This is a genomic window from Citrobacter sp. Igbk 16, assembly GCF_028069755.1.
In the GTDB taxonomy this organism is placed as follows: Bacteria; Pseudomonadota; Gammaproteobacteria; order Enterobacterales; family Enterobacteriaceae; genus Citrobacter.
This window is the reverse complement of the sequence record NZ_JANEWJ010000012.1, coordinates 57,672-115,342: the sequence shown is the minus strand read 5'-3', so window position 1 is coordinate 115,342 and position 57,671 is coordinate 57,672. Positions and strand designations below refer to the sequence as shown.

Annotated in this window: 54 protein-coding genes, 1 other RNA gene, 1 pseudogene and 1 other annotated feature (2 of these 57 cut by a window edge); of the genes and pseudogenes, 29 read left to right on the top strand and 27 right to left on the bottom strand. The window is 52.3% G+C overall.

Annotation, left to right across the window (positions count from 1 at the left end; all coding sequences use genetic code 11):
* Both queC and NNO03_RS10540 read right to left on the bottom strand, forming a co-directional pair.
* On the bottom strand, positions 1-588 hold the 5' portion of the coding sequence (queC, locus tag NNO03_RS10545; protein ID WP_271449483.1) for a 7-cyano-7-deazaguanine synthase QueC. The gene continues 108 nt to the left of window position 1, outside the view; the window shows 588 of its 696 coding nt (coding positions 1-588); the start codon lies at positions 586-588; its stop codon lies off the left edge, out of view.
* Positions 589-653: 65 nt separating this feature from the next.
* Positions 654-2,354 carry an SgrR family transcriptional regulator gene (locus tag NNO03_RS10540; RefSeq protein WP_271449482.1) on the bottom strand — a complete coding sequence of 567 codons (1,701 nt, stop codon included), beginning with the start codon at positions 2,352-2,354 and terminating at the stop codon, positions 654-656.
* Between the two features lie 143 nt (positions 2,355-2,497).
* Between NNO03_RS10540 and cof the strand changes: the two genes are divergently transcribed.
* Positions 2,498-3,316, top strand: a complete 819-nt coding sequence (gene cof, locus NNO03_RS10535; RefSeq protein WP_271449481.1) for an HMP-PP phosphatase — start codon at positions 2,498-2,500, stop codon at positions 3,314-3,316.
* Between the two features lie 51 nt (positions 3,317-3,367).
* Here cof and NNO03_RS10530 read toward each other — a convergent pair whose 3' ends face one another.
* Positions 3,368-4,423, bottom strand: coding sequence for a PLP-dependent cysteine synthase family protein (locus NNO03_RS10530; RefSeq protein ID WP_271449480.1), 1,056 nt, complete (start codon positions 4,421-4,423; stop codon positions 3,368-3,370).
* A gap of 112 nt (positions 4,424-4,535) precedes the next feature.
* Between NNO03_RS10530 and decR the strand changes: the two genes are divergently transcribed.
* The 5 genes from decR to amtB all read left to right on the top strand — a co-directional run bounded on the left by decR (position 4,536) and on the right by amtB (position 10,495).
* Positions 4,536-4,994, top strand: coding sequence for a DNA-binding transcriptional regulator DecR (gene decR / locus NNO03_RS10525; RefSeq protein ID WP_005125175.1), 459 nt, complete (start codon positions 4,536-4,538; stop codon positions 4,992-4,994).
* Between the two features lie 44 nt (positions 4,995-5,038).
* The gene (locus tag NNO03_RS10520) at positions 5,039-6,811 is read left to right on the top strand and encodes a SmdA family multidrug ABC transporter permease/ATP-binding protein (protein WP_271449479.1); all 1,773 of its coding nucleotides are present in this window, start codon (positions 5,039-5,041) and stop codon (positions 6,809-6,811) included.
* A complete protein-coding gene (locus NNO03_RS10515; protein ID WP_271449478.1) occupies positions 6,804-8,582 on the top strand; it encodes a SmdB family multidrug efflux ABC transporter permease/ATP-binding protein in 1,779 nt (592 codons plus the stop codon). Before NNO03_RS10520 ends, NNO03_RS10515 begins: the two co-directional genes overlap by 8 nt.
* 256 nt (positions 8,583-8,838) lie before the next feature.
* Positions 8,839-9,177 (top strand): P-II family nitrogen regulator, encoded by a 339-nt coding sequence (gene glnK / locus NNO03_RS10510; protein ID WP_003021657.1) that lies wholly within the window; start codon positions 8,839-8,841, stop codon positions 9,175-9,177.
* A gap of 31 nt (positions 9,178-9,208) precedes the next feature.
* Positions 9,209-10,495, top strand: a complete 1,287-nt coding sequence (amtB, locus tag NNO03_RS10505; protein WP_271441609.1) for an ammonium transporter AmtB — start codon at positions 9,209-9,211, stop codon at positions 10,493-10,495.
* Between the two features lie 73 nt (positions 10,496-10,568).
* Here amtB and tesB read toward each other — a convergent pair whose 3' ends face one another.
* The gene (tesB, locus tag NNO03_RS10500) at positions 10,569-11,429 is read right to left on the bottom strand and encodes an acyl-CoA thioesterase II (RefSeq protein ID WP_271441608.1); all 861 of its coding nucleotides are present in this window, start codon (positions 11,427-11,429) and stop codon (positions 10,569-10,571) included.
* 212 nt (positions 11,430-11,641) lie between these two features.
* On the opposite strand from tesB, the gene NNO03_RS10495 reads away from it, so the two are divergent.
* Positions 11,642-12,211 carry a YbaY family lipoprotein gene (locus NNO03_RS10495; protein WP_137384617.1) on the top strand — a complete coding sequence of 190 codons (570 nt, stop codon included), beginning with the start codon at positions 11,642-11,644 and terminating at the stop codon, positions 12,209-12,211.
* A 31-nt stretch (positions 12,212-12,242) separates the two neighbouring features.
* Here NNO03_RS10495 and NNO03_RS10490 read toward each other — a convergent pair whose 3' ends face one another.
* Entirely contained in the window at positions 12,243-12,554 is a 312-nt protein-coding gene (locus NNO03_RS10490) for an MGMT family protein (protein WP_137384616.1), read from the bottom strand.
* 162 nt (positions 12,555-12,716) lie between these two features.
* On the opposite strand from NNO03_RS10490, the gene ffs reads away from it, so the two are divergent.
* The 3 genes from ffs (at position 12,717) to NNO03_RS10475 (ending at position 13,476) form a co-directional block, all read left to right on the top strand.
* Positions 12,717-12,813, top strand: an RNA gene (gene ffs, locus NNO03_RS10485) — signal recognition particle sRNA small type.
* 196 nt (positions 12,814-13,009) lie between these two features.
* Entirely contained in the window at positions 13,010-13,261 is a 252-nt protein-coding gene (locus NNO03_RS10480) for a hypothetical protein (protein ID WP_048212417.1), read from the top strand.
* A complete protein-coding gene (locus tag NNO03_RS10475; RefSeq protein WP_271441606.1) occupies positions 13,258-13,476 on the top strand; it encodes a hypothetical protein in 219 nt (72 codons plus the stop codon). Before NNO03_RS10480 ends, NNO03_RS10475 begins: the two co-directional genes overlap by 4 nt.
* Positions 13,477-13,523: 47 nt before the next feature.
* On the opposite strand, the gene NNO03_RS10470 is transcribed toward NNO03_RS10475, so the two are convergent.
* Positions 13,524-14,951 (bottom strand): PLP-dependent aminotransferase family protein, encoded by a 1,428-nt coding sequence (locus tag NNO03_RS10470; protein ID WP_271449477.1) that lies wholly within the window; start codon positions 14,949-14,951, stop codon positions 13,524-13,526.
* A gap of 86 nt (positions 14,952-15,037) precedes the next feature.
* Between NNO03_RS10470 and NNO03_RS10465 the strand changes: the two genes are divergently transcribed.
* Positions 15,038-15,649, top strand: coding sequence for a YitT family protein (locus tag NNO03_RS10465; protein ID WP_271449476.1), 612 nt, complete (start codon positions 15,038-15,040; stop codon positions 15,647-15,649).
* Positions 15,650-15,731: 82 nt separating this feature from the next.
* A complete protein-coding gene (locus NNO03_RS10460; RefSeq protein ID WP_061067436.1) occupies positions 15,732-16,085 on the top strand; it encodes a DUF1428 domain-containing protein in 354 nt (117 codons plus the stop codon).
* 54 nt (positions 16,086-16,139) lie between these two features.
* Here NNO03_RS10460 and NNO03_RS10455 read toward each other — a convergent pair whose 3' ends face one another.
* The gene (locus tag NNO03_RS10455; RefSeq protein WP_271449475.1) at positions 16,140-17,693 is read right to left on the bottom strand and encodes an EAL domain-containing protein; all 1,554 of its coding nucleotides are present in this window, start codon (positions 17,691-17,693) and stop codon (positions 16,140-16,142) included.
* A 188-nt stretch (positions 17,694-17,881) separates the two neighbouring features.
* On the opposite strand from NNO03_RS10455, the gene NNO03_RS10450 reads away from it, so the two are divergent.
* The gene (locus NNO03_RS10450; protein WP_005125189.1) at positions 17,882-18,142 is read left to right on the top strand and encodes a type B 50S ribosomal protein L31; all 261 of its coding nucleotides are present in this window, start codon (positions 17,882-17,884) and stop codon (positions 18,140-18,142) included.
* A 1-nt stretch (position 18,143) separates the two neighbouring features.
* Complete coding sequence (gene ykgO, locus NNO03_RS10445; RefSeq protein ID WP_005125190.1) at positions 18,144-18,284, top strand: type B 50S ribosomal protein L36; 141 nt, start codon at positions 18,144-18,146, stop codon at positions 18,282-18,284.
* Positions 18,285-18,361: 77 nt separating this feature from the next.
* Here ykgO and NNO03_RS10440 read toward each other — a convergent pair whose 3' ends face one another.
* The 6 genes from NNO03_RS10440 to acrA all read right to left on the bottom strand — a co-directional run bounded on the left by NNO03_RS10440 (position 18,362) and on the right by acrA (position 25,163).
* Positions 18,362-18,832, bottom strand: a complete 471-nt coding sequence (locus NNO03_RS10440; RefSeq protein WP_271441602.1) for a YlaC family protein — start codon at positions 18,830-18,832, stop codon at positions 18,362-18,364.
* A 116-nt stretch (positions 18,833-18,948) separates the two neighbouring features.
* A complete protein-coding gene (maa, locus tag NNO03_RS10435) occupies positions 18,949-19,500 on the bottom strand; it encodes a maltose O-acetyltransferase (protein WP_271441601.1) in 552 nt (183 codons plus the stop codon).
* Positions 19,501-19,688: 188 nt separating this feature from the next.
* On the bottom strand, positions 19,689-19,907 hold the full coding sequence (locus tag NNO03_RS10430; RefSeq protein ID WP_002892050.1) for an HHA domain-containing protein: 219 nt from the start codon (positions 19,905-19,907) through the stop codon (positions 19,689-19,691).
* Between the two features lie 27 nt (positions 19,908-19,934).
* Entirely contained in the window at positions 19,935-20,309 is a 375-nt protein-coding gene (gene tomB, locus NNO03_RS10425) for an Hha toxicity modulator TomB (protein WP_003021733.1), read from the bottom strand.
* A gap of 488 nt (positions 20,310-20,797) precedes the next feature.
* The gene (gene acrB / locus NNO03_RS10420) at positions 20,798-23,947 is read right to left on the bottom strand and encodes an efflux RND transporter permease AcrB (protein ID WP_137384610.1); all 3,150 of its coding nucleotides are present in this window, start codon (positions 23,945-23,947) and stop codon (positions 20,798-20,800) included.
* A gap of 22 nt (positions 23,948-23,969) precedes the next feature.
* Positions 23,970-25,163, bottom strand: coding sequence for a multidrug efflux RND transporter periplasmic adaptor subunit AcrA (gene acrA, locus NNO03_RS10415; protein WP_048212410.1), 1,194 nt, complete (start codon positions 25,161-25,163; stop codon positions 23,970-23,972).
* Between the two features lie 141 nt (positions 25,164-25,304).
* Between acrA and acrR the strand changes: the two genes are divergently transcribed.
* Together acrR and mscK are read left to right on the top strand one after the other, a co-directional pair.
* Positions 25,305-25,955, top strand: coding sequence for a multidrug efflux transporter transcriptional repressor AcrR (acrR, locus tag NNO03_RS10410; RefSeq protein WP_271441600.1), 651 nt, complete (start codon positions 25,305-25,307; stop codon positions 25,953-25,955).
* A gap of 127 nt (positions 25,956-26,082) precedes the next feature.
* Complete coding sequence (gene mscK, locus NNO03_RS10405; RefSeq protein ID WP_271449474.1) at positions 26,083-29,448, top strand: mechanosensitive channel MscK; 3,366 nt, start codon at positions 26,083-26,085, stop codon at positions 29,446-29,448.
* A gap of 38 nt (positions 29,449-29,486) precedes the next feature.
* On the opposite strand, the gene NNO03_RS10400 is transcribed toward mscK, so the two are convergent.
* The 3 genes from NNO03_RS10400 to priC all read right to left on the bottom strand — a co-directional run bounded on the left by NNO03_RS10400 (position 29,487) and on the right by priC (position 30,418).
* Positions 29,487-29,639 carry a hypothetical protein gene (locus tag NNO03_RS10400; RefSeq protein ID WP_271449473.1) on the bottom strand — a complete coding sequence of 51 codons (153 nt, stop codon included), beginning with the start codon at positions 29,637-29,639 and terminating at the stop codon, positions 29,487-29,489.
* Between the two features lie 69 nt (positions 29,640-29,708).
* The gene (gene rsmS / locus NNO03_RS10395) at positions 29,709-29,876 is read right to left on the bottom strand and encodes a pleiotropic regulatory protein RsmS (protein ID WP_096758034.1); all 168 of its coding nucleotides are present in this window, start codon (positions 29,874-29,876) and stop codon (positions 29,709-29,711) included.
* A 14-nt stretch (positions 29,877-29,890) separates the two neighbouring features.
* Positions 29,891-30,418 carry a primosomal replication protein N'' gene (gene priC, locus NNO03_RS10390; RefSeq protein ID WP_271449472.1) on the bottom strand — a complete coding sequence of 176 codons (528 nt, stop codon included), beginning with the start codon at positions 30,416-30,418 and terminating at the stop codon, positions 29,891-29,893.
* Between the two features lie 69 nt (positions 30,419-30,487).
* Between priC and NNO03_RS10385 the strand changes: the two genes are divergently transcribed.
* From NNO03_RS10385 to hemH, 8 genes are all read left to right on the top strand, one after another.
* Entirely contained in the window at positions 30,488-30,865 is a 378-nt protein-coding gene (locus tag NNO03_RS10385) for a DUF454 family protein (protein ID WP_271449471.1), read from the top strand.
* A gap of 277 nt (positions 30,866-31,142) precedes the next feature.
* Positions 31,143-31,694, top strand: a complete 552-nt coding sequence (apt, locus tag NNO03_RS10380; protein WP_006685676.1) for an adenine phosphoribosyltransferase — start codon at positions 31,143-31,145, stop codon at positions 31,692-31,694.
* Between the two features lie 210 nt (positions 31,695-31,904).
* Positions 31,905-33,830 (top strand): DNA polymerase III subunit gamma/tau, encoded by a 1,926-nt coding sequence (gene dnaX / locus NNO03_RS10375; protein ID WP_271449470.1) that lies wholly within the window; start codon positions 31,905-31,907, stop codon positions 33,828-33,830.
* Positions 33,163-33,227 (top strand) — a sequence feature (DnaX frameshifting element). Its footprint overlaps the gene before it by 65 nt.
* Positions 33,831-33,887: 57 nt before the next feature.
* Complete coding sequence (locus tag NNO03_RS10370; RefSeq protein WP_003021764.1) at positions 33,888-34,217, top strand: YbaB/EbfC family nucleoid-associated protein; 330 nt, start codon at positions 33,888-33,890, stop codon at positions 34,215-34,217.
* Entirely contained in the window at positions 34,217-34,822 is a 606-nt protein-coding gene (gene recR / locus NNO03_RS10365; protein WP_079938353.1) for a recombination mediator RecR, read from the top strand. The genes NNO03_RS10370 and recR overlap by 1 nt, the downstream gene beginning before the upstream one ends.
* A 110-nt stretch (positions 34,823-34,932) precedes the next feature.
* Complete coding sequence (gene htpG, locus NNO03_RS10360) at positions 34,933-36,807, top strand: molecular chaperone HtpG (RefSeq protein ID WP_271449469.1); 1,875 nt, start codon at positions 34,933-34,935, stop codon at positions 36,805-36,807.
* A 237-nt stretch (positions 36,808-37,044) separates the two neighbouring features.
* Positions 37,045-37,689, top strand: coding sequence for an adenylate kinase (gene adk, locus NNO03_RS10355; protein ID WP_003021773.1), 645 nt, complete (start codon positions 37,045-37,047; stop codon positions 37,687-37,689).
* 138 nt (positions 37,690-37,827) lie between these two features.
* Positions 37,828-38,790: a ferrochelatase gene (gene hemH / locus NNO03_RS10350; RefSeq protein WP_271449468.1), complete on the top strand. Its 963-nt coding sequence runs from the start codon at positions 37,828-37,830 to the stop codon at positions 38,788-38,790.
* On the opposite strand, the gene aes is transcribed toward hemH, so the two are convergent.
* A complete protein-coding gene (gene aes / locus NNO03_RS10345) occupies positions 38,787-39,746 on the bottom strand; it encodes an acetyl esterase (RefSeq protein ID WP_271449467.1) in 960 nt (319 codons plus the stop codon). The two genes, hemH and aes, sit on opposite strands and share 4 nt — an antisense overlap.
* Before the next feature lie 153 nt (positions 39,747-39,899).
* Between aes and gsk the strand changes: the two genes are divergently transcribed.
* Positions 39,900-41,204, top strand: coding sequence for an inosine/guanosine kinase (gene gsk, locus NNO03_RS10340; RefSeq protein WP_137384601.1), 1,305 nt, complete (start codon positions 39,900-39,902; stop codon positions 41,202-41,204).
* A 91-nt stretch (positions 41,205-41,295) separates the two neighbouring features.
* Here gsk and ybaL read toward each other — a convergent pair whose 3' ends face one another.
* Together ybaL and fsr are read right to left on the bottom strand one after the other, a co-directional pair.
* Positions 41,296-42,975, bottom strand: coding sequence for a YbaL family putative K(+) efflux transporter (gene ybaL, locus NNO03_RS10335; RefSeq protein WP_271449466.1), 1,680 nt, complete (start codon positions 42,973-42,975; stop codon positions 41,296-41,298).
* 225 nt (positions 42,976-43,200) lie between these two features.
* Positions 43,201-44,421: a fosmidomycin MFS transporter gene (gene fsr / locus NNO03_RS10330; protein ID WP_121584311.1), complete on the bottom strand. Its 1,221-nt coding sequence runs from the start codon at positions 44,419-44,421 to the stop codon at positions 43,201-43,203.
* A gap of 174 nt (positions 44,422-44,595) precedes the next feature.
* On the opposite strand from fsr, the gene ushA reads away from it, so the two are divergent.
* Positions 44,596-46,248 carry a bifunctional UDP-sugar hydrolase/5'-nucleotidase UshA gene (ushA, locus tag NNO03_RS10325; RefSeq protein WP_271449465.1) on the top strand — a complete coding sequence of 551 codons (1,653 nt, stop codon included), beginning with the start codon at positions 44,596-44,598 and terminating at the stop codon, positions 46,246-46,248.
* Positions 46,249-46,360: 112 nt separating this feature from the next.
* On the opposite strand, the gene ybaK is transcribed toward ushA, so the two are convergent.
* The 3 genes from ybaK to copA form a co-directional block, all read right to left on the bottom strand.
* Positions 46,361-46,840, bottom strand: a complete 480-nt coding sequence (gene ybaK / locus NNO03_RS10320; protein WP_271449464.1) for a Cys-tRNA(Pro)/Cys-tRNA(Cys) deacylase YbaK — start codon at positions 46,838-46,840, stop codon at positions 46,361-46,363.
* 202 nt (positions 46,841-47,042) lie between these two features.
* Positions 47,043-47,837: a TraB/GumN family protein gene (locus tag NNO03_RS10315; RefSeq protein ID WP_271449463.1), complete on the bottom strand. Its 795-nt coding sequence runs from the start codon at positions 47,835-47,837 to the stop codon at positions 47,043-47,045.
* 154 nt (positions 47,838-47,991) lie between these two features.
* Positions 47,992-50,496 carry a copper-exporting P-type ATPase CopA gene (gene copA / locus NNO03_RS10310; RefSeq protein WP_271449462.1) on the bottom strand — a complete coding sequence of 835 codons (2,505 nt, stop codon included), beginning with the start codon at positions 50,494-50,496 and terminating at the stop codon, positions 47,992-47,994.
* A 108-nt stretch (positions 50,497-50,604) separates the two neighbouring features.
* Between copA and cueR the strand changes: the two genes are divergently transcribed.
* The gene (gene cueR, locus NNO03_RS10305) at positions 50,605-51,015 is read left to right on the top strand and encodes a Cu(I)-responsive transcriptional regulator (RefSeq protein ID WP_126318972.1); all 411 of its coding nucleotides are present in this window, start codon (positions 50,605-50,607) and stop codon (positions 51,013-51,015) included.
* On the opposite strand, the gene NNO03_RS10300 is transcribed toward cueR, so the two are convergent.
* The 4 genes and pseudogenes from NNO03_RS10300 to NNO03_RS10285 form a co-directional block, all read right to left on the bottom strand.
* Positions 51,012-51,728 (bottom strand): DUF3142 domain-containing protein, encoded by a 717-nt coding sequence (locus tag NNO03_RS10300; protein ID WP_271449461.1) that lies wholly within the window; start codon positions 51,726-51,728, stop codon positions 51,012-51,014. The two genes, cueR and NNO03_RS10300, sit on opposite strands and share 4 nt — an antisense overlap.
* Positions 51,698-53,841: pseudogene (locus NNO03_RS10295) on the bottom strand (hypothetical protein). Before NNO03_RS10295 ends, NNO03_RS10300 begins: the two are co-directional and overlap by 31 nt.
* Before the next feature lie 20 nt (positions 53,842-53,861).
* Positions 53,862-54,320: an NfeD family protein gene (locus tag NNO03_RS10290; protein ID WP_137384593.1), complete on the bottom strand. Its 459-nt coding sequence runs from the start codon at positions 54,318-54,320 to the stop codon at positions 53,862-53,864.
* Positions 54,317-55,234, bottom strand: a complete 918-nt coding sequence (locus NNO03_RS10285) for an SPFH domain-containing protein (RefSeq protein ID WP_271449460.1) — start codon at positions 55,232-55,234, stop codon at positions 54,317-54,319. The genes NNO03_RS10290 and NNO03_RS10285 overlap by 4 nt, the downstream gene beginning before the upstream one ends.
* A gap of 134 nt (positions 55,235-55,368) precedes the next feature.
* Between NNO03_RS10285 and fetA the strand changes: the two genes are divergently transcribed.
* Both fetA and fetB read left to right on the top strand, forming a co-directional pair.
* Positions 55,369-56,040, top strand: a complete 672-nt coding sequence (gene fetA, locus NNO03_RS10280; protein ID WP_271449459.1) for an iron ABC transporter ATP-binding protein FetA — start codon at positions 55,369-55,371, stop codon at positions 56,038-56,040.
* Complete coding sequence (fetB, locus tag NNO03_RS10275; RefSeq protein WP_271441940.1) at positions 56,033-56,812, top strand: iron export ABC transporter permease subunit FetB; 780 nt, start codon at positions 56,033-56,035, stop codon at positions 56,810-56,812. The genes fetA and fetB overlap by 8 nt, the downstream gene beginning before the upstream one ends.
* Before the next feature lie 94 nt (positions 56,813-56,906).
* Here fetB and NNO03_RS10270 read toward each other — a convergent pair whose 3' ends face one another.
* On the bottom strand, positions 56,907-57,671 hold the 3' portion of the coding sequence (locus NNO03_RS10270) for a co-chaperone YbbN (protein WP_271441941.1). It continues 90 nt past the right edge of the window; only the last 765 of its 855 coding nucleotides appear in the window; the start codon falls outside the window, past its right edge; the stop codon is at positions 56,907-56,909.

Here is a 57,671-nt window from a genome sequence, read left to right as displayed (position 1 = left end):
ACCGTTGCCCTTGATCCCGTTATAGCAGGTCAGCGTCTCTTCACGCACCAGGTCTAACTTGCCCCAATAGTCGGCTAACGCCCAGGTTTCGGCTTTATCAATCCACATCAACGGGGTTTCGAAACGGATGTCTTTTGCCATTCCCAGGCTCACGGCATGATTCAGGGCTTTGACAAACTCGTCACGACAGTCCGGATAACCAGAGAAATCGGTCTCGCAAACGCCGGTAATGACCGCCTCTGCCTGTACCTGGTAAGCGTAAATTGCCGCCAGTGTTAAGAACAGAATGTTACGTCCAGGCACAAAAGTATTCGGGATCCCGTCCGCGTCCGGTTCATAATCGGGTACCGGGATATTGTCGCGGGTCAGGCTGCTGACAGCCAGTTCGCTGAGCAGCGTCACGTCGAGAACTTTGTGTGCACGGGCGCCGAGTTTTAAGGCCAGATCACGTGCGACGTCAATTTCAGCGCGATGGCGCTGACCATAATCAAAGGTCACGCAGTGCACTTCATCATACTGATGTAGCGCTTGCACCAGACAGGTCGTGGAGTCCTGGCCTCCACTAAATACAACAACGGCACGTTTCATGGCTTTTCCTGACAAATAACGAAAGCGCTTATGGTAGCGTCTGGGCGTGTCGCCGACCAGCTTCTTCACGCTGAAGGGGGCGGTAACCAGGCCTCGGTGAACTCAAACCAGCCACGCGGATTCAAACGTACGCCATTTACGCCCGGCGGAGCGCTAATTCGATAGTGATAATTGAACAGCGGCGTAAGCGTGGCGTCATGCATTAACGTGGCGAAAACCTGCTGTAAAGCCGCATGACGATCGCCCTCATCGGCCTGAATTTGCAAAGCATCCAGCGTGGTTTGCAGATGAGTATATGCGGATGCATTCAGAACATGTGACCATAGCTGATCGCAACGTAACCACTGTTCGAGGGTATACTCGGGGGCTTCGCCAATCAGCCTGTCTCCCATCATCAGATCGGCCTGGGCTAAAGGATGATCGCCATCCCAGTTTTTAGCATTATGAAAAATAAGCGTTAATTCACAACCCAGTTTTGCCAGCGCCTGGCGCAGCTGTTCCGCCATCGTATGCAGTTCGACGGGTAAGTGGTAGGCCAGCGTCAGTTTTTCCGGCAACGCCACCTCGTCCAGCGCATCCCATTGTGGGATCGTCCATCCTGGCAGCAGGGCATTGCTGGGGGTAATGAGGTTTTCATCCACCTCCAGCGTCTGTAGCAGCGAAGAGCGGTGGATAATATTGACCAGTCGACGGGCCTGCTGTGTATTCAGTCGCGCGCTTTTTCTGAGCGTGAGATAGCAAAAACCGAGGCTGATCCCGCTACTCACCTGGCTTAGCATGGGCAGTTCCTCTGGTTTACCAATCGCAATTTGCACCGGGTGGCGGCAGCTGGTGCCCAGATCCTGGGAAAAGAGTTGCGGGGTTATCCAGTATTCAATAGCTTTCAGCAGCGGATGGCCAAGATGGTAGTTATCGTGGCTCTCGATGCGAACCAGTTCTGGTGTAAACAGCGTTAGTCGGAACGGGCCAGTCCCGACAAAGGGCTGTTCTGGGTGAGCGAGATGGCTACTGTAACTTGCCAGACGGTGTGCCAGCCAAAAGTCAGGACGATGCAAAATAAAAGTCAGACATTGAGGGTGCGTCACCTCTATGCGTTTAACGCTGATAAACAATCTGGCCAGTGCGGGCAGTTCAAGCAACATCAACAGCCGTTGGTGTAACTGAGCACTGTTGACAACATCACCGTTATGCCAGTGCAGTGTTGAGCGAATATAGAAATCCCAACGCAGCCCGTCGGCAGAGATATTCCAGTGGTGGGCTAAATCGCCGCAGGGGCGTTGCGTGTGACTGTCAAAACGTGTCAGGCCAGAGAACACCTGCCCGGCAAGATGCTGTTCTGCACGACCGGGCAGGAATCCAGGATGCAAAGGTTCGAGCTGGCGATAATAGGGGATACGCAGGGTTGGCGTATCATTTTGCCATTGTCCGCCCATAAACGGCTGCAGCAGGGTTCTTAATTCCCCAGGGGCCAGTTGAGCCAGTTCCAGTACGCTGAGCTGTTCACCCTTTTGCAGTGCCTGCTCCATCATCGTGTTGCGCAGAGAGTCCGGAGTGACCAAAAAACGTAATGTTCCGCGTTTCCCGCGTCCGGACTGAGCTTGCCATACCAGCCAACCGGCATCCTGCGCTTGCCTGAGCAGGGTACGTACATGGCGCTCGCTGCAAAAGCAGCGTTCAGCCAGTTCCCCGACGGTGACTGACTGCGGCTCTCCGTTTGAAGGTTGCCACAGACGTTGGTACTGATTCAGACGATTAAGCAAACGCATTGATACATCATCCTTCAAGATGCCCACTAGCGGTTTTACGTAGAAAAAACCGGAATAATTTTCTTTATCTATTCACTATTACTTCCGTATATCTCAGGAGATACTGAATCACAAGTTAACCGCGTCACAGTGTGGAGAAAGAAATGGCTCGTCTGGCTGCATTTGATATGGATGGCACCCTTTTGATGCCGAATCACCATTTAGGTGATGAAACCCTTTCGACGCTGGCACGCCTGCGTGAACGAGATATCACGCTGACGTTTGCGACCGGTCGTCATGTGCTGGAGATGCGTCATATTTTGGGCTCGATCTCGCTGGACGCCTTTTTAATCACCGGTAACGGGACGCGTATTCACTCGCTGGAAGGTGATGTATTGCATCGTCAGGATCTGGCTCCCTCGGTTGCCGATATCGTATTGCACCAGCGGTGGGAAACGCAGGCCAGCATGCATGTTTTTAATGACAACGGCTGGTTCACCGGGCAAGAGATTCCGTCACTGTTGCAAGCGCATGTGTACAGCGGATTTCGTTACCAGGTAGTGGATGTGAAGCGTATTCCTGCCCATCAGGTCACAAAAATCTGCTTCTGTGGCGATCATGACGATTTGGTCCGTCTGCGTATTCAGTTGAATGACGCGCTGGGCGAGCAGGCGAATCTCTGTTTTTCTGCGGTTGATTGCCTCGAAGTACTGCCGCTGGGCTGTAACAAAGGCTCCGCACTGGCAGTGCTGAGCGAGCACTTGGGTTATTCCATGGCTGACTGCATGGCGTTTGGCGATGCCATGAACGATCGTGAAATGTTGGGTCGCGTTGGGCGTGGTCTGATTATGGGGAACGCGATGCCGCAGCTTATTGCTGCGCTGCCTCATTTATCGGTGATTGGGCATTGCCGCAATCAGGCGGTATCACACTTTTTGACGCATTGGCTGGACAATCCGCATCTACCTTATTCCCCCGAATGAGAGATCCCTTCCAGCAAGCCAGACCTTAGTGTCTGGCTTTTTTTTGATCGATTAATGGGTGTTCAGCAGGCGGGCAAGTTCTGCTTTCGATGGCGTTAAATCACCGATGTGCGCCTCGACCCATTGCGGGTTGTAATAGGTTTCCAGATAGCGTTCTCCGCTGTCACACAGCAACGTAACCAGCGACCCTGTTTCTCCTGCGTCGCGCATACGGGCGGCAAGTTGTAACGCTCCCCACATGTTGGTTCCGGTTGAGGCACCCACTTTACGGCCCAGCTGCGTTTCCAGCCAGTGTGCGGTGGCAACGCTTGCGGCATCCGGAACGCGCAACATTTCATCAACCACATCAGGAATGAAAGAAGGCTCTACGCGTGGGCGGCCAATGCCTTCAATTTTGCTGCCGACCGGACTGCGTAACGACGCATCGCGATCCTGCCAGTAAGGCAGAAAGACCGAGTTTTCCGGGTCAACGACCATCAGGTGTGTGTCGTAACCCTGACAGCGAATATAACGGCCAATGGTTGCGGAGGTACCGCCGGTTCCTGCGCTCATCACGATATGGCGAGGCACGGGGTTTGGCTCACACTGCATCTGGCGGAAGATACTGTCGGCAATATTGTTGTTACCACGCCAGTCAGTAGCGCGTTCAGCGTAGGTGAACTGGTCCATATAATGTCCGTTCAGTTCATGTGCCAGCTGTTCAGACGCTGCATAGATTTCACAGGCGCTTTCCACGAAGTGGCAGCGACCGCCATAAAATTCAATCTGTTCAATTTTGCGTTTTGCCGTACAGGAAGGCATAACGGCAATAAATGGCAGTCCAAGCAGACGGGCGAAATAGGCCTCAGAGACTGCCGTTGAACCCGAAGACGATTCGATAATCGTGGTGCCTTCTTTAATCCAGCCATTACACAGTCCGTAGAGAAACAGTGAACGTGCCAGGCGATGTTTCAGGCTACCGGTTGGATGTGTGCTCTCATCTTTCAAATAGAGCTGAATACCCGGAAACGCCGGAAGCGACAGGCGAATGAGATGCGTATCGGCAGAACGCTGGTAATCCGCATTGATTTCATTGATGGCGTTTTTAACCCAGTAGCTATTCATCATTAATATCCATTTGTCATTTTGTGCCCAGAATAGCGAAAAGCACGGAAAAAATTGTTGCCATTTAGCCTTTAAAATAGAATGTAAGGAGAAAATTCTTCTCTGTGGAGTGGATATGTTAGACAAAATTGACCGTAAGCTGCTTGGCCTACTACAACAAGACTGCACCCTTTCTTTGCAGGCGTTAGCCGATGCCGTTAATCTGACAACCACCCCCTGCTGGAAACGCCTCAAGCGGCTTGAGGATGACGGCATTCTGCTGGGCAAGGTTGCCCTTCTGGATCCAGAAAAACTGGGGCTGGGCTTAACCGCGTTTGTGCTGATTAAAACCCAGCATCACAGCAGCGAGTGGTACTGCCGCTTTGTCACCGAAGTGACCGGGATGCCAGAGGTACTGGGTTTCTGGCGAATGGCTGGGGAGTATGACTACCTGATGCGGGTGCAGGTTGCTGATATGAAACGCTATGATGATTTCTATAAGCGTCTGGTGAATAGCGTACCGGGCCTGTCTGATGTTACCTCCAGTTTTGCGATGGAACAGATTAAATACACGACTGCTCTACCTATTGAATAACTCTCCCGGTGGTCATTGCCGGAAATCTTGTCAGGACATAACGCGTGCGATTATTTGCTCAATTAAGCTGGTACTTCCGCCGGGAGTGGCGTCGCTACCTCGGGGCTGTAGCCTTGCTTATCATCATCGCTATTCTTCAGCTTATCCCGCCAAAAGTGGTCGGTATCATCGTGGACGGCGTAACGACACAGCGCTTCACAACCGAGCGACTGCTGATGTGGGTCGGCACGATTGCCCTGATTGCGGTGGTGGTCTATTTGTTGCGCTATGTCTGGCGCGTACTGTTGTTTGGCGCATCCTACCAACTGGCAGTTGAACTACGCGAAGACTATTACCGCCAGTTGAGCCGCCAGCATCCCGAATTTTATCTGCGTCATCGCACAGGCGATCTGATGGCGCGTGCAACTAACGATGTTGATCGGGTGGTGTTTGCGGCTGGCGAAGGTGTATTGACGCTGGTGGACTCACTGGTCATGGGGTGCGCGGTGTTGATCGTGATGTCTACGCAAATCAGTTGGGAACTGACGCTGATCGCGTTATTCCCAATGCCGGTGATGGCGATAATGATCAAGCGTTACGGCGATCGACTGCATAACCGCTTTAAGGTTGCGCAAGCAGCGTTCTCCAGCCTGAACGATCGTACTCAGGAAAGTCTTACCAGTATCCGCATGATTAAGGCTTTTGGTCTGGAAGACCGACAGTCGGCGCTATTTGCCGAAGATGCTAAAGATACCGGCAAGAAAAACTTGCGGGTCGCCCGCATTGACGCCCGTTTTGACCCCACGATTTATATCGCCATAGGTATGGCTAACCTGCTGGCTATCGCCGGGGGAAGCTGGATGGTGGTGCACGGTTCTCTGACGCTCGGTCAGTTAACCAGCTTTATGATGTATCTCGGTCTGATGATTTGGCCGATGCTGGCACTGGCATGGATGTTTAATATTGTTGAGCGAGGCAGCGCCGCATATAGCCGTATTCGCGCGATGCTGGCTGAAGCCCCCGTGGTGGATGATGGGACAGAACCCGTACCAGAAGGACGTGGTGAGTTAGCGGTGGCCATTCGCGAATTTCGCTATCCACAGTCGGCTCATCCGGTGCTGGAGAATGTGAATTTCCAGCTTAAGCCAGGGCAGATGCTGGGCATTTGTGGCCCAACTGGGGCTGGGAAAAGCACCGTACTATCGCTGCTCCAGCGCCACTTCGATATCACTCAAGGGGATGTGCGTTTTCATGATATTCCGTTAACGCGCTTGCAGCTTGATAGCTGGCGTAGCCGCCTGGCCGTGGTCAGCCAGACACCTTTCTTGTTCTCGGATACGGTCGCCAACAACATAGCGCTTGGACGCCCGCAGGCCACACAGGATGAAATTGAACATGTTGCACGTCTGGCCAGCGTGCATGAGGATATTTTACGTCTTCCTCAGGGGTACGACACTGAAGTGGGTGAACGCGGCGTGATGCTGTCCGGTGGACAAAAACAGCGTATTTCTATCGCTCGTGCGCTGCTGCTGAATGCTGAAATCCTGATTCTTGATGATGCGTTATCGGCGGTGGATGGTCGTACTGAACATCAAATCCTGCATAACCTGCGCCAGTGGGGAGAAGGCAGAACCGTGATAATCAGCGCTCACCGTTTATCTGCGCTGACAGAAGCTAATGAAATTATCGTGATGCAGCACGGACATATTGCTCAGCGTGGCGAACACGATGCGCTGGTGCAACAACCTGGCTGGTATCGTGATATGTACCGTTATCAGCAACTGGAAGCGGCATTGTCTGATGCGCCGGCTATCGATGAGGAGGCGGCTAATGCGTAGTTTTGGACAATTATGGCCGACCCTGAAAAGGCTGCTGGCGTACGGCTCGCCGTGGCGAAAGCAGCTGTCTATCGCTGTTGTCATGCTGTGGGTAGCGGCAGCGGCGGAAGTTAGTGGTCCGCTGCTCATCAGTTATTTTATCGACAACATGGTGGCGAAAAACAATCTGCCGCTGGCGATGGTGTCTGGGCTGGTGGCGGCCTATGTCGGTCTGCAACTGTTGGCGGCGGGCCTGCATTACGCGCAGTCATTACTCTTTAACCAGGCGGCCGTTGGTGTGGTGCAGCAGTTACGTACCGATGTGATGGATGCCGCGCTGCGTCAGCCGCTCAGTGCTTTTGATACTCAGCCTGTCGGGCAGCTTATCTCCCGGGTGACCAATGACACCGAAGTGATTCGCGACCTGTACGTGACGGTAGTCGCGACGGTACTGCGCAGTGCCGCCTTAATCGGTGCCATGCTGGTAGCGATGTTCAGCCTTGAGTGGCGGATGGCGCTGGTTGCGATGGCCATATTCCCGGCTGTGCTGGTGGTGATGGTGATTTATCAGCGCTATAGCACTCCTATTGTGCGTCGCGTTCGCGCCTATCTGGCAGATATTAATGATGGCTTTAACGAAGTTATTAATGGTATGAGCGTGATCCAGCAGTTCCGCCAGCAGGCGCGTTTTGGTGAGCGAATGGGCGAAGCCAGCCGTTCGCACTATATGGCGCGCATGCAAACGCTGCGATTGGATGGCTTTTTGTTGCGCCCGTTGCTCAGCTTGTTTTCGGCCCTGATCCTCTGCGGTTTGCTGACACTGTTTAGCTTTACGTCCGGCACGTCCATTGAGGTTGGGGTGCTGTATGCGTTTATCAGCTATCTGGGGCGTTTGAACGAGCCGTTGATCGAGCTGACGACCCAGCAATCAATGTTGCAACAGGCGGTGGTAGCGGGTGAACGTGTATTTGAACTGATGGATGGCCCACGCCAGCGTTATGGTGAGGATATCCAACCCCTGAAAAGCGGGGACATTGAGGTTGATAACGTCTCTTTTGCCTATCGCGACGACAATCTGGTGCTGCAAAACATCAGTTTGTCCGTACCTTCTCGTCGTTTTGTTGCGTTGGTTGGGCATACCGGTAGCGGCAAGAGTACGCTCGCCAGTCTGCTGATGGGGTACTACCCGTTGACGCAGGGTGATATTCGTCTGGACGGACGACCGCTGTCTTCGTTGAGCCACAGTGTGTTACGCCAGGGCGTTGCGATGGTGCAGCAGGATCCGGTGGTGATGGCGGATACCTTCCTGGCCAACGTGACGCTGGGCCGCGATATTTCTGAAGAGCGGGTGTGGCAGGCGCTGGAGACGGTGCAACTGGCGGAGCTGGCGCGCGGGCTGAGTGACGGTATTCATACCCGACTGGGCGAGCAGGGCAATAATTTATCAGTCGGGCAGAAACAGCTGCTGGCGCTGGCGCGTGTGCTGGTCGAAACGCCGCAGGTGCTGATTTTGGACGAAGCGACGGCCAGCATTGACTCCGGTACTGAACAGGCTATTCAGCAGGCGTTGGCAGCAGTGCGTAAGCACACCACGCTGGTGGTGATTGCGCATCGGTTATCCACCATTGTCGATGCCGACACTATTCTGGTACTGCACCGGGGGCAGGCCGTTGAGCGCGGCACGCACCAGCAACTGCTTGCCGCACAGGGCCGCTACTGGCAAATGTATCAACTGCAGTTGGCGGGCGAAGAGTTGGCGGCTAGCGTAAACGAAGATTCGGCAATCGCCTGATGGCGCTGCGTTTATCAGACCTACAGCCAGTGTGGTTTCGTAGGCCTGATGACGCGTTTTCGCCGCCATCCTGCAATCAACAATCTGGTGCAAAAATGTAACGCACTATGCACCGTTATAGTGCGTTTTTTCTTTTTCTATCCTCGCCGTACCCCGTGCGGCTGAATCATCCCGCGTTTTTCATTCCTGGCACACCCCTTGCAATGTTCAGTATGTGTATCTGCAGCCACTACTGAATTCTGACTGGAGGGGATCTATGAAGCTGGTTACCGTGGTAATCAAACCGTTCAAACTGGAAGACGTCCGTGAAGCATTGTCGTCTATTGGTATTCAGGGGCTGACCGTCACCGAAGTGAAGGGGTTTGGCCGACAAAAAGGTCATGCTGAGTTGTACCGGGGAGCGGAATACAGCGTCAACTTCTTACCCAAAGTGAAGATTGATGTGGCAATTGCTGATGACCAACTGGATGGCGTAATTGATGTCATCAGTAAGGCCGCCTACACCGGAAAAATTGGCGACGGCAAAATTTTCGTCGCCGAGCTACAACGCGTGATTCGTATTCGTACCGGCGAAGCCGACGAAGCCGCACTGTAACGTCTGGCACACAGTGATAGGAAACCAAAAGATGAAGATAGCAACGATGAAAACGGGTATTGCATCACTGGCGCTGCTGCCGGGACTGGCGATGGCGGCACCGGCGGTCGCGGATAAAGCCGATAACGCTTTTATGATGATTTGCACTGCGCTGGTGCTGTTTATGACTATTCCTGGCATTGCGTTGTTCTACGGCGGTTTAATTCGCGGTAAGAACGTGCTGTCAATGCTGACCCAGGTTACGGTGACATTCGCTCTGGTCTGTATTTTGTGGGTCGTTTATGGCTACTCGCTGACGTTCGGCGAAGGAAATAATTTTTTTGGTAACTTCAACTGGGTCATGCTGAAGAATATTGCACTGACGGCGGTGACGGGGAGTATCTATCAGTATATTCACGTTGCTTTTCAGGGGTCTTTCGCCTGTATCACTGTTGGGCTTATCGTCGGTGCGTTGGCGGAGCGCATACGGTTCTCTGCGGTGCTGATTTTTGTGGTGGTGTGGCTGACGTTGTCCTACATCCCTATTGCACACATGGTCTGGGGCGGTGGTTTGCTGGCTACTCACGGTGCGCTGGATTTTGCAGGCGGCACGGTCGTGCATATCAACGCCGCGATTGCCGGTCTGGTTGGGGCTTATCTGATTGGTAAACGGGTCGGTTTTGGTAAAGAAGCGTTTAAGCCACATAACCTGCCAATGGTTTTTACCGGCACGGCTATTCTCTATATCGGCTGGTTTGGCTTTAATGCGGGCTCCGCGGGTATGGCGAATGAAATTGCCGCGCTGGCCTTCGTGAATACCGTTGTTGCAACCGCGGCCGCTATTCTCGGCTGGATCTTCGGTGAATGGGCGCTGCGCGGCAAACCATCATTGCTGGGAGCCTGTTCTGGTGCCATTGCGGGTCTGGTTGGTGTGACGCCTGCCTGTGGTTATATCGGTGTTGGTGGTGCGTTGATCATCGGCGTGGTTGCCGGTTTGGCGGGGCTGTGGGGAGTGACGATGCTGAAGCGCTTTCTGCGCGTTGATGACCCGTGTGATGTCTTCGGTGTTCACGGTGTCTGTGGGATTGTCGGATGTATCCTGACTGGCGTATTCGCCGCCAGCTCTTTAGGGGGGGTAGGATTTGCCGAAGGCGTTACCATGGGGCATCAGCTTCTTGTGCAGTTGGAAAGTGTGGCGATCACCATTGTCTGGTCCGGTGTCGTGGCATTTATCGGCTATAAATTGGCGGACATGACGGTAGGTCTGCGCGTACCTGAAGAGCAGGAGCGCGAAGGGTTGGATGTGAACAGCCACGGCGAAAACGCCTACAACGCCTGATGTTTCAATTTCTCGGATAGTGCTAAACGCTTTTCCGGCCTACAACAATTTACCCTGTAGGCCGGAAAAGAAATCAATTACGATTACGCATTACCCCTTCCTGCACGGTAGAGGCGACCAGCACGCCGTCCTGCGTATAAAACTCCCCGCGTACAAACCCCCGGGCACCGGAGGCCGATGTACTTTCTACGTTGTACAACAACCACTCATTGATATTAAAAGGACGATGGAACCACATAGAATGGTCGATCGTAGCGATCTGAATCCCTTTTTCCAGAAAACCAATGCCATACGGCTGTAAAGCAACAGGCAGGAAGTTCAGATCAGAGGCGTAACCGAGCAGATACTGATGTACACGAAGATCGTCCTGCAGCGTGCCGTTAGCGCGTATCCACACCTGGCGAGTCGGATTGGCAACATGACCTTTTAACGGATTATGAAATTCCACCGGACGGACTTCCAGCGGGCGGTCGTTGATAAATTTTTCTTTCAACAGCGGTGGCAGCAGGTGAGCTACTGAACGGGCGATCTCAGTTTCTGATTTAAGCTCTTCAGGACCAGGCGCATCCGGCATCTCTTTTTGATGCTCAAATCCGTCTTCTGGTGCCTGGAAAGAGGCGGTCATATAAAAAATGGGTTTCCCATTCTGGATCGCGGCAACGCGGCGGGCACTGAAGCTGTTACCATCGCGCAGTACCTCGACATCATAGATGATGGGCTTTTGGCTGTCGCCCGGCCGTAAAAAGTAGCTGTGGAAGGAATGCACCAGACGTTCTTCCGGCACGGTCTCTTTCGCGGCGTACAACGCCTGACCGACAACCTGTCCACCAAAAACCTGACGTAACCCTAAGTCTTCACTTTGGCCCCGAAAGAGTCCTTCTTCAATTTTTTCCAGATTTAACAATGTCAGCAAATTTTTCAGTGCCAGACTCATACGTGCTCTCCAGGTAATAGCGATCTCGCAGCGAGGTAGGCAGAGTATAACGCAATTTTGAAAGTGGTCCGATGGGTGCAATTGTCTGAATTACAGGCCTATTACAAGCAGAAATTGCTAATTTGTGCCACACTTAGTCATGTTATGTTTTTGTTAACCACTCTTCTGGCGAGGAAAGTTCTCGCTGGTGCATAGATGAGAAGGAGAATTTAATGAAACTCGTGCACATGGTAAGTGGTTTAGCGGTTGCGGTCGCTCTGGCGGCCTGTGCTGGTAAAAGTGCAGATATTCAAACACCTGCGCCAAGTCCTAATACGTCAATTGCTGACACACAGTCAAAAATTCAACAGCCGAATGTGTCTGGTACGGTATGGATCCGCCAGAAAGTTGCTTTACCGCCGGATGCCGTGCTGACCGTTACACTGTCAGATGCATCGCTTGCCGATGCACCGTCAAAAGTGCTGTCGCAAAAAGTTGTGCGTACCGAGGGCAAACAAGCACCATTCAGCTTCGTGCTCCCGTTTAATCCGGCAGATATTCAGCCAAACGCGCGTATTCTGCTGAGTGCGGCGATTACGGTGAATGATAAGCTGGTCTTTATTACTGATACCGTCCAGACGGTGATTAATCAGGGGGGGACTAAAGCCGACCTGACCCTGGTCCCGGTCCAGCAGACGGCCGTTCCTGTACAGGCGAGCGGTGGTGCCGCGACAACGGTACCGTCAACATCACCCACGCAGGTGAATCCGTCTTCCGCAGTTCCTGCTCCGACACAGTACTAAGGGCATACTAACCCTCTCCGTCCGGAGGGGGTTAGTACACCCAGCGATAGCGCTGTAAATCGATTTGTCCACTCCCTGAAACCACAATACCTTCCGCCAGCAATGCCTGGCGTTGTCGTTGCAGGTCAGGACCTGTCAGTGAAATCATTCCGTGACGATTCACCACTCGATACCAGGGCAGGGTGCTACCTTCAGGCAGTCGCTTGAGTACACCGCCCACCTGACGCGCAGCGCGCGGTGAGCCAGCAAGCCTGGCGACATCGCCATAGGTGGTGACGAATCCTTCGGGGATTGAGGCAACGATTTGCCAGACGCGTTGAGGGAAAGAGTCTTGTATATCCATCGTTTATTCCTGCGCTAATCCTCCAGCATAATCCCGAATGACGAGGTAGTGAAGCTTCATTGCACAAGAAAACAGCATCCGATGCGGGATGGGTTGCAATTACAGGGTGCAGCAGTGATAATGCGCCTGCGCGTTGGTTAACAACGCTCTCAATGGGGGCTCTGTTGGTTCTCCCGCAACGCTACTCTGTTCACCAGGTCAGGTCCGGAAGGAAGCAGCCAGGGCAGATGACGTGTGTGCCGGGATGTAGCTGGCAGGGCCCCCACCCAATTCTGCCGTCCGGCAATCTCAATTCTTCTCATCTTCTTTTCTTTGTCATCGTATTGTCATTTTATTGTCATCAAATGCTGTCAATGTGTTTCGGGGATGTTATTTGATGCTTTTGCCGTCGCCATCGCGCAGAGATATGACTCTTGCGCCCGGTGGACTTTGGCTGACCACAAGGACTTTTTACGATGTCGACCGCAGTATTGAATGTCAAAATTGATGAGGCGCTAAAAGAAAAGCTGCGTCATTACGCTGAAGTGAATAATGAGAACCTAAGTATCTCGACGGAAAAATTGCTGCTTATCGCGTTTTCCGCCATTGAAGAGGCGGGAGTCTCCGCTGACGATATTGATAGCCAGCATACGGAAGAATCCGTGGTTGAAGCACTGACTCCTAAAGAAATCAAAGCGCTGCGTAGATTACTGAAGAAGAAAAAATGAAACAACAACCGCTCTCAACCGCCTGTAATTATGGCGAAGCCTGTGAATTGCTTCGTTCCGGTTATGTGAAACATGTTCGTCTGAGCTGGAATGTCGGTAGCGATGAATTTTTCCGTATTGCTTCTGACTGGTGCGATGCCGGGGCGAAAATTAAGAAAGACGGGGAGAATTTTGTGATTTCCCTGAAAGGTTTTCCGGTTCCCCGCCAACTGTAGTTATTGAGGGTTTAAGTTAGCGCATGACGAGCTTTGTGGCTCGTCGCTCATATTATTTTGCGCATTTTCCCGTGACTTGCCTGTAAACGCAGGTTGTCCCAAATGGGTTGCAATGTCCGGAAGGCCGAGCGCATTGTGTCATCGGGCAGTGCGAAGGGCATGCGTAAGAAGCGATCGAATGCGCCATCCAGGCCGAAGCGCGTCCCGGTACCCAACTGAATACCTGCACTTTCAGCGCGCGCGGCAAACAACGTCGCCAGCGTATCGGGTAATTCAACCCAGAAAGAGAGTCCCCCCTGCGGTTGAGTAAACTGCCACTCCGGGAAATGTGTCTTCATCAGGTCATGGCACCGATCGCGCCGGGTGGTGAGCAATTGCCGTCTGTCTGGAAGAAAATCGGTCGCATTGTCCAGCAACCAGCCCGTGGCAAGCTGTTCAAGTACTGGTGATCCTAAATCAAATGTGTCGCGAGTCTGTACCAGCGCGGCAATGGTACGCGATGAGGCCCGAATCCATCCCAGACGCAGACCTCCCCAAAAACTTTTCCCCGCAGACCCCAGCATGATGATGGGCGCGTCATCATGGAATGCCGCCAGCGGTGGTGGTGGCGGGGCGTCATACCACAGATTGACCATGGTTTCGTCCACCACCAGTGTCGTGCGGGTTCTGGCGGAGATATCGGCGATAGCCTGGCGTGTCGCCGCATCCATACAACGTCCGGTAGGGTTGTGAAAATCAGGCATCAGGTAGGCCATTCTTGGCGCGGTTTGCGCGATAGTGGCAACAAGGCCCGATGTATCCCAACCGTGTTCGGGCAGTGACACGCCCACGGGGCGGCAGGACGCACCTTGAATGGCCGCAATGGCGAGCGGATAGGTAGGATGATCGACCAACACACGATCGCCGGGCCCCGTGAGCAAACGCAGGATCAGCGCCAGACCGCTGACTGCGCCATTCACCACCATTATTTCATCCGGCTGTGTGGGTAATCCGCGTTCGTAATAATGCCGGGCAATAGATTCGCGCAGCGTTGGCAACCCCTGGGGTAAATACCCTGAACTTAGCAAATGCTGTGGCATCGCCAGCAGGGCTTGCTGGTACGCCTGATAAATTTCTGGCCCGGCGCTAAGCGCCGCTGTGGACAAATCCAGCGCGGTGCTGGTGCCGGTTCGCGTCGGAACATGGCGGATATGTTCCGGCAGGATCACGCGTGAACCACTTCCATGACGGCTTTCCAGATACCCTTCTTCCCGCAGTTGCGCCATTGCGCTGGCAATCGTCGTGCGACTGACTTCAAGCACGGCGGCCAGTTCGCGTTCGCCGGGTAAGCGCGTATCCAGTGCCAGTCGGCCATCCAGGATCAGCAGGCGCAGTGCCTCTGCCAACTGTCGCCAGATAGGTGTACGTGAGGGGGTCTCCTGCCAGTGCCCGAGCAGGCGCTGCAGGGACTGGCTTCCATAACGGCGAGATGACATAGCAGTCCACTTTCTGAAAACTGGACATTAATCATAGTGCCAATTGCGGTGAAGATGAAAGCTATCTGAGAGGTGAGGAGAAAATTATGCTGCGTCGTTTACTTCAGCTGTATATCGGACTAGCGCTGTACGGCGTTTCGACGGCGATGTTTGTACGTGCAGATTTAGGGGCTGACCCGTGGAACGTATTTCATCTGGGCGTGGCAAATCTATTATCGATGAATATCGGCCTGGTGATCATCGCCGTGGGGGTACTGGTCCTGCTGGCATGGATACCACTGCGCCAGCGCCCCGGATTTGGCACTCTCAGCAATGTCATTATGATTGGTTTGGCTGCAGATGCCGCGCTGGCGGTGATCCCGGGATTTGAATCGCTACTGACGCGCAGTGGACTTCTGGTGGCGGCGGTTATCTTGAATGCGCTAGCGACCAGTCTGTACATCGGTGCCGGTTTTGGGGCGGGCCCACGTGACGGCTTGATGACCGGCATTCATGCGCGTACTGGTTGGTCTGTACGGACTATCCGGACCGCAATTGAGGTGTCGGTTTTGCTCAGTGGTTGGCTTCTTGGCGGAACCGTGGGTGTTGGAACGGTGCTGTATGCGTTAGCTATTGGACCGTTAATTCAGATTTGCCTGCCGTGGTTTCGCCATCAGCCGCAGTCACGTATTCGTGTTCGGAATGAGCCTACGGCGTAATCGCCTGCTGACGACTAAACTTAACCTCGACTGACGCGGCCGGAATCGGCTTGCCGCGCAGTACACTTCGGAGGTTTATCTGATGAAGTATGTTGATGGTTTTGTTGTTGCCGTTCCTGCCGAAAACAAGGAGGCATATATCGCGATGGCAGCAAAGGCTGCGCCGCTTTTCAAGGAGTTCGGTGCACTGCGCGTTGTGGAGTGTTGGGCTGATGATGTTCCCGACGGTAAGTTGACCGATTTTCGTATGGCGGTAAAAGCGCAGGATCATGAAGAAGTGGTATTCAGCTGGATTGAATACCCTTCCAAAGAAGTCCGCGATGCGGCGAATCAGAAGATGATGTCCGATCCCCGTATGAAGGAGTTTGGTGAGTCTATGCCATTTGATGGCAAGCGAATGATCTACGGTGGATTCTCGCCCATTATGGAAGAGTGACGTGACTGGCTGTGCGGCGTGCCGCCAGCCATCTCAATACACGCCAGTGCCCTGTTAGAGTCGTTTTTCCGCCCACAGAATAAATTCCGCCTTTGGCAGTGCTTTGCTGTACAGCCAGCCCTGACCATACTGTACGCCATGTTGACGGAGCCAGCTTTCCTGGTTCTCGGTCTCGATGCCTTCCGCCACCATTTCCAGCTTCAGCGTTTTGGCTATCTCGATAATATGTGGCGTGACGTTATTGTATTCCAGCGCGTCAACAAACGATTTGTCTATCTTCAGGATGTCTACATCCAGATCCTGCAAATAACTCAGGCTGGAGTAGCCTGTACCAAAATCATCAATATAAATAGAGTGGCCTGCCTGACGGTATTTGGCGATAAACGGTGCACTGTTTTTCGGGTCGGCAAATTCACGCTCAGTCAGTTCCAGGGCAATTTGTGCGGGTTGTAGTTGCCAGTGGTTCACCATGCGGCTTAGCAGTGCCGGAAGTGTTTCGGACTTTAAATCGGCTGACTCAAGGTTGAGTGATATATGCTGTTGAGGATGTTGATGCAGCCATTTACCTAGATCTTCGAAGACGTTTTCAATAATCAAACGTGTGAGTGGTTCTGTCAGGCCGGTCTCTTCGGCCAGGGGGATAAAAATATCGGGTGAGAGATAGCTACCGTCAGCTTGTCGCCAACGAGCCAGTGCTTCTGCACCCACGACCTTTCCCGTTTTGAGCGAAATAATGGGCTGGTAATGGACTTTGATATCCCGGTTCTGAATGGCGTCTTGCAATTGGTGATGGGGGGACTGCAAGCGGCGCAAAATACGCAGAATAAAGAGGGCGGTGAGCAGGCCAATAATGAGCCCTGCCGGGAGCCAGATAAGCGCCTGTCGGTGCCAGGATTTTTGCAAAGGTAATGTCGATGCCCAGCTTACGATCGTGATACCCAGTTCGGGGAAAGGGCGAGAATTATAAATACTGCCATCTTTTTGAAAATGGTTGATAGAACTGTCTTTTTGCAGATGATGCAACACATCTAAAGGGAGATCGGCACTACTGGCCACCACGACATTGCTCACTGTACCCACAATGGCGACTTCGATAGGCCATGAACCAAATGGGATAACATCAATGAACGATCCCGGATCAATCATCACTACATAATGTTCGCTGCCGAGCGCTGCCATAAAGCGCTTTATCCCGAGGTCATTTTGCGAAGTTAACCAGGCACGATAGCCATCAAGCGTAATTTTCATTGGTGGCGGAAACGCAGCAGCCAGGCTCCTTTTCTCAAGGGAGGAACATTGTGGAACATTGTCTTTGAGGTACATCACTTCCTGAATATAACGGTAGCTGTAGGACAACCGGCGCATTTCCAGCAAATGTTCCTCTGAGCAGGGCACACCCTGGAAGGCTTCTATTTTTCGTAGCGCTTTTTTGGCCTGCTCGCCAACGCGTTCCGTACGCAAAGCGACCCGAGTAGAGAATGAATCAAGTTCATCTATAAATTTCGTTTCGACCTGGCGATGTGCCAGCCACAGGCTTAAACACACCGGTACGAGGATGGACAGAACCAGTATTCCCGTCACCAGGCCAATCAGATGTCGTGTTGTCACAGTGATATCCTTATTAACACAGCGTAGAGAAAGTATATCCGAAAGCTAAAAAAGCAATTCGATTGGCATCATATATTTAGGGGCACTTATCACTCCGATAAATTACCCATAGCATAAATCAGGTTGAGATCTGTACGGGAGTGGTGTATTTTGTTGGTTATGTTATAACGTAACAAATTGAGGTTGCCATGAAACCGGATATCCACCCTTTTTATCGCCCTGTGGTGTTTCACGATACCAGTGCCAATGAATACTTTAAGGTCGGTTCGACTATCAAAACCGAACGAGAGATTGAGTTCGAGGGCCAAATGTACCCGTACGTAACGCTTGATATCTCGTCTAAGTCACACCCGTACTACACCGGTAAACAAAAAACCTTCGATAACGAAGGTAGCGCGGCTCGTTTCCAGAAACGTTTCGGCCACTTCATTGGCACTAAGCGAGGTTAAGATGCAGGTACTCAATTCACTTCGCAGCGCCAAACAACGGCACCCTGACTGCCAGATAGTCAAACGCAAAGGGCGTTTGTATGTCATCTGCAAAACGAATCCGCGGTTTAAAGCGGTACAGGGCCGTAAAAAAAGACGTTAGTCACTTTGCCAGCATTGCAGGGACTGAAGTGCGTACCCCTCGGGGGACGCACTTTTTTTGTTTGTGACAGGGCGTGATTACTGACTGGTCTGCGCGCGGGTTAATGTGAAGACATCATAAAATGACAGTTCACCTTTCCGCGTTATCATTTTTTGCAATTGGGCCTTATGCTCACTGTCGACTTGGGGAGAGTGCAGGATAGTGTCGATGAGTGAGGGCGGCACAAAGCGCGTGTTATACCATTCACCGTTATAGCAGACTCTGAAATCCAGTACGTCAATATCTTCAAAGCGGTAACGCGGCGCAACGTCAAAAAAGAAAAAGGCGTTGAGTAAGACGAACAGTACAACCAACAGCCATACCGAATCGACCAGCGTTTCTGATTGCAGCATTACCGCCAGCGTGGCAAAAAACGCAACATACATGCCGATAAATAGCCCTGGATGTTTACGAATAAAGCTGATGCTAAAGCGCGGTTTGTTGTCGCGCTTTTCGCGAATATTTAAGTCGTCGATGGTTTCGGTAAGCAGGCGTTGTATTTCTGTCATCTCTTGCCTTCGTGAAGTCTGCAATAGTCAGGAGGGATCAGCCTATTTTAAAAGGGGATACCCTCTGAGAAAAGTAACAGATTAACCACAATTTAGCATAACAGTTACATATCAGATCACAGTGTTTTGATGATCCGTGCCGGATTGCCCCCGACGACGGTGTTTGCCGGAACGCTTTTAGTCACCACTGCACCTGACGCCACAACCACGTTGTCGCCCAGAGTTACGCCCGGATTTATCACTGCGCGCCCCCCGATCCAGACATTATTCCCGATGGTTACAGGTTTCCCTAGTTCAACTCCGCTGTTGCGTTCGTTAGCGTCCAATGGATGGGTTGCCGTATAGATATGGACTCCCGGTGCCAGCATACAGTTATCACCGATGTGGATTGGGCAGACATCAAGCATGACGCAGTCGAAGTTGGCGTAAAACGCTTTGCCGAGATAAATGTTATACCCGTAGTCACAACGAAAAGAGGGCTCAATGTAAGCGTCTTCGCTTTGACCCAATAGATCGCGCAAGATAGCCTGACGTTCACTCTGCGCATCGGGTGCGGTGGCATTGTATCGGTGGATGAGTTGGCGTGCACGGAGACGATCGTTGCGCAACGTTTCATCTGCCGGGCGATACAATTCGCCGGCGATCATCTTTTGCTTATCTTCACTCATTACGAACTTTCCTGTTTGCTGATAGGCCGTCACAGTACAGTAAAACGCAATGCAGGGAAGGGGAACGTTCCCGTTTTCCCACCGTGATCGCAATCACGTGATTTGAATTAAATAATGGTTGCTGGTACGGGAAATGGTCAGTCAGACAAACAAATGTTTCGCGATACCTGACTTAACCTCATGAGCAATTAACGAATAAATTTCCAAACAGATGTTGGGATCTTGTCGTAGAGCTTATTCATTGTCAATTCAGCAAGACGATGATCGGCGGCTGAGTAAAATACAGCCAGTTCATTGTCAGACAATTCATATTTATTTTTCTCAATAACACGTTCAAGCGTGTCAATTGTTTGACAGCGTCGTAGGCGCATCAAATAATCTGTTTTAGTTAATGGTTTATCGGACATAACTCTTACCTATGATTGTAATAATTTTTAACAAGACAAACTGACAGGATTAGCCCTGGTGGCATTGACAAAACAGCGAAATAGTCGATTACCTGACTTCCGCCATTTCTGCAGATCCTGCGTATTAATACCATAACTGCTGAACAACATAAAAGTGTCATCCAGGTATTCATCAATCTGCGCGATCAGCTTATTGTCCTCATTGTACTTAATTTTATAATTAAGTGCGAAGGTTGCAATATGCTCTATCAGTTCATTGAGCTGCAAGCTGGTTGCAGAGGTAGGGTCATTTACCCAACCATGGTTGCTTTGTTCAAGGTTTGCAAGACAGTCATGATACAGAGTTTCGCAGAGAAATTTAAGCTGCGCGATATCATGTCTTTTCGGTGAGTATTCATCCATAACGCATCCCCTTCTTAGTGGTTTAGACTAACCGAACACCTTTCGGGATGGATACAACAAACGACCTGGAACTTGCCCGCGACTCCTGATGATTTAACTATAATCTACTCTAAAAAAGATTTCATCGTCATATCACGAAAAATTACAATTATGTAAAATTATGATGCAGTCCCATTTTTACATTTTAACAGATACATGCCGGTATTCGAAATGGAACAACTTCTTTATTCTCGGCCAATCATCAAGTTATCTTGTTTAGGTTTAGCAACGAAAGGCGACAACCGACTCCGTGAACGAAAACTAGGAATAGTCTTAATATTTATTTAAGTAAATAAGGGTTCGTGACGTTTTTTAAGAATAGCCTTTAAGCTCACAAGGATTATATCGCTTATTTAAACAAGAGAAAATAAACGAAATCGCAATAAGCGCTTTTTATGATTTTTTTCCAGAAAAAAGGCCGCTTGCGCGGCCTTATCTTTAGGAATGTATCAATGATGCTCAACTGAGTGGCTATGTTCAACATCTTCGTTCTTGCGGCTAAAGCGGCGGCGGACCACCACAAAGAACACCGGAACAAAGAAGATAGCCAATACGGTTGCAGTGACCATCCCACCCATTACGCCAGTACCGACGGCGTTCTGCGCGCCACTACCTGCACCGGAGCTGATAACCAACGGCATTACGCCGAGGATAAAGGCTAACGATGTCATCAGAATCGGACGTAAACGCATGCGAACCGCGTCCAGTGTCGCCTCTACCAGACCTTTACCTTCTTTATCCATCAAGTCTTTGGCGAATTCGACGATCAATATCGCGTTCTTCGCCGACAACCCAATGGTTGTGAGCAGGCCCACCTGGAAGTAAACGTCGTTGGTCAAACCACGGAACGTTGCCGCCAGCAGCGCACCGATAACCCCCAGCGGAACGACCAGCATAACGGAGAATGGAATTGACCAGCTCTCGTACAATGCTGCCAGACACAGGAAGACGACGATCAGTGAAATCGCATACAGGGCAGGTGCCTGGTTACCAGACAGTCGTTCCTGGTAGGACATGCCTGTCCAGTCATAGCCGATACCGGATGGCAGTTTGCTGGCCAGTTGTTCCATCATTGCCATCGCTTCACCGGTACTTTTACCCGGTGCGGCCTGGCCTAAGATTTCCATGGACGGCAGACCGTTATAGCGTTCCAGACGCGGTGAACCATATTCCCAACGCGAGGAAGAGAACGCAGAGAACGGCACCATTTGTCCATCGCTACCACGGACATACCAGTTTCCAATATCTTCCGGCAACATACGGTATTTGGCTTCAGACATGACGTAAACTTTCTTCACACGACCACGGTCGATGAAGTCGTTCACGTAGCTTCCGCCCCATGCAGCGCCCAGCGTTGTATTAATGTCACTAATGGAAACACCCAGAGCCTGCGCTTTTTCCTGATCGATATCGATCTTGAATTGCGGAGTATCTTCCAGACCGTTAGGACGTACGCCCACTAACAGATCAGGATGTTTCGCGACTTCACCAAACAACTGGTTACGCGCCTGAGTCAATTTTTCATGGCCCAGACCGGCCTGGTCAATCAACTGGAAGTCGAAACCCGTCGCGGTGCCCAGTTCTACGATTGCTGGCAGGTTAAAGGCGAATACCATGGCGTCTTTAATCTGCGAGAACGCCCCCATCGCACGCTGAGTAATCGCTTCTACCTTGTTCTCTTCACCTGGACGTTCACTCCAGTCTTTCAGAGAGACGAATGCGATACCGGTGTTCTGACCACGACCAGCAAAGCCGAAGCCGTTAACCGCAAACACCGATTCAACGTTCGCTTTTTCTTTGGTCAGGTAGTAATCCGTCACTTCGTCCAGCACTTTCTGGGTACGCTCTTGCGTTGCACCTGCTGGCAGCTGAGCCATGGTCAGGAATACACCCTGGTCTTCATCTGGCAGGAAGGAGCTTGGCAAGCGAACAAACAGATAGGCCATGCCGACGACGATGATCAGATACAGCGCCAGGTAACGACCGGTGCTGCGCAGAATACCGCCTACGCTATCGGTGTAGTGGTGCGTGCTCTTATCGAACATGCGGTTGAACCAACCGAAGAAGCCCGTTTTACCTTCACCGTGATCGCCTTTAGCAATCGGTTTAAGCATTGTTGCACACAGGGCAGGGGTCAGAATCAACGCCACCAGTACAGACAACGCCATTGCGGAAACAATGGTGATGGAGAACTGACGGTAAATCGCACCGGTAGACCCCCCGAAGAAGGCCATTGGGATAAATACCGCTGACAATACCATCGCGATACCCACCAATGCGCCCTGAATCTGGCCCATTGATTTACGCGTTGCTTCTTTCGGTGGTAGCCCTTCTTCAGCCATGACACGTTCAACGTTCTCGACCACCACGATGGCGTCATCCACCAACAGGCCGATGGCGAGCACCATCCCGAACATCGTTAGCGTGTTTATCGAGAAGCCGAAAATCGCCAGCACAGCAAAAGTACCCAACAACACGACCGGGACGGCGATGGTCGGAATCAGCGTCGCGCGGAAGTTCTGCAGGAACAGATACATAACCAGGAACACGAGGATGATTGCTTCCGCCAGCGTCTTCACGACTTCGTGAATAGAGATTTTCACGAACGGTGTTGTGTCATACGGATAAACAATTTTCAGGCCTGATGGGAAGAACGGTTCCATCTTCACCAGTTCAGCGCGGATAGCCGCTGCGGTATCCAGGGCGTTCGCACCGGTAGCCAGTTTGATACCCAGACCAGACGCAGGCTTGCCGTTGAACTTCGCAATGATGTCGTAGTTTTCACCACCCAGCTCAATCTTCGCTACATCGCGCAGACGAACCTGGGAGCCATCCTGGTTCACTTTCAGCAGAATTTTGCCGAATTCGTCGGTGGAGGTCAGACGCGTCTGAGCAATGATAGAGGCGTTCAGTTGCTGGCCTTTCACGGGTGGCGTACCACCAAGCTGACCGGCTGCAACCTGGGCGTTCTGCGCTTTAATCGCGGAAATTACATCAACCGGCGTAAGCTGGTATTTGTTCAGTTCGGTTGGGTCCATCCAGATACGCATCGCGTACTGTGAACCGAATAGCTGCACGTCACCGACGCCTGAAGTACGGCTGATGGTGTCTTTCATGTTAGCGGCGACGTAATCCGAGATATCTTCCTGCGTCATTGTGCCATCGGTGTTGATAACACCAACAACCATCAGGAAGCTACTGGATGATTTCTCAACGCTAACCCCTTGCTGCTGTACTTCCTGAGGCAGTAACGGCATGGCCAGCTGCAGTTTGTTCTGCACCTGTACCTGCGCGATATCCGCATCAGTACCGGACTGGAAGGTTAAGGTGATCTGCACGGTACCCGTGGAGTCACTGTTTGAGGACATGTACATCAGGTTATCGATACCGTTCATATTCTGTTCGATAACCTGCGTAACAGTATCCTGTACTGTTTTGGCATCAGCGCCAGGGTAGGTCGCGGAGATCGTCACTGCCGGAGGTGCAATAGTAGGATATTGCGCTACCGGCAATTTGAGGATCGCGAGCCCCCCTGCCAACATGATGATAATGGCGATCACCCACGCAAATATGGGGCGATCGATAAAGAAATTAGGCATGTCTTAACGGCTCCTGTTTAAGTTAAGACTTGGACTGTTCAGGCTGGCTACCGCTTGCGGCTGGCTGGTTATTATCCGCGGTGACTTCCTGCGCTTTTACCTGAGCGCCAGGACGAACTTTCTGCAGCCCACTTACAATCACACGGTCGCCCGGCTTAAGTCCTTCAGTGACTAACCATTTGTCGCCAATTGCTTGTGCTGCCACAATTTGACGCGTTTCAACTTTGTCATCAGCACCGATAACCAATGCACTGGCATCACCACGCGGTGTGCGAGTAACGCCTTGCTGTGGAACCAGTAACGCCGTTGGGTTTGTCCCTTCTTCCAGACGCGCACGGACGAACATACCCGGCAGTAAGGTGTGATCCGGGTTCGGGAAGATTGCGCGTAACGTAATTGATCCAGTGGTTTGATCAACCGTCACATCCGAAAACTCCAGCGTACCGGACTGCGGGAATTTAATACCGTCGCTGGTGACCAGTTCAACTTTCGCTTTACCGTTCTCTTGCTTCAGCGTGCCATTGGCCAGCTCTTGTTTCAGGCGCAGGAAATCGTTACTTGACTGCGTCACATCGACATAGATGGGATCCAGCTGCTGAACGGTCGCCAGTGCGGTCGCCTGACCGTTTTGCACCAGCGCGCCTTCAGTAACGGATGACTTACCAATGCGGCCGCTGATTGGCGACGTGACTTTGGTATAGGCCAGATTGATACGTGCGGTTTCTACCGCGGCTTTCGCAGCGACAACAGCAGCGTTCGCCTGTTGTGCATCTGCCTGCGCGCTATCGTAGTCCTGTTGACTGATGTACTTCGTACCCAACAGTTTCTGATAACGTTTAACCGTCAGCTGAGCGATATTTGCCGCTGCTTGTGCTTTGGCCAGATCGCCTTTCGCACTTTCGTACGCGGCCTGGTAAGTAGCAGGATCAATCTGATAGAGAGACACACCCGCTTCAATGTCGCCGCCTTCGGTAAAGTTACGCTTCAGGATAATACCGCTGACCTGAGGGCGAACTTCCGCAATGCGAAAAGCACTGGTGCGACCTGGGAGTTCAGTTGTGATCTGTAGAGGTTCAGTTTTGAGCGTCACAACTCCAACTTCTGGCATCTGCTGGCCCCCTTGTTGGGCCTGTTTGTCGTCACATCCTGTTAGCGCTAAGCTGCCTGAGAGCATCAGAACGACTGCCAGAGGCGTTAACCCTCTGTTTTTGTTCATATGTAAACCTCGAGTGTCCGATTTCAAATTGATCAATGGCTTAAAGCCCATAAACCCATTGCTGCGTTTATATTATCGTCGTGCTATGGTACATACATTCACAAATGTATGTAAATCTAACGCCTGTAAATTCACTGACATATGGCACGAAAAACCAAACAACAAGCACAGGAAACACGGCAGCACATTCTGGATGTTGCTCTGCGTTTGTTTTCGCAGCAAGGGGTATCATCCACCTCGCTTGCGGAGATCGCAAAAGCCGCTGGTGTAACTCGCGGTGCTATCTATTGGCATTTCAAAAACAAGTCGGATTTATTCAGTGAAATCTGGGAGCTAGCAAAACCTAACATTGATGAGTTAGAAACTGAGTATCAGGCAAAATTCCCCGACGATCCACTATCAGTATTAAGAGAAATATTAGTTTACGTTCTTGAAGCGACCGTGACTGAAGAACGCCGACGTTTATTGATGGAGATTATATTCCACAAATGCGAATTTGTCGGGGAAATAGCAACAGTTCAACTGGTTCAACGCAGCCTGTGTCTTGAAAACTACGACCGGATCGAACAAACGCTGCGACACTGTATGGCTGCAAACATGTTGCCGGAGAATCTGAATACGCGCCGTGTGGCAGTACTACTGCGTAGTTATATCTCCGGGATCATTGAGAACTGGTTATTCGCGCCCGAATCGTTTGATTTGCGAAAAGAGGCGCGCGACTACGTTGCAGTGCTACTGGAGATGTGTCTGCTTTGTCCGACACTGCGTGTGAAGGTCGCAGAGACGAGCTAACGGTCAGGCCCAATACCAGGAATTCTCCTGGAGGGTTTCCCTCCTGCTATTCTGTCCGCCACAGCCGTGATATTCTTGCCGCTTGACTATTTTCGGTCACTTTCCCGGTTCAGAAACGTTCATTCTCATGACTATGTTGCAGCTCTATAAACGTTCACAGCATCTTATTGCTATAAGCATTCTTTTCTTCATTCTATTGCTGTCCAGCCAGTCATCAGCATTTGCGCGAGCGCAACAGAATGGTGAACTGCCGACAAAAGTGGATATTCAGAGCCAGTTGGATGCGCTGAATAAACAAAAAGATCTTTCCGCGCAGGACAAACTGGTTCAGCAGGATCTTATCGATACTATCGCCACGCTGGATAAAATAGATCGCGTAAAAGATGAGACCGTACAGCTTCGTCAGAAAGTGGCTCAGGCGCCGGAGAAAATGCGCCAGGCAACGGATGCGTTGAATTCACTCAGCGATGTCGATAATGACGATGAAACGCGGAAAACGCTAAGTACGCTCTCTCTGCGCCAGCTTGAATCTCGTGTCGCCCAGGTGCTGGACGATCTGCAAAGCGCGCAAAACGACCTTGCAGCATACAACAGTCAGTTGGTTTCGCTGCAAACGCAGCCAGAGCGTGTGCAAAATGCGATGTACACCGCATCACAGCAAATGCAGCAAATCCGCAATCGCCTGGATGGGACTAATGTGGGTGAGGCGGCATTACGCCCCAGCCAACAGGTGTTGCTGCAGGCGCAGCAAGCGTTGCTGAGCGCGCAGATCGATCAACAGCGTAAGAGTCTGGAAGGCAACACGGTTTTGCAGGATACCTTGCAGAAACAACGTGATTATGTAACGGCGAATACGAATCGTCTCGAACATCAGCTTCAGTTGCTGCAAGAAGCGGTGAACAGCAAACGTCTGACGCTAACCGAAAAGACGGCGCAGGAAGCGGTAACACCAGACGAAGCGGCGCGTATCCAGACCAACCCGCTAGTTAAACAAGAACTTGATATTAACCATCAGCTCAGTCAGCGTCTGATATCTGCCACCGAAAACGGCAACACGCTGATGCAGCAAAATATTAAAGTCAAAAACTGGCTTGATCGTGCGCTGCAATCTGAGCGCAATATTAAAGAACAAATCGCCGTGCTGAAAGGCAGCCTGCTGTTGTCACGCATTCTGTACCAGCAACAGCAAACGCTGCCGTCGGCAGATGAACTTGCCGACATGACCAACCGTATTGCCGACTTACGTCTGGAACAATTCGAGGTCAACCAGCAGCGTGATGCGCTATTCCAGAATGATGCGTTTGTCGCCAGGCTAGAAGAAGGGCACAGCAATGAAGTGAATGGCGAAGTCCATGATGCCCTGCTGCAGGTTGTGGATATGCGTCGTGAACTGTTGGACCAGCTGAATAAGCAGTTGGGTAACCAATTGATGATGGCCATTAACCTGCAAATTAATCAACAGCAGTTAATGAGCGTATCGAAAAACCTGAAAGGGATCCTCACGCAGCAAATCTTCTGGGTAAACAGTAACCGCCCGATGGACTGGGACTGGATCAAGGCGTTCCCACAAACGCTTAAAGACCAGTTTAAGTCGATGAAAATTACCGTGAACTGGGAAAAAGCCTGGCCGGCGGTATTCATTGCGTTCCTGGCCGGTCTGCCGTTGCTGCTTATTGCCGGACTCATCCGCTGGCGTCTGAAATGGCTGAAAGAGTATCAGGCAAAACTCGCCGCGGCGGTGGGGAACTTGCGTAATGACAGCCAGCTCAATACGCCAAAAGCGATACTGATTGATTTGATCAGAGCCTTACCCGCATGTCTGATTATTCTCGCTGTAGGCTTGATTCTGCTGACGATGCAATTAAACGTCAGCGATCTGCTGTGGGCATTCAGTAAGAAGATGACCGTTTTCTGGCTGGTGTTCGGTCTGTGCTGGAAGGTACTGGAAAAAGATGGCGTGGCGATACGTCATTTTGGCATGCCAGCGAAACAGACCAGCCACTGGCGTCGCCAGATTGTGCGTATTAGCCTTGCGCTGTTGCCGCTTAACTTCTGGTCGGTTATTGCTGAACTGTCGCCGCTGAATCTGATGGATGATGTGTTAGGGCAAGTCGTTATTTTCCTTAACCTGCTGCTGATCGCCTTCCTGGTGTGGCCAATGTGCCGTGAAAGCTGGCGTGACAAAGAGTCGCACGGTCTGCGTCTGGTCACTATCACCGTACTGTCTATTATCCCGATTGCATTAATGGTGCTGACGGCGACCGGTTATTTCTACACCACGCTGCGCCTGGCCGGTCGTTGGATTGAAACGGTTTATCTGGTTATTGTCTGGAACCTGCTATACCAGACGGTGCTGCGTGGGTTGAGCGTGGCGGCACGCCGCATCGCCTGGCGTCGCGCGTTAGCGCGTCGCCAGAATCTGGTGAAAGAAGGGGCCGAAGGCGCAGAGCCGCAGGAAGAACCGACCATAGCGCTGGAACAGGTAAACCAGCAAACGCTGCGTATTACGATGCTGTTGATGGTGGCTCTGTTTGGTGTTCTGTTCTGGGCAATTTGGTCCGATCTGATCACTGTGTTTAGTTATCTCGACAGCATTACGCTTTGGCATTACAACGGTACTGAAGCGGGAGCTGCAGTGGTGAAAGATGTCACCATGGGCAGTTTGTTGTTTGCCATTATTGCCTCGATGGTGGCGTGGGCACTGATCCGCAACTTACCGGGTCTGCTCGAAGTGCTGGTGCTGTCGCGACTCAAAATGCGCCAGGGCGCATCGTATGCCATCACCACGATCCTCAATTACGCGATTATCGCTATCGGCGCAATGACCGTCTTCGGATCGCTCGGCGTATCGTGGGACAAACTCCAGTGGCTGGCAGCGGCCTTGTCGGTTGGTCTGGGTTTTGGCTTACAGGAAATCTTCGGTAACTTCGTCTCGGGCCTGATTATTCTGTTTGAACGTCCGGTACGTATTGGCGATACGGTTACCATTGGTACGTTCTCCGGTACGGTCAGCAAGATCCGTATTCGTGCAACAACGATTACCGACTTCGATCGCAAAGAGGTCATTATCCCGAATAAGGCGTTTGTGACGGAACGTCTGATCAACTGGTCACTGTCTGATACCACCACACGTTTGGTTATTCGTATTGGTGTGGCTTATGGTTCAGATCTGGATAAAGTGAAGAAAGTGCTGCTACAGGCGGCAACAGAACATCCGAAAGTGATGCACGATCCGGAGCCGGCAGTGTTCTTTACTGCTTTCGGTGCCAGCACGCTGGATCATGAACTGCGTTTATACGTTCGCGAACTGCGGGATCGCAGCCACACGGTCGATGAACTGAACCGCGCGGTTGATCGTTTATGTCGTGAAAACAATATTGATATCGCCTTTAACCAACTCGAAGTGCACCTGCATAATGCCAAAGGTGACACAGTGACAGAGGTTAAGCGTGACATCATCAAAGGCGACGATCCGACGCCTTCTGTAGGTTAAGTTGCAATCAGGGCGGCAAATAGCCGCCCTGATTGCATTTAGTGCGACAGCGCGACCAGTTCTTCCTGCGTCAGGCCTGTAAGGTGCGTAATCAAATCCAGTTCCAGACCGCGGGTGAGCATTTTTTGTGCGATATTACGTGCTACCTGCCGGCCGACCGCATCGTGCGGTGTCATGGGGAGTCGTTCCATGATCGGTCCGTTATTGTCGTGATGTTGCGACGACTCTGACACCGAAGCCAATGGCAGACCAGAGAGCAATTAATCGGTTTGCGAAGCGTCTTCCGCCGTTTTAAGTTTGTTTTCATAATCACGCATAACGATCTCCAGCGCGCGTAGCACCGTGCGCGCTGGTAGCTGATTCTCCTCAAGCAAAACAATCAAATCGACGGCCAATTTGACCTCGTCCGGGGCGTTTTCAAGGGACATACATTCTCCGGTGATTAGCGGGTTAAACGCGCCAGCACGTTTTCAATCCTTGCCAGCGCATGACGGCAGCGTGCCAGTCGTGCTTCGAACGCCTCGACTTCTCGGTGCAGCTTTTGCTGCTCCTCAAACCCCGAGGCCAGAGCCAATTGCTCTTTACGTTTACGTGTCATCTCAACCAGACGCCGTTCAAATTCCTGATGCTGAACGCGTTTACGTTGCCAGCGGGCAAGACCCGGTGAGGCGCTGTCCCACTCCCTCAGTGACCAGGTGGCGGATTCGCGTGAAATCGCTTCTAACTGTGAGGCGAGATGTTCCGCAAGCCAGGCAATTTGCGGCAATTGTTGCTGCTCAACGGCACGACGCAGGGCGGCAAGATTATCGCCAGCTTCATCCAGACAAGCCTGCAACAGCGTGCTGCGAGTACGAAAAAGATGACGATCGAAACGGGCGCTGAGCGTTGCGTGATGCGCCAGGGGGGCACATTGCTGGCGCAGGCTATTGAGTTGACTTTCGAGCTTCTGTAGTAGCATGACGGTTTTCACGACAACACTCCGATGAAAATGAGAACTGTTATGCTAAAGTAGCGATTCTCTGTGTTAAGTACTCATATTATGCAACGCATTATTCTAATCATCATTGGCTGGGTAGCGGTAGTGTTAGGCACGCTGGGCATTGTATTGCCACTGTTGCCTACCACGCCATTTATCCTGCTGGCCGCCTGGTGTTTTGCGCGTTCATCGCCTCGCTTTCACGCCTGGCTGCTTTATCGTTCGTGGTTTGGCGGTTATTTGCGCCACTGGCAAAAACACCGCGCGATGCCGCCGGGAGCCAAACCTCGCGCTATTTTGTTGATCGTGCTGACCTTTAGCGTTTCGTTGTGGTTCGTTAATATGTTGTGGGTTCGCGTGCTGCTGCTGGTGATTCTCACCTGTTTGCTGATTTTTATGTGGCGAATCCCGGTGGTTGATGAAAAGCAACAAAAGCACTGAAGCACAATAATCGCTGTTGCAATTGTCTCTCACAGCCAGTAAATTCAACCGTTTTCGAGCACAGGCGCAGGTGGTCAAAGGTTAAGCAAATGTAACCCTGGCCCTTAATATAGACACAAAATCATTCAAGATACGTCGAGGCGGCAACTGAATGAATCCCCGGAGCTTACATCAGTAAGTGACTGGGATGAATGAAGGCAGCCAACAAAGAGGTAGCTTGAAGGATGAAGTGTATAGTGCGCCGTGAAGTAATACTGTATTAATCAGGCACAAACTTATGACCGCGACTGCACAGCAGCTTGAGTTTCTCAAAAATAGCATCAAAAGCATCCACGACTACCCGAAGCCGGGCATTCTTTTCCGTGATGTCACCAGTTTGCTGGAAGACCCGAAAGCGTACGCGCTCAGCATCGAATTGCTGGTTGAACGTTACAAAAATGCCGGTATTACCAAAGTGGTCGGTACTGAAGCGCGTGGCTTCCTGTTTGGCGCACCGGTCGCGTTGGGCCTGGGCGTCGGGTTTGTTCCCGTGCGTAAACCGCGTAAGCTTCCGCGTGAAGTCATTGCTGAGAGCTACGAGCTGGAATACGGCACCGATCAGCTGGAAATCCATGTTGATGCCATCAAACCAGGCGATAAAGTTCTGGTCGTTGACGACCTGCTGGCAACCGGTGGCACGATTGAAGCGACCGTGAAGCTGATCCGTCGTCTGGGCGGCGAAGTGACCGATGCTGCTTTTATCATTAATCTGTTCGATCTGGGCGGCGAACAACGCCTGGAAAAACAGGGGCTGACTTGTTACAGCCTGGTCCCATTCCCGGGCCACTAAGTTCGGACTCTCTTTTTTGCCATTTTGGCTCCGGTCAGTGCTCAACATCCTCACGTACTGCGTGTACGTTCCGGTTTCTGCGCGCTGCCCGAAACCAAACTGGCTGTAACGATAGCGCCCGAATATAACGTGTCAACCTCGCCGTCGGTGCGAGGTTGTGTTAGCATTACCCCCTTGTGAATCCACCCTCCAGCCTTTCAGAGCCTGCCAATGAGTTATCAGGTCTTAGCCCGAAAATGGCGCCCACAAACCTTTGCTGACGTAGTCGGCCAGGAACATGTGCTGACGGCACTGGCGAACGGCTTGTCGTTAGGGCGTATTCATCATGCATATCTTTTTTCCGGCACTCGTGGCGTCGGAAAAACCTCTATCGCCCGTTTGTTGGCGAAGGGACTGAACTGTGAAACCGGCATCACGGCTACGCCTTGTGGTGTATGTGATAACTGCCGCGAAATCGAGCAGGGGCGTTTTGTCGATCTGATTGAGATCGATGCTGCGTCGCGAACCAAAGTTGAAGACACCCGCGATCTGCTGGATAACGTCCAGTATGCGCCAGCGCGTGGTCGCTTTAAGGTCTATCTGATCGACGAAGTGCACATGCTGTCGCGCCACAGTTTTAACGCTTTACTGAAAACGCTCGAAGAGCCGCCTGCGCACGTCAAATTCCTGCTGGCGACCACCGATCCGCAAAAACTGCCTGTGACTATCCTGTCACGTTGTTTGCAATTCCACCTTAAGGCGTTGGATGTTGAGCAGATTCGTCATCAGCTTGAACATATCCTCAATGAAGAGCATATCGTTCATGAGCCTCGTGCGCTGCAGTTGCTGGCCCGTGCAGCGGATGGCAGCCTGCGTGATGCGCTGAGTCTGACCGATCAGGCGATTGCCAGCGGCGATGGACAGGTCTCTACCCAGGCGGTGAGCACTATGCTCGGTACGCTGGATGACGATCAAGCGCTGTCGCTCGTTGAGGCGGTTGTTGCTGCGGATGGTGAGCGCGTCATGACGCTGCTGCATGATGCCGCCGCGCGCGGCATTGAATGGGAAGCGTTGTTGGTTGAGATGTCGGCCTTGCTGCATCGTATTGCGATGGTACAGCTTTCACCCGCCGCGCTTGGCAGTGATATGGCCGCAATTGAGCAGCGTTTACGCGAACTGGCGCGGACTGTACCACCGACCGATGTGCAGCTTTACTACCAGACGTTGTTAATTGGGCGCAAAGAATTACCGTATGCGCCAGACCGACGTATGGGGGTAGAAATGACGCTGCTGCGTGCACTGGCTTTTCATCCGCGCCAGCCGCTTCCGGAGCCTGAAGTACCGCGACAGTCGTTTGCTCCGGCCGCCCCCACCGCGGTGCTGACCCCGACCCAGGTCCCACCGCAACAGTCTGCACCGGTGCATCATGATGTGCCGTTATCTGACGCCACCAGCCAGGTACTGGCGGCACGTAGTCAGCTGCAGCGCGCTCAGGGAGCGACCAAACCAAAAAAGAGTGAACCGGCAGCCGCTTCCCGCGCGCGGCCGGTGAATAATGCTGCGCTGGAAAGACTGGCTTCGGTGTCTGAACGTGTTCAGGCTCGCCCTGCTGTCTCTGCGCTGGAAAACGCGCCGGCGAAAAAAGAAGCCTATCGCTGGAAAGCGACCAATCCAGTTGCAGAAGTCAAAGAAGTCGTCGCCACGCCGAAAGCGCTGAAAAAAGCGCTGGAACACGAAAAAACGCCAGAGCTGGCCGCAAAGCTTGCGGCTGAAGCCATTGAGCGCGATCCCTGGGCTGCGCAGGTGAGCCAGCTTTCGTTGCCCAAACTGGTGGAGCAGGTAGCGCTGAATGCCTGGAAAGAAGAAAATGGCAATGTGGTTTGCCTGCATCTGCGTTCTACGCAGCGCCATCTTAATTCCAGCGGCGCGCAGCAAAAACTGGCTGAAGCATTGAGTACCTTAACGGGGTCAACAGTTGAATTGACCATCGTTGAAGATGATAATCCTGCGGTGCGTACGCCGCTGGAATGGCGTCAGGCCATTTACGAAGAGAAACTCGCGCAGGCGCGTGAGTCGATTATTGCGGATAATAACATTCAGACGCTGCGCCGTTTTTTCGACGCGGACCTGGACGAAGAGAGTATTCGCCCCATTTGATCGTGAGCCTAATGGTTTGACGGTCGTCATCCCTTAACGTGATTGAGAGAGAAGCCTATGTTTGGTAAAGGCGGTCTGGGTAACCTGATGAAACAGGCCCAGCAGATGCAAGAAAAAATGCAGCAGATGCAAGAAGAAGTCGCCAAGCTGGAAGTCACCGGAGAATCTGGCGCAGGTCTGGTAAAAGTGACCATCAACGGTGCGCATAACTGCCGTCGCGTGGAAATCGATCCAAGCCTGCTGGAAGACGACAAAGAGATGCTGGAAGATCTGGTTGCTGCAGCATTCAACGATGCGGCACGTCGCATTGAAGAAACGCAGAAAGAGAAAATGGCCTCCGTTTCCTCCGGTATGCAGTTGCCACCTGGCTTTAAGATGCCGTTCTGATGCAAACCAGCCCGCTGTTAACTCAGCTGATGGAAGCATTGCGCTGTCTGCCGGGTGTTGGCCCGAAGTCGGCGCAGCGCATGGCGTTCACGCTCCTGCAGCGCGATCGCAGCGGCGGGATGCGTCTGGCGCAGGCGTTAACGAAAGCGATGTCGGAAATCGGCCACTGTGCCGATTGCCGCACCTTCACGGAGCAAGACGTCTGCAACATCTGTTCAAACCCGCGTCGCCAGGAAAATGGTCAGATTTGTGTGGTGGAGAGTCCGGCGGACATCTACGCCATTGAGCAAACCGGGCAGTTTTCCGGACGTTACTTTGTGCTGATGGGACACCTGTCGCCGCTGGATGGTATCGGGCCTGATGATATCGGGCTCGATCGTCTGGAGCAGCGACTGGCGTCTGAACACATCAACGAACTGATCCTGGCGACCAATCCCACGGTCGAAGGAGAGGCAACCGCCAACTATATTGCTGAGCTTTGTATGCAATATGGCGTTGAAGCCAGCCGTATCGCTCATGGCGTACCGGTAGGCGGCGAGCTGGAAATGGTCGACGGTACGACACTGTCGCACTCTCTGGCAGGACGACACAAGATTAAATTCTGAACAAACGGAGGCCGCGACGGCGGCTTCCGCTTGAAATCCTTCCCGCTTGTCCCCATTTCACCCTCAACGTGTTTTTACCATTAAAAATGGCATTGTTGAGGTAGATCTACATGAAAGGACAAGAAACTCGTGGTTTTCAGTCAGAAGTAAAACAGCTTCTGCACCTGATGATCCATTCTCTGTATTCCAATAAAGAAATCTTCCTGCGTGAGCTTATCTCTAACGCCTCGGATGCGGCAGACAAGCTGCGTTTCCGCGCCCTGTCTAATCCGGACCTGTATGAAGGTGATGGTGAGCTGCGTGTGCGTGTTTCCTTCGATAAAGATAAGCGTACGTTGACTATTGCGGATAACGGCGTGGGGATGAACCGTGATGACGTTATCGATCATCTGGGGACCATTGCGAAATCCGGTACCAAATCTTTCCTCGAATCCATGGGCTCCGATCAGGCAAAAGACAGCCAGTTGATCGGCCAGTTCGGGGTAGGCTTCTATTCCGCGTTTATTGTGGCGGATAAAGTCACTGTGCGTACCCGTGCTGCGGGTGATAAGCCTGAAAACGGTGTGTTCTGGGAATCTGCGGGCGAAGGTGAATACACCGTTGCCGACATTACCAAAGAAGACCGCGGTACCGAAATCACTCTGCACCTGCGTGAAGGGGAAGACGAGTTCCTGGATGACTGGCGCGTGCGTTCCATCATCAGCAAATATTCCGATCATATCGCGCTGCCGGTAGAGATTGAAAAACAGGAAGAAAAAGACGGTGAAACCGTTGTTTCCTGGGAGAAAATCAACAAGGCACAGGCGCTGTGGACGCGTAACAAGTCAGAAATCAAAGACGACGAATACAACGAATTCTACAAGCATATCGCGCATGACTTCACCGATCCGCTGACCTGGAGCCACAACCGTGTGGAAGGTAAGCAGGAATACACCAGCCTGCTGTACATTCCGTCACAGGCCCCGTGGGATATGTGGAACCGCGATCACAAGCATGGTCTGAAACTGTACGTTCAACGTGTATTCATCATGGATGACGCTGAGCAGTTCATGCCGAACTATCTGCGCTTTGTGCGCGGTCTGATAGATTCCAACGATCTGCCGCTGAACGTGTCTCGTGAGATCCTGCAGGACAGCACCGTCACCCGTAATCTGCGTAGCGCACTGACCAAACGTGTATTGCAGATGCTGGAAAAACTGGCAAAAGATGACGCTGAAAAATACCAGACCTTCTGGAAACAGTTTGGCCTGGTACTGAAAGAAGGGCCGGCGGAAGATCACGCTAACCAGGAAACCATCGCTAAGCTGATGCGCTTCGCGTCTACGCACACAGATTCTTCCGCACAGACCGTGTCGCTGGAAGACTATGTCTCACGGATGAAAGAAGGGCAGGAGAAGATCTACTACATTACTGCAGACAGCTATGCGGCGGCGAAGAGCAGCCCGCACCTCGAATTGCTGCGTAAGAAAGGTATCGAAGTCCTGCTGCTTTCTGACCGCATCGATGAGTGGATGATGAACTACCTGACTGAATTCGACGGTAAGGCGTTCCAGTCTGTCGCTAAAGCTGACGAGTCTATCGACAAGCTGGCAGACGAAGTTGATGAATCGGCAAAAGAAGCGGAAAAAGCGCTGACGCCGTTTGTTGAACGCGTGAAAACCCTGCTGGGCGACCGTGTGAAAGAAGTGCGTCTGACGCACCGTCTAACCGATACGCCAGCGATTGTCACCACTGACGCAGACGAAATGAGTACCCAGATGGCGAAGCTGTTTGCCGCTGCGGGCCAGGCTGTGCCGGAAGTGAAATATATCTTTGAACTGAACCCAGACCACGTGTTGGTAAAACGCACGGCGGATACTCAGGACGAAGCGCAGTTTAAAGAGTGGGTCGAATTGCTGCTGGATCAGGCGTTGTTTGCTGAGCGCGGTACGCTGGAAGACCCTAACCAGTTCATCCGTCGAATGAACCAGTTGCTGGTATCCTGATAGCGGTTGCGTTACGTGATGCCGGATGGCGTTAACGCTTATCCGGCCTACAAAATCTCGTATACCGTAGGCCGGATAAGGTGTTTACACCGCTATCCGGCATTTTCTCTTCTTATTTTCAATTTTCCCGCCGTTAACCGTTTCAGCGTCAGGCGTCTTTCTTGAGCCAATTGCGTGATGGTGGTATCGTTTAGCGCTTTTTAAAAAATATCGACAACCTTTAAGGGGATTTTCGTAATGCGTATCATTCTGCTTGGCGCTCCGGGCGCGGGTAAAGGAACTCAGGCTCAGTTCATCATGGAGAAATATGGTATTCCGCAAATCTCCACCGGTGATATGCTGCGTGCCGCCGTGAAATCTGGCTCCGAGCTGGGCAAACAAGCGAAAGACATCATGGACGCCGGCAAGCTGGTGACTGATGAGCTGGTGATCGCGCTGGTAAAAGAGCGTATTGCTCAGGAAGACTGCCGTAATGGTTTCCTGCTGGACGGCTTCCCGCGTACTATCCCGCAGGCTGATGCCATGAAAGAAGCGGGCATCAACGTGGACTACGTTCTGGAGTTTGACGTTCCGGATGAGCTGATCGTTGATCGTATCGTTGGTCGTCGCGTACACGCTGCTTCTGGCCGCGTTTACCACATCAAATTCAATCCGCCTAAGGTTGAAGGTAAAGACGACGTGACCGGCGAAGAGCTGACCACCCGTAAAGACGATCAGGAAGAGACCGTACGTAAGCGTCTGGTGGAATACCATCAGATGACTGCTCCGCTGATCGGCTACTATTCTAAAGAAGCGCAGGCGGGTAACACCAAATACGCGAAAGTTGACGGCACTCAGGCCGTGGCTGACGTTCGCGCAGCGCTGGAAAAAATCCTCGGTTAATTTTTTCGCGCTTAATGCCGGATGGCGGTGTATACACCGCCATCCGGCAAATTCTCGTCTTACCTCTCACAGCAATTAGTTCTTCTTCTCCGCTTTTCCGCTACAATTATCAACAATTTGAATCGATAAGAGGCGGTAATGCGTCAGACGAAAACCGGTATCCTGCTGGCTAATCTCGGCACTCCCGATGCCCCAACCCCTGAAGCTGTTAAACGTTACCTGCGCCAGTTTTTAAGCGATACCCGCGTAGTTGATACGTCCCGTCTACTGTGGTGGCCGTTGCTGCGTGGTGTGATCCTGCCGCTGCGTGCGCCGCGTGTGGCAAAGCTGTACCAGTCAATCTGGATGGAGGAGGGTTCTCCACTGATGGTTTACAGTCGTGCACAGCAGCAGGCACTGGCGGAGCGTTTACCCGATACGCCCGTCGCACTGGGAATGAGTTACGGTTCACCTTCGCTGGAAAGTGCGGTTGATGAATTGATGGCAAGCGGCGTTGACCACATTGTGGTGTTAACGCTGTACCCGCAATACTCCTGTTCGACGGTGGCGGCGGTGTGGGATGAACTCGCGCGCATCCTGGCGCGTAAGCGCGGTATTCCTGGGGTTTCCTTTATCCGTGATTACGCGGACGACAACAGCTATATTGATGCGCTGGCTAAAAGTGCCCGCGATTCGTTTGCACAGCACGGTGAACCCGATTTACTGCTGCTCTCCTACCACGGCATTCCGCAGCGCTACGCCGATGAAGGCGACGATTACCCGCAGCGCTGCCGTGATACCACTCGTGAACTGGTCTCTGCGCTTGGCCTGGCCCCGGAAAAAGTGATGATGACCTTTCAGTCACGCTTTGGCCGTGAGCCTTGGTTGACGCCATATACTGACGAAACGTTAAAAATGCTGGCGGAGAAAGGGACCGGACATATCCAGGTGATGTGTCCAGGCTTTGCGGCAGATTGCCTCGAAACACTGGAAGAGATTGCGGTGCAAAACCGGGAGATTTTCCTCGAGGCTGGCGGTAAGAAATATGAGTATATTCCGGCGCTGAATGCCGCGCCGGAGCATATTGAAATGATGGTAAAACTGACTGAAGCCTACCGCTAAAGCTGTTGCTTAAAGAAACGCGCGCCATCCTGCAGAGCCTTATCGGCGGTTTTCATCATCCGCGAATAATGCAGGAAGGCGTGCAACATGCCGGGGTACATTTGATACTGACAGGTCTGCTGATGCGCATGCAGCGTCTGGAAAAGTAACCGGCTGTCATCAATCAACGGATCGAACTCGGCGCTGGCGATAAAGCAGGGCGGCACGTCGTGCGTAAGATCGTTATTAAACAGGCAATAATACGGCGACTCACGATCGTCGACGCTACGCAGATAGGCATTTTCGTACATCTGCAGATCCTCACGTTCTAAACCATCCCACGCTCCGCCCATCAGTCGGCGGCTAAGCGAATCCTGCAGACCGTAAAGCCCGTACCACAACAGTACGCCAATGACCTTACCGCAGGGGATCTGTTTATCACGTAACCACAACGCACTGGCGAGTGCCAGCATGGCACCTGCGGAATCGCCGGCAAAACCAATATGTTTCACATTGAGAGAATAATCGTCGGCGTGGTGATGGAAATATTGGCAGGCGGCGACAATCTCTTCGATGGCCTGCGGGAAGCGCGCTTCTGGCGACAGTGAGTAGTCGATGCCAATGACTGTGCACTGCGTGTAGTGCGCCAGTAGACGCATAATGCGATCGTGCGTATCCAGATTACCGAGAATAAAGCCGCCGCCGTGTAAATAATAGAGCGTGGCCTGGCTGTGAGGCTGCGGTGAATAAATACGTGTGTTAACAGAGCCATAGCGGGTGGAAACCGCACACTCTTGGGTACTCATTTGCGGTGCATCAGCATTCCAGAATTGCCGTTCATGTATGTAGTACTTTCGTTGGGCCACGATATCATCGGCAGCGGGCCAGGGCGGCAGATCGTCGCGATGAAAATTCACCACAGCCTTCATTTCATCTGAAATTCTGTCGAGTACGGGGATCTTGTTATCCGGCTTCATAAAACGCTCCTTGTGGACGATGATTTATTGTAGAAACTGAGACCGGATAAACTGCGATCCCGCCGTCCGATATTGAAACTTAGCGCCGCATCGCATGCATATCAGGTAATGTGCTACCATGCATCGCTCAGTTAACCACCCATATAATCGACCATGAAATTTCCCGGTAAACGTAAATCCAAACACTATTTCCCCGTCAGCGCGCGCGATCCGTTGCTGCAACAAATTCAGCCTGAAAATGAGACCAGCGCGGCCTGGGTAGTCGGTATCGACCAAACGCTGGTGGATATTGAAGCCAAAGTGGATGATGATTTTGTAAAACGTTATGGATTAAGCGCCGGGCACTCTCTGGTGATTGAAGATGATGTTGCGGAAGCACTCTACCAGGAGCTGGTACGCGAAAACCTGATCACCCATCAGTTTGCAGGTGGCACCATCGGTAACACCATGCATAACTACTCCGTGCTGGCAGACGACCGCTCGGTGCTGTTGGGTGTGATGTGCAGCAATATCGAAATTGGTAGCTACGCGTATCGCTATTTATGCAACACCTCCAGCCGCACCGATTTGAACTATCTGCAGGGTGTAGATGGCCCGATTGGCCGCTGCTTTACACTGATTGGTGAATCCGGCGAGCGCACATTTGCCATCAGCCCCGGTCACATGAACCAGTTGCGTGCGGAGAGTATCCCTGAATCGGTGATTGCCGGGGCTTCCGCGCTGGTGCTGACCTCCTATCTGGTGCGCTGTAAGCCGGGCGAACCGATGCCTGAAGCGACCATGAAGGCGATTGAATTTGCCAAAAAGCACAACGTTCCGGTGGTACTGACATTGGGGACCAAATTCGTTATTGCGGATAACCCACAGTGGTGGCAGGAATTTCTGAAAGAGAATGTCTCTATTCTGGCGATGAACGAAGAAGAAGCTGAAGCGCTGACCGGTGAAAACGATCCGCTGCTGGCGTCAGATAAGGCACTGGATTGGGTAGATTTAGTCTTGTGTACTGCCGGTCCGGTGGGACTGTATATGGCCGGCTTTACTGAAGAAGAGGCGAAACGCAAAACTCAGCATCCGCTGCTGCCAGGCGCTATTGCTGAATTCAACCAGTACGAATTTAGCCGCGCAATGCGCCATAAAGATTGTACGAATCCGCTGCGTGTGTATTCACATATCGCACCATATATGGGCGGGCCTGAAAAAATCATGAACACCAACGGTGCTGGCGACGGTGCATTGGCTGCATTGCTGCATGATATTACCGCGAACAGCTATCACCGCGGCAATGTACCTAACTCCAGCAAACACAAATATACCTGGCTGACTTATTCATCTTTAGCCCAGGTGTGTAAATATGCTAATCGCGTGAGTTATCAGGTGCTGAACCAGCATTCACCGCGTCTGACGCGGGGGTTGCCGGAGCGTGAAGACAGTCTCGAAGAGTCGTACTGGGATCGCTGAGTTCTTGCCCGATAGCGCTGCGCTTATCGGGCTTACACCAGTGTGGGAATACGTAGGCCGGATAAGCGTAAGCGCCATCCGGCACGTAACATTAACTGGCCGTAGCAACGTCACCGGCAGGCGGTGTTTCAATCAGTTCCAGCATAGTGCGGGCGATTTCACGCTCGCCCATGACGACCTGATTAGCCCCACGCTCGGTGATATATTCCACTTCATCGTCATAATGCGCGCGGGCGATAATCTCAATCGACGGGCACTTCTGACGTGCACACGCGACAATCTCACCCGCTTCGTAACCATTTGGAATGGTCAGCAGCAGCCAGCGTGCGCAATCCAGATGCGCCAGATTCATAATTTCTTCGTTAGCCGCGTTACCGAGTACTGCGCGGATCCCACGTTCACGCAGTTCATCCACGCGGGTGCGCGATGTTTCAATAACGACCAGCGGGATACCCGCCGCCATCAGCTTTTCACCTAACAGGCTGCCGACACGACCAAAACCGACCAGCAGTGCATGATTACAAATATCAACCGGGATCTGCTTCTCTTCTTCGATAGCCTCTTCCAGCGTCTGCTCTTCCAGCGTTTCGGTTTTGGCGAGATATTTCTCTAATACAGCAAACAGTACCGGGTTGAGCATAATGGAGAGAATCGCCCCTGCCAGCACCAGGTTTTGCCCGGCTTGGGGTAAAAGATTCAGCGCCATACCGAGGCCCGCCAGGATAAAGGCAAACTCACCAATCTGCGCCAGGCTGGTAGCAATGGTGAGCGCTGTACGCTGAGAGTGACCAAACAGGCGTACCAGGAAGTAGGCAGCGACGGATTTACCGAAGATAATAATCGCCAGAGTACCCAGCACGGCCAGTGGCTGCTGGATCAGGACTAACGGATCAAACAGCATACCGACGGAAACAAAGAACAGTACGGCGAAAGCATCGCGTAGCGGTAGGGTATCGTGCGCCGCTCGGTGGCTCAATTCTGACTCGTTCAGCACCATACCGGCAAAGAACGCACCCAGTGCAAAGGAAACATCGAACAGCTCCACCGCGCCAAAGGCGATACCCAGCGCTAACGCCAGCACCGACAGGGTAAACAGTTCGCGGGAACCTGTTGCGGCGCTGCGGGCCATAATCCACGGTACCAGCCGGCGACCAACCAGCATCATAATGGCGATAAATGCCACGACCTTACCGATGGTAATGCCCATATCCACGGCCAGCGAAGTAAAGCCGACGTTTTCTTTTTCCAGCATTCCGGCGACAGCAGGCAGGAGAACCAGCGTCAGCACCATCATCAAATCTTCGACAATCAGCCAGCCAATCGCGATTTGCCCGCGCTGGCTATCAATGAGCTGCCGTTCTTCAAGCGCACGTAACAGCACCACGGTACTGGCGGTTGAAAGACACAGCCCAAAGACGATACCGACCATCAGCGACCAGCCCATTATTGCTGAAAGCGCCATACCCAGTAGCGTCGCCACGGCAATTTGGGCGATAGCGCCGGGAATGGCGATGGACTTTACCGCCATTAAATCCTTCAAGGAGAAGTGCAGCCCCACGCCGAACATCAGTAGGATAACGCCAAGCTCCGCCAGTTCAGGTGCAAGCTTAGTATCAGCAACAAAACCAGGTGTAAATGGACCGGCCAGAACGCCCGCTAACAGATATCCCACCAGAGGAGAAATACGTAGTTTATTGGCAATCATGCCTAATATAAAAGCGAGCACAAGGCCGCCGACAATGGTGGTGATAAGCGGGGTGGCGTGATGCATTCCGTCTCCTTTGGTTGCTGTGTTGATCCTGAAAACCCAAATTCCGAGTAATAGTTTATGACAATTTTAATGTTTATGTTTATGAATAATTATTGAATTTTGATGAAAATAGGATTTTAAGCGTAAAAAAGCACGGATCGGAAAACTACGGGGGGATGTATGAGGCAAAGGCTGATGGTCACTGTAAGTGATGACGGCCAAAGTTTACTTTTGGCCGTCAGAAAATCAGGCTTTATGTCGGTTATCAGGTAAGAATATGGTCAGTATCCCCAGAAGAGGCAGGAAAGCACATATTTTATAGACCAAATCGATACTGGTATGGTCGGCAATCAGTCCTAACACCGCGGCACCCAAGCCGCCCATGCCGAAGGCAAAACCGAAAAATAGCCCAGAAACCATACCGATACGGCCCGGAAGTAGCTCCTGTGCATAGACCAGAATGGCAGAAAAGGCCGATGCGAGGATAAAACCAATGATCACGGTTAAAATCCCAGTCCATTCAAGGGTCGCATAGGGCAAAATGAGGGTAAACGGCGCTACGCCGAGGATAGAGCCCCAAATAACATATTTTCTGCCAATCTTATCACCTAATGGCCCACCAATTACCGTCCCGGCCGCAACGGCAAACAGGAAGGCAAACAGGTGGAACTGGGCATTCTGTACCGATAATCCGAATTTTTGCATCAGATAAAAGGTGTAATAGCTACTGATGCTCGCCATATAGAAGTATTTGGAGAAAATCAGCACCAGCAGAATCCCCACCGCCAGTACCACTTTATTTCGTGGTAGCGGATTGACGATGGCGACCTTTGGCTTTCCTTTACTCATCCGATGTTGTGCGGCGTACCAACGGCTAATCTGTGCCAGTACCACAATCGCCAGCAGGGCCGCCAGTACGAACCAGGCTACATTACCCTTACCGTATGGCGCGATGATGACAGCGGCCAGTAGTGGCCCCAGAGAACTACCGAAGTTACCACCGACCTGGAAAATAGATTGAGCCAGCCCATGACGGCCACCGGAGGCCATACGCGCCACGCGAGAGGATTCCGGATGGAATACTGAAGACCCGGTACCGACCAGCGCTGCGGCGAGCAAGACCATATGGAAACTGCCTGCCATCGCCAGTAGCACAAGCCCACTCAGCGTGAAGCACATTCCAATCGGTAGCGACCATGGCATAGGGTATTTGTCCGTCCAGTAGCCGACAACCGGTTGCAGCAGCGAAGAGGCGAGCTGGAAGGTTAGCGTAATCATCCCGATCTGCATAAACGTCAGTGAAAACTCTGACTGTAAAAGCGGATAAATCGCCAGAATCAGCGATTGGATCATATCGTTTAGCAGATGAGAGAGGCTGATCGCCCCTAAAATGCCAAATGAGGTGCGTGCTTTAGCAACCGACGCTGACGCGCCAGCCACTGGCTGGGTTGGTTCACTTATTGCCATAGAAAGTCACTTCTGTTTGGGTTGCGATTATGAGGGTAATCTAATTTGTTATTATTACTTGCCTAACATACCTGCGGAAGGTGTTTGAAGGAAGTCTCATTTCTGAAAACATTTTCGACTATTATTTTATATCATTGTAATTTCAGTCGTTGATATTGGCTCAGGGAGAGAAATATGAAGTTTTTGAAACGGGGCGTGGCGCTGGCGTTATTGGCCGCATTTACGCTGGCAGGCCAGCCTGCACAAGCGTACGAAAAAGATAAAACCTACAAAATTACCATTCTGCATACCAACGATCATCACGGTCACTTCTGGCGCAGCGAATACGGGGAATATGGACTGGCGGCGCAAAAAACGCTGGTGGACGGTATTCGTAAAGAAGTGGCGGAAGAAGGGGGAAGCGTACTGCTGCTTTCCGGCGGTGATATCAACACCGGTGTACCAGAATCCGATCTTCAGGATGCAGAACCTGATTTTCGCGGCATGAACCTGATTGGCTATGACGCGATGGCAGTTGGCAATCACGAATTTGATAACCCGCTTACCGTGCTACGCCAGCAGGAAAAATGGTCCAAATTCCCGTTTCTCTCAGCCAATATCTATCAGAAAAGCACCGGCGAACGTTTGTTTAAGCCGTGGGCTATCTTTAAGCGCCAGGATTTAAAAATCGCGGTTCTTGGTTTAACAACCGATGATACGGCGAAAATTGGCAACCCGGAGTTCTTCACCGATATTGAGTTTCGCAAACCTGCGGAAGAAGCAAAGCTGGTTATCCAGGAACTCAATATGAATGAAAAGCCAGACATCATCATCGCTACCACGCATATGGGGCATTATGACAACGGCAATCACGGCTCGAACGCCCCTGGCGATGTCGAAATGGCGCGTAGCCTGCCCACCGGGGCGCTGGCGATGATTGTGGGTGGTCACTCACAGGATCCGGTGTGCATGGCATCGGAAAACAAAAAGCAGGTTGATTACGTACCGGGTACGCCATGTGCGCCAGATAAGCAAAACGGTATCTGGATTGTGCAGGCGCATGAGTGGGGTAAATACGTTGGCCGGGCGGACTTTGAATTCCGCAATGGCGAAATGAAAATGGTCAACTACCAACTCATTCCGGTAAACCTGAAGAAAAAAGTGACTTGGGACAACGGTAAAAGTGAGCGCGTACTCTACACCCCGGAAATCGCTGAAAATCAGCAAATGCTGTCGTTACTGACGCCATTCCAGAATAAAGGCAAAGCGCAGTTGGATGTCAAAATTGGCAGTGTAAATGCGCGTCTGGAAGGTGACCGTAGCAAGGTGCGCTTTGTGCAGACCAACATGGGGCATCTGCTGCTTGCTGCGCAAATGGCACGCACCGGCGCTGATTTTGGCGTGATGAGCGGCGGCGGCATCCGTGATTCCATCGAAGCCGGTGATATCACCTATAAGAGTGTGCTGAAGGTACAACCGTTCGGCAATATTGTGGTGTATGCCGACATGAGTGGGAAAGAGGTGATTGACTATCTGACCGCCGTGGCGCAAATGAAGCCGGACTCCGGGGCCTATCCGCAGTTTGCCAACGTCAGCTTTGTGGCGAAAGACGGTAAACTTAACGATCTGAAAATCAAAGGCGAACCTGTTGACCCGGCTAAAACGTATCGCATGGCAACGCTGAGCTTCAATGCCACCGGCGGCGATGGTTATCCGCGAATTGATAACAAGCCAGGTTATGTGAATACCGGGTTTATCGATGCGGAAGTGCTGAAAGAGTACGTACAGAAAAACTCACCGCTGGATGCCAGTATGTATGAGCCGAAGGGTGAAGTTACCTGGCAGTAACAGGGGGAGTGCCGGATGGCGGTGCTGGCACCTTATCCGGCCTACAGGCTGTAAGCGTATTCGGTTTGTAGGCCTTAAAGCTGCGCGCCATCAGGCAATCTTCCATACCTGCTTAATCGCGGCGTGCGATGTCGGCAAATTTCGCATCCAGAATTTTCGCCAGATCGTTCGCCGCCAGTTCAATATCCAGCCCGCGTTTGCCGCCGGAAACATAAATAGTGTCGAATGTCTGAGCGGGTGCATCAATCAGCGTTGGCAAATGTTTTTTCTGCCCAAGTGGGCTAATACCGCCGACCAGATATCCCGTTGTGCGTTGTGCAACCATTGGGTCGGCCATATCGACCTTTTTGGCGCCCAGCGCCTTCGCGACCTTTTTAAGATCCAGCTGTCCGGCTACCGGGGTGACGGCAACCGCCAGATGTTTCATATCACCATTCACGGCAACCAGCAGTGTTTTGTAGACCTGATCCGCATTCAGTCCTAATTTACGGACCACTTCGTCGCCAAAGTTGGTCTCGGACGGATCGTGATCGTAGGTGTGGATCTGAAAAGAAATTTTGTTTTTTTCGAGTAGTTTAACGGCGGGTGTCATAGCAATTTTTCCTGGCCCAGACAAAATACGCCATAAGCATACGCCTGATGGCGGTGGAAAAAATAGTACCATCTTGCGCAATAGTATTGGCAGGATGACGACTTTGAGCGACAATCGACCTACACCGATGCTTTAAGCGTCGGCATAATAATAATGATGAAATTCCTCTTTGACGGGCCAATAGAAATATTGGCCATTTTTTTTATCGCATCATCTCCGGTAAGTTTCCCTCTCCATACAGATGCAGTGCGCCCACTGCGACCACATAGTGTCCCGCAGGCATTGCCTTGAGTTTGTCCCGCCAGGTCTCATTACGCTGGTGCATGAGTACGTCATATAATGACTGGCTGAATGTGTTGGGTAACGTGAGCTCGCCATTTTGTGGTGGTGATTCAAGCCACCAGCCCATCATTTGTTGCAGCAACCTGGCGTTGGTATGCCAGTGTGTCAGGGTATCGTCGAGCAAAGCCAAACCGTTATCAGGCAATTGGCATAACAGGTCGATTTGGCTGGCGGCGCCTTCCAGTTCAATAATGGTTTTTTGCGCCTGTTTAGCCGCTTTGAGCAGTTGGTAGTCAATACCATATTCCGCCCGTAATCCCAGCTGTTGCGCCTGCGTGGCTTGCAAGATCATGGCTATTTGCCACAGGGGCTGAGTCGAAAACAGGGAGGGGGAAATACCAAGATCGCCAGAAACTTTTTGCAGGTTGCGCAATTGCTCTTCGCTGATGCGTTCTTCCAGCGCAGCAAAAACCGGAAGATTGGCAAACGGTGCATCGTCACCGGAGACATCGGCTTCGACAATCAGTGCATCAGCGCGGCTGAGTTTTTTCAGTAACCTGGCAGGCAGAGGGGCCATACCCCGGCTACCCATATGAATACTGCCAATCAGATGAAAATGGCGGTTGCCAGGCAAAGAGACATCGATGGCCGGCCAGGTATAATGGTTACCGCGCAGTGCAGACCATAATGCTTTTACCCGGTATAACAAATCCATACGGCCTCCCTTGAGTAGACTTCCATGCTAGCGCGTGGTCCAGGAAGGTGCAATCCGTGAATCGTTGAATGGCGACGCAAAATCGTCTTATCCGGCCTACATTATCACTTACTTTTTGTAGGCCGGATAAACGAAAGTGCCGTTTGGCAAAGAGTTACTCTTTCGGTTTAAAGCGCAGCAGTCGGTTGGCGTTGCTCACCACGGTAATAGAAGAGAGCGCCATCGCCGCTCCGGCAACGACCGGGTTCAGCAGGGTTCCAGTGAATGGCCACAGAATCCCGGCGGCAACGGGGATACCGATGCTGTTGTAGATAAATGCGCCGAGCAGGTTCTGCTTCATATTACGCAGCGTTGCCCGCGAGATAGACAGCGCATCCGCAACGCCCATCAGGCTATGACGCATCAGCGTGATCGCAGCGGTCTCAATCGCCACATCGCTGCCTCCGCCCATTGCAATACCCACATCGGCCTGGGCCAGGGCAGGGGCATCGTTAATGCCGTCACCGACCATGGCGACCTGACGTCCCTGGCTCTGCAGACGTTTAATTGCTTCCGCTTTACCGTCTGGCAGTACGCCGGCTATCACCTCATCAATACCTGCTTCTTTGGCAATGGCATTGGCCGTAGTTGGGTTATCGCCGGTGAGCATCACCAGACGATAGCCAGCGCGGTGCAGACGCTGAAGCGCGGCCACGCTGTCGCTGCGCAATGGGTCACGTACCGCTAACAAGGCTGCTGCTTGCCCGTCAATGGCTAACAGCACCGGGGTTGCCCCTTGGGAAGCCTGAGCCGTGATCTCGGCTTCCATTTCGGTGGTAACAACGTGCTGTTCGTTGAGCAGTGCCTGGTTACCCAGTAATAACGTATGGCCTTCAGCTTCCCCGCTGACGCCTAAACCGCGCAGCGTACGGAAACCATTGACCTGTGGCAGCGTAACATCGCCCGCTTTATCCAGAATCGCCCTGGCCAGCGGATGGCTGGAACCCTGTTCAAGGGCGGCTGCCAGGCGAACAGCCAGTGCTTCGTCGATATTGCCGAACGTTTTGATGGCGACAACCTGCGGTTTACCTTCGGTCAGCGTACCGGTCTTGTCAAAGACGACGGTATCAAGCGTGCTGGCGCGTTGCAGCGCATCGGCATCACGTACCAGCACACCAAACTCAGCGGCACGACCCACCCCGGAAATAATCGACATGGGTGTGGCCAGACCTAGCGCACAAGGACAGGCAATAATCAGTACGGTGGTGGCAATCACCAGCGTATAAACAATTTGTGGTGCCGGGCCGAAAAAGTACCAAATTGCTGCACTCACCAGTGCAATCACTACCACCACCGGAACGAATACCGAGGAAATACGGTCGGCCAGCTTACCAATCTCGGGCTTACTGCTTTGTGCCTGACGTACCATGCGAATAATACGCGATAACGTCGTGTGGCTACCGACGGCACTGGCGCGGAACAGTACGCTACCATCCTGAACTACAGTACCGGCGTGGACGCTATCACCTTCGCCTTTTTGTTGCGGGATCGGTTCGCCGGTCAGCATCGCTTCATCCAGCCAGGCCTCGCCCTGTGTGATTTCGCCATCTACCGGAACGCGATCGCCGGTGGTCAGACGTAGCAACATGCCTGCCTGCACATCGGCCAGTGGCACGTTTTTTTCACCGTCATCAGTCACAACACGTGCGGTTGGCGGTGTTAAATCGAGTAGTTTTTCCAGCGCTTTGGAAGAGCGTTGGCGGGCGCGTGCTTCCAGCATATGGCCAAGGTTAATCAGACCGATAATCATGGCACTGGCTTCATAATAGAGATGCCGCGCTTCCATTGGGAACCATTGCGGCCAGAGGTTTACGCTCATGGAATAGAGCCAGGCGACCCCCGTGCCCAGCGCGACCAGTGTATCCATGGTCGCGGTGCCGTTCATCAGGCTTTTCCACGCGCTGCGGTAGAAGTGACCGCCTGCGAAGACCATCACAGCGAGTGTTGCCAGACCAATGACCAGCCACAGGCTACGGTTGTCGGCACTCACCATCATGTTATCGCCAATCATTCCCCATACCATGACCGGGACACCCAGCAACAGCGCAACCGCCGCCTGCCAGCGAAAACGTTTCATGGTCGCCACGGCGGTTTCCTGCTGGCGTTCGCGACGCTTAGCGTCGTCTTCGATCGCTTCCGCGCCATAGCCGGCTTTTTCCACCGCCTGCACTAAATCTGCGGCGGATGCACTGCCCATTACCAGCGCAGTGCGCTCCGCCAGGTTTACCCGTGCCTGCGTGACACCCGGTACGCTTTGCAGCGCATTTTGTACGCGGGAGACACAGCTGGCGCAGCTCATGCCGTTTAACAGCAACTGTTGGCTATCATCTTCTTCAGCCGTAGCTGCCGGAAGCTCAGGGGGGACCGCTGCCAGTGCTTCCGACGGGATTGATGACTCCGCCAGCGGTTTAGCCTTTGGGTGGCTTAACTCCGCGCCATAACCGGCTTGTTTGATGGTTTCGATCAGCGCCTCGGCACTGGCGCTACCGGTGACATGGGCTTCTGTCACCGTGACATCCGCGAGTTCCACGTCCGGGCGTTGTTCGAGACTTTCTTTAACGCGTTTTACGCAGTGACCACAGGACAGACCGTCCAGAGTCAGATCGATAGTTTGAGACATAACAAATTTCCTCTATGATTGGTCGGTAAACGTTGACCTTAGCAGTCGTTTTGACTAACTGTTATAAAGGTTAAACCTTCCATCAAGGGGAAGGTCAAGGGGGAAGATGTGAATATATCCGATGTTGCTAAAAAAACCGGTTTAACCAGTAAAGCGATACGCTTTTATGAAGAAAAAGGTCTGGTGACGCCGCCACTACGTAGCGAAAACGGCTATCGCACATACAACCAGCAGCATCTGAATGAACTGACGCTGTTGCGTCAGGCGCGGCAGGTTGGCTTTAACCTGGAAGAGTGTGGTGAGCTGGTCAATTTGTTTAACGATCCGGCGCGTCACAGCGCGGATGTCAAAAAGCGCACGTTAGAAAAAGTGGCGGACATCGAGCGGCATATCAGCGAGCTGCAGGCCATGCGCTTGCATTTGCTGGCGCTGGCGGACAGTTGCCCTGGTGATGATAGCGCCGAATGCCCGATCATGGATAATCTCTCCGGCTGCTGCCATCACAAAGCAAAGGCTTAACGGCGAGAGGGATTGAGCATAAACACCACTGTGCCACGGTACCACGGGGATTTTTCAAGCTGAGCCTCAGCCTGCAGGTCCCTGCTACCGTTTTGCACCAGCCCCAGCTTAAACGGAATACGCAGACGGGCGAGTGCAGGCAGATACGCCTGATAATTTGCCACCGTCTGACGCCCCTGATAGCTCTGCACCACCAGTTCATCGACCGCCAGTGCGTTTAGCGTGGCGACATCCCCGGTTTTTGCCCAGTCCAGCAGACCTGTCACGCCAAGCGCAAACTCTGGCGGCAACTGTTGACGCAATTGGTGCAGAAAACGGGCGTAATCAGCAAGCTGGTGGGTCGCCGCGTCAAAATCGACCTGCAGGCCGACGACGTGGTTGCCGGCGCTCTGCCAGCGTTGCATCAGCCGTATGATTCGGGCCGGAATCTCCTCCGGTACGTCGAGCGTGGTAAAGCGGACCGTCAGCCAGATTGAGGGAAAAGTCAGACGACTGACTGGCAGTCCCAGACGCTGGAAAACCACGTTACCCGATCGAACCAGCACCTCGCCCTGATGCAGATAGACCGTTTGCGCATTTTGCAGTTCATCACTGGCTTTCACCCCGGACCACAGCCAGAAGGCCGAATGGTCACGGGCGGAGACGATATCTGCCGCCTGTGCCTGACCGGCCAGCAGCGCGATTACCAGTAGTATTTGAGTTTTTGCGCCCACGGACTTCCCGGATACTGCGTCTTTAACTGCGTGAACCAGTCTTTTCGCTGTGATTTATCCACCTCTTCGCCGCCGCATTCGTTATAACCTGACGGGGAGTAGCACATGATGGCCCGATACAGCGCAAAGCTTTTATCCTCGACTTCCGCTGTTGGGGACGCGATAACCTGTTGGTAATAGCGCTGCCTGTCGAACTGGCCGAACGGCTCCTGTCGCGTAATGGCCACTTCCAGCACATCGTTACCGCTACTGTTCTTCCACAGATCGACATGGGTTTGTGTGGTACGGAAGAACTCACCCAGACAGTTCAGTGCGTGGGCGTCATCGGCTTTGCGGCTTAATACCGTGACCGTTTCATTGAGGCTGCGGCAGGTATAGCCGGCCTGAGCGGCATCACCGTTCCAGTCAAACACGCTCAGATTGACGTCATCAAATGCAGTGCCAACAACCGGTTGGCTAATGTCTCGGGCCAGTTTTCGGTCATTCAACCAGTCTGCAAAACGGTTCTCGGTAAGATCCCGAACCAGCAAAGTATGCAGGGCTATTGTGCGCTCTCATTGTTAGGCCCATGGGTAGCTTGCTGGCGTAGCAGTTCAGGCGTTGCCTGTGTTTTCAGCACCTGAGAGCGGAAACGCAGATTGGTTACCGCACTGTCCGGGGCGAATATCGCCGCGCTGTCACCACTGTAAACCAGCGTAGCCGCCAGCTTGGCCTGTACATATTGCTGCTGCTCGTTATCTTTGCTCACTTTCAGCAGCTGCTGCCAGAAATCACGTGCCGCGGTCCAATTCTTCTGGCCCATCAACGCTTCGCCGTACAGCACCTGTTCGCTAAACGCGAGCGTATCGTGTACGGAAAGTTGTTGTGCCGGGGTTACGGCCTGAACAATGGCCGCGTAGTTGCCCGCCGCCATCCATAAATTCAGCTGCAGATTGCGCCACAGCGGCATGTGTTGGCTTTGTTCAAATACCGGCTTGCTCGCATCAAGTTGCGCCTGGGTCAGCGTGGGTTTTTTATCGCTATTCAGACGCAGTGCGCGTAACAGTTCGATATAGCTCACGCGGGGGGCATCAGGAAAGGCTTCAATTACGGATTGATCATAGAATTGTATACCGTAGACGTTATCGTATTCTGTCACGGTCTCACGCAACTGCTGCGCATTGGCCGACGTATCGAGAGCCTGCTCATACAGTCCGGCCAGCTGTGGCCAGGCTTGTAAATACCAGTTGATACGCCGCAGCATACCGCGTGTCGAATCGGCGTACTGGCCTTGCGGCCAGCGTTGCAGATAGGCTTGCGCCTGAGTCTGTGCCTGAGCGGCATCCTGGTGGTTAATCCTGGCGATATCAAAATCACCGTATTCACCGACGCTGTTCTGACTACTTTTATTCAGTGCTGTGCGCATTAGCATGTACTGCGCCGTTTCTGCCAGCCATGGGCGATCGCTTTTCGCCAACTGAGTAAACGCTTGTTCGGCATTCACATAATCACCGGCATAGAAATTGGCGGCGGCAATCAGGTACGTTTTATAACGTTGGGCACTGGAATCCACAGGCAGAGTAGTCAATGAGGCATCAATCTGCTCACGGGTTGCGCCGGACAACAGCCCCATCCGCGCTTGCGCCAGAGCCTGGCGTTGTTCAACCGTCAACGAGGTATCGGCGAGCAGCGCGGCAAAGAATTGACTGGCACTGCTCATATTATTCGAAACGTGGCGGTTTTCGAGATCATCACTATTGCGGATTACCTCATCCGCGCTGATGTGCAGTTCAGCCATTTGCCGGGTTAGCGTGTCGTCAGCATTTTGCTCCGGGGCTGCGGCTGCGGGCGACGTGATGTCATCCCACTGCGGGTGATAAGCGAAATAGAAATCACGGGAGCGGGTGATATCCTCAGGCATCGCCTGTATCGGCAGGGCGAACGATTTCTCCTGACTCAGCAGTCGTAGCAGGTTATCACGGCTGTCGTTTCCGGGGCTGAAGGTAGGCGTGCCTTTCAGCAGACAGTGGTCATCGCTCCATTTGCAATCTTCTATATCTGATGAGGCAAACGCCTGAGGAGCGACTGCCAGTAGTGTGAAAAGGGCAAAGGCGAGGGGTGTCTTCCTGACCATAGTCTTATTTCCTGTCTGTTTTATGGTGATACGGCTTTGATTACCAGAGTAATGCCTTCAACGGCAACCACTTCAACGTGTGTTCCGGCGCTTAAGTCATCATTGGCGCTGACGGGCCACGAGCTGTCGCCGACGCGCATATGCCCGCGACCATTGACCAGCCCGGTTTCCAGTGTAAACCGACGACCGACTAGCTGTTGTCCGCGCTGATTAAGATGACTGTCGGCCGGTTTCTGCTCTTGCACGCGCTTCGCCAGCCATTTCCACCACAACCAGGCCGCCAGCAGTGTTAATACGGCGAACATTGCTCCCTGCCACGCCCAGTCGAGCGGTACGAGCCAGATAACCAGCCCGGTTATCACCGCCGCTACACCGCTCCATAGCAGATAACCGTTCCCGCCCAGCATCTCGGCGGCCAATAGCAGGCCCCCGAGGCTAAGCCAGAAGATATGTGGGTGAACCAGGATCATCGCTATCATGATTTTTTCCGTTCGCTGGCGCTGTCCCTAATCAGCTCAGTGATCCCGGCGATGGAGCCCATCAGACTGCTGGCATCCAGCGGCATCATCACCACTTTACTGTTATTCGACGAACCGATATGTTGCAGCGCTTCGGTGTATTTCTGTGCCACAAAGTAATTCACAGCCTGAATGTCCCCAGCGGCAATGGCTTCAGATACCATCTGCGTTGCACGAGCTTCCGCTTCCGCTGAACGTTCACGTGCTTCGGCCTGTAAGAAAGCGGACTGGCGTTCACCTTCTGCTTTCAGGATTTTCGACTGTTTCTCACCTTCGGCCTTGACGATCTCCGCCTGACGGATACCCTCGGCTTCAAGAATGTAGGCACGCTTGGTACGCTCTGCTTTCATCTGTGCGTTCATCGCATCGATAAGCTCTGCCGGTGGGCGAACATCGCGGATCTCGATACGGGTAATTTTGATGCCCCAGGGATTGGTGGCTTCATCAACGATATGCAGCAAGCGCGTATTGATGTTGTCGCGCTGGGAGAGCATCTCATCGAGTTCCATCGAGCCAAGCACGGTACGGATATTGGTCATGGTCAGGTTGATGATCGCCAGTTCCAGGTTGCTGACTTCATACGCCGCTTTCGGCGCGTCGATGACCTGAATAAAGCACACGGCATCAATCGCGACGTTAGCGTTGTCTTTGGAGATGACTTCCTGAGAGGGGATATCAAGCACCTGTTCCATCATATTGATCTTACGACCAATGCGGTCCATGAACGGTACAACAAGGCTTAACCCCGGTTGCAGGGTCTTGGTGTAACGCCCGAAACGTTCCACCGTCCACTGGTATCCCTGCGGGACGATTTTCACGCCCGCACCGACGATGACCAGTGCGACAAAAATAAGAATAGGAATAAAAATGAGCATCGATGAAACCTCCTGTTGTGCTGTCCTTTACTGCCTGATTAATCAAATTATACCCGATTTATCAAGGTGGGCTCCCCTATAATAAATTACAGGGATAGACTGTCTGCACGAAAGAGGTAAAAAAGGGATTGGTAATGGAAGAAAGCAGAATGCTGCTTCAGTTAAAGAATGTCGCCTGGCAGGCGGGAACAACGAAAATTCTTAATAACATCAGTTTTAATCTTAATGCCGGAGAATTTAAGCTGATTACCGGCCAGTCCGGTTGCGGTAAAAGCACGTTGTTGAAAATTGTCGCGTCGTTAATTAGCCCGAGCGCGGGTGAGATTATCTTTGAGGGCAAGGAGATAACGACCCTCAAGCCGGAAGCATATCGTCAGCAGGTCTCCTATTGCGCACAAACGCCTGCTTTGTTTGGTGATACCGTCTACGACAACCTTATTTTTCCCTGGCAAATTCGCGATAAACGTCCGGATTCGGATGTGTTTCTGGCCGATCTGGCCCGATTTGAGTTACCCGAGGCAATCCTCAAAAAAAACATCAATGAGCTGTCCGGCGGCGAAAAACAGCGTATCTCATTGATTCGCAATTTGCAGTTTCTGCCGAAAATCCTGCTGCTTGATGAAATAACCAGCGCGCTGGATGAAGCCAACAAACGGAATGTGAATGAGCTAATTCACCGCTATGTGCGCGATAAGAATATTGCTGTGCTGTGGGTGACGCACGACAAAGATGAAATTAATCATGCGGATAATGTCATTATCCTTCAGCCGCATGCCGGAGAAATGCAGGAAGTAAGCAATGAATGAGCATAATATTACCAATGAATCACTGGCGTTAGCGATGATGCTGGTGGTGGTGGCGATGCTGATCAGCCATAAAGAAAAACTGGCACTGGAAAAAGATATTCTCTGGAGCGTTTGCCGGGCGGTTGTCCAGCTTATTATCGTAGGCTACGTGCTGAAATATATTTTCGGCGTGAACCACAGCATTCTGACCTTAGTGATGGTGCTGTTTATCTGCTTTAACGCCGCATATAACGCGCAAAAACGCAGTAAATATATTGATAAGGCTTTTATCTCCTCATTTATCGCTATTACCTCGGGGGCGGGGGTCACGCTGGCCGTCTTGGTGCTGTCAGGCTCCATCGAGTTTGCACCGATGCAAGTGATCCCGATTTCCGGCATGATCGCCGGGAATGCGATGGTGGCCGTCGGGTTATGTTACAACAACCTGGGGCAGCGCTTTAGCAGTGAGCAGCAGCAAATTCAGGAGAAATTAAGCCTCGGCGCTTCTCCGAAAGTCGCGTCCGCGCCGCTTATTCGGGACAGTATTCGCGCATCGCTGATCCCAACGATCGATTCCGCAAAAACCGTCGGGTTAGTAAGTTTACCGGGGATGATGTCAGGATTGATCTTTGCCGGTATCGATCCGGTAAAAGCGATTAAGTATCAGATTATGGTGACGTTTATGCTGCTCTCTACCGCCAGCCTGTCGACCATTATCGCCTGCTATTTAACCTATCGGAAGTTCTATAATTCACGCCACCAGTTGGTGGTGACACCATTAAAGAAACCGTGATGTGATGCCGGATAGCGGTTACCGCTTATCCGGCCTACGAGAGTGGTATTTGTTGGCCCGATAAGCACAGCGCCATCGGGCAAAATGAAACGGATTAGTACAACAGTGCGTACAGCTGACGACGATATTTTGACGCCAGCGCATCACCGGTACCTAGCGCAGCGAGGATCTCCTGGAAGGTCTTACGTGCCTGACCATCAGCCGCCGCGAGATCTTTCTTCAAATGGCTGAACAGGAGTTCCAGTGCTTCTTCGTTACGTCCAACCTGGTGCAATTGAATAGCCAGTTGCGTTGCCAGTGCTGCATCCTGTGGGTTATTCGTAACCTGTTGCTGTAACTGCTGAATTTCTGGTGTATCAGCCGCCTGCTTCAGCAGTTCAATTTGCGCGACCAGCCCCTGATAACGGGTATCCTGATCCTGCAATGGGATGGTTTTGAGTACAGCTTCAGCATCTTCAGTACGATTCAGCGCAATTTGCGTTTCCGCCAGCAGCAGACCAATTTCGCTGCTCTGGTTGGAGATTTGCCACGCTTCTTTCAACAGCGGCAGGGCGTCGGCGTGGTTACCCGCTTCAATAAACTCAATTGCCTGGCGTGCTTTCAGCTCTTCTTCACTCGGCAATACTTTTTCAAGCAGTGCGCGGATAACCTCTTCCGGCTGCGGTCCCTGGAAGCCATCGACCGGCTGACCGTTCTGGAACAGGTAAACCGTTGGAATTGCGCGTAGACCAAACTGAGACGCGATCATCTGTTCGGCGTCACAGTCCAGCTTGGCAAGAATAAACTGGCCGTTGTACTGTGCAGCAAGGCTCTCCAGTACCGGCGTTAATTGCAGACAATGTTGGCTACGTTCAGACCA

Coding starts and splice junctions, on each gene's coding strand:
- NNO03_RS10540 (WP_271449482.1), bottom strand. CDS start 2,354: ATGCGTTTGCTTAATCGTCTGAATCAGTACCAACGTCTGTGGCAACCT.
- cof (WP_271449481.1), top strand. CDS start 2,498: ATGGCTCGTCTGGCTGCATTTGATATGGATGGCACCCTTTTGATGCCG.
- NNO03_RS10530 (WP_271449480.1), bottom strand. CDS start 4,423: ATGATGAATAGCTACTGGGTTAAAAACGCCATCAATGAAATCAATGCG.
- decR (WP_005125175.1), top strand. CDS start 4,536: ATGTTAGACAAAATTGACCGTAAGCTGCTTGGCCTACTACAACAAGAC.
- NNO03_RS10515 (WP_271449478.1), top strand. CDS start 6,804: ATGCGTAGTTTTGGACAATTATGGCCGACCCTGAAAAGGCTGCTGGCG.
- glnK (WP_003021657.1), top strand. CDS start 8,839: ATGAAGCTGGTTACCGTGGTAATCAAACCGTTCAAACTGGAAGACGTC.
- amtB (WP_271441609.1), top strand. CDS start 9,209: ATGAAGATAGCAACGATGAAAACGGGTATTGCATCACTGGCGCTGCTG.
- tesB (WP_271441608.1), bottom strand. CDS start 11,429: ATGAGTCTGGCACTGAAAAATTTGCTGACATTGTTAAATCTGGAAAAA.
- NNO03_RS10495 (WP_137384617.1), top strand. CDS start 11,642: ATGAAACTCGTGCACATGGTAAGTGGTTTAGCGGTTGCGGTCGCTCTG.
- NNO03_RS10490 (WP_137384616.1), bottom strand. CDS start 12,554: ATGGATATACAAGACTCTTTCCCTCAACGCGTCTGGCAAATCGTTGCC.
- NNO03_RS10480 (WP_048212417.1), top strand. CDS start 13,010: ATGTCGACCGCAGTATTGAATGTCAAAATTGATGAGGCGCTAAAAGAA.
- NNO03_RS10475 (WP_271441606.1), top strand. CDS start 13,258: ATGAAACAACAACCGCTCTCAACCGCCTGTAATTATGGCGAAGCCTGT.
- NNO03_RS10470 (WP_271449477.1), bottom strand. CDS start 14,951: ATGTCATCTCGCCGTTATGGAAGCCAGTCCCTGCAGCGCCTGCTCGGG.
- NNO03_RS10465 (WP_271449476.1), top strand. CDS start 15,038: ATGCTGCGTCGTTTACTTCAGCTGTATATCGGACTAGCGCTGTACGGC.
- NNO03_RS10460 (WP_061067436.1), top strand. CDS start 15,732: ATGAAGTATGTTGATGGTTTTGTTGTTGCCGTTCCTGCCGAAAACAAG.
- NNO03_RS10450 (WP_005125189.1), top strand. CDS start 17,882: ATGAAACCGGATATCCACCCTTTTTATCGCCCTGTGGTGTTTCACGAT.
- ykgO (WP_005125190.1), top strand. CDS start 18,144: ATGCAGGTACTCAATTCACTTCGCAGCGCCAAACAACGGCACCCTGAC.
- NNO03_RS10440 (WP_271441602.1), bottom strand. CDS start 18,832: ATGACAGAAATACAACGCCTGCTTACCGAAACCATCGACGACTTAAAT.
- maa (WP_271441601.1), bottom strand. CDS start 19,500: ATGAGTGAAGATAAGCAAAAGATGATCGCCGGCGAATTGTATCGCCCG.
- NNO03_RS10430 (WP_002892050.1), bottom strand. CDS start 19,907: ATGTCCGATAAACCATTAACTAAAACAGATTATTTGATGCGCCTACGA.
- tomB (WP_003021733.1), bottom strand. CDS start 20,309: ATGGATGAATACTCACCGAAAAGACATGATATCGCGCAGCTTAAATTT.
- acrB (WP_137384610.1), bottom strand. CDS start 23,947: ATGCCTAATTTCTTTATCGATCGCCCCATATTTGCGTGGGTGATCGCC.
- acrA (WP_048212410.1), bottom strand. CDS start 25,163: ATGAACAAAAACAGAGGGTTAACGCCTCTGGCAGTCGTTCTGATGCTC.
- acrR (WP_271441600.1), top strand. CDS start 25,305: ATGGCACGAAAAACCAAACAACAAGCACAGGAAACACGGCAGCACATT.
- mscK (WP_271449474.1), top strand. CDS start 26,083: ATGACTATGTTGCAGCTCTATAAACGTTCACAGCATCTTATTGCTATA.
- NNO03_RS10400 (WP_271449473.1), bottom strand. CDS start 29,639: ATGGAACGACTCCCCATGACACCGCACGATGCGGTCGGCCGGCAGGTA.
- rsmS (WP_096758034.1), bottom strand. CDS start 29,876: ATGTCCCTTGAAAACGCCCCGGACGAGGTCAAATTGGCCGTCGATTTG.
- NNO03_RS10385 (WP_271449471.1), top strand. CDS start 30,488: ATGCAACGCATTATTCTAATCATCATTGGCTGGGTAGCGGTAGTGTTA.
- apt (WP_006685676.1), top strand. CDS start 31,143: ATGACCGCGACTGCACAGCAGCTTGAGTTTCTCAAAAATAGCATCAAA.
- dnaX (WP_271449470.1), top strand. CDS start 31,905: ATGAGTTATCAGGTCTTAGCCCGAAAATGGCGCCCACAAACCTTTGCT.
- NNO03_RS10370 (WP_003021764.1), top strand. CDS start 33,888: ATGTTTGGTAAAGGCGGTCTGGGTAACCTGATGAAACAGGCCCAGCAG.
- recR (WP_079938353.1), top strand. CDS start 34,217: ATGCAAACCAGCCCGCTGTTAACTCAGCTGATGGAAGCATTGCGCTGT.
- htpG (WP_271449469.1), top strand. CDS start 34,933: ATGAAAGGACAAGAAACTCGTGGTTTTCAGTCAGAAGTAAAACAGCTT.
- adk (WP_003021773.1), top strand. CDS start 37,045: ATGCGTATCATTCTGCTTGGCGCTCCGGGCGCGGGTAAAGGAACTCAG.
- hemH (WP_271449468.1), top strand. CDS start 37,828: ATGCGTCAGACGAAAACCGGTATCCTGCTGGCTAATCTCGGCACTCCC.
- aes (WP_271449467.1), bottom strand. CDS start 39,746: ATGAAGCCGGATAACAAGATCCCCGTACTCGACAGAATTTCAGATGAA.
- gsk (WP_137384601.1), top strand. CDS start 39,900: ATGAAATTTCCCGGTAAACGTAAATCCAAACACTATTTCCCCGTCAGC.
- ybaL (WP_271449466.1), bottom strand. CDS start 42,975: ATGCATCACGCCACCCCGCTTATCACCACCATTGTCGGCGGCCTTGTG.
- fsr (WP_121584311.1), bottom strand. CDS start 44,421: ATGGCAATAAGTGAACCAACCCAGCCAGTGGCTGGCGCGTCAGCGTCG.
- ushA (WP_271449465.1), top strand. CDS start 44,596: ATGAAGTTTTTGAAACGGGGCGTGGCGCTGGCGTTATTGGCCGCATTT.
- ybaK (WP_271449464.1), bottom strand. CDS start 46,840: ATGACACCCGCCGTTAAACTACTCGAAAAAAACAAAATTTCTTTTCAG.
- NNO03_RS10315 (WP_271449463.1), bottom strand. CDS start 47,837: ATGGATTTGTTATACCGGGTAAAAGCATTATGGTCTGCACTGCGCGGT.
- copA (WP_271449462.1), bottom strand. CDS start 50,496: ATGTCTCAAACTATCGATCTGACTCTGGACGGTCTGTCCTGTGGTCAC.
- NNO03_RS10290 (WP_137384593.1), bottom strand. CDS start 54,320: ATGATAGCGATGATCCTGGTTCACCCACATATCTTCTGGCTTAGCCTC.
- NNO03_RS10285 (WP_271449460.1), bottom strand. CDS start 55,234: ATGCTCATTTTTATTCCTATTCTTATTTTTGTCGCACTGGTCATCGTC.
- fetA (WP_271449459.1), top strand. CDS start 55,369: ATGGAAGAAAGCAGAATGCTGCTTCAGTTAAAGAATGTCGCCTGGCAG.
- fetB (WP_271441940.1), top strand. CDS start 56,033: ATGAATGAGCATAATATTACCAATGAATCACTGGCGTTAGCGATGATG.